This is a genomic window from Mesocryomonas lacus (assembly GCF_055730135.2).
On sequence record NZ_JBUZWE020000013.1, the window covers coordinates 1 to 56033 of the forward strand.

At 65.6% G+C, this 56033-nt stretch carries 54 protein-coding genes (1 of these 54 running past the window's edge); 37 read left to right on the forward strand and 17 right to left on the reverse strand.

Translation table 11 applies throughout. The features are described 5' to 3' along the window. Positions 1 to 100: 100 nt before the first annotated feature. The gene (locus ACZLZY_RS19005; protein WP_472935611.1) at positions 101 to 1096 is read right to left on the reverse strand and encodes a diguanylate cyclase domain-containing protein; all 996 of its coding nucleotides are present in this window, start codon (positions 1094 to 1096) and stop codon (positions 101 to 103) included. Between ACZLZY_RS19005 and ACZLZY_RS19010 the strand changes: the two genes are divergently transcribed. After that, positions 1095 to 1286, forward strand: coding sequence for a hypothetical protein (locus ACZLZY_RS19010; protein ID WP_472935612.1), 192 nt, complete (start codon positions 1095 to 1097; stop codon positions 1284 to 1286). The two genes, ACZLZY_RS19005 and ACZLZY_RS19010, sit on opposite strands and share 2 nt — an antisense overlap. A gap of 255 nt (positions 1287 to 1541) precedes the next feature. Here the strand turns inward: ACZLZY_RS19010 and ACZLZY_RS19015 are convergent, their stop codons facing one another. After that, positions 1542 to 2267, reverse strand: a complete 726-nt coding sequence (locus tag ACZLZY_RS19015) for a DUF1217 domain-containing protein (RefSeq protein ID WP_472935613.1) — start codon at positions 2265 to 2267, stop codon at positions 1542 to 1544. A 547-nt stretch (positions 2268 to 2814) separates the two neighbouring features. On the opposite strand from ACZLZY_RS19015, the gene ACZLZY_RS19020 reads away from it, so the two are divergent. After that, positions 2815 to 3213 (forward strand): hypothetical protein, encoded by a 399-nt coding sequence (locus ACZLZY_RS19020; protein WP_472935614.1) that lies wholly within the window; start codon positions 2815 to 2817, stop codon positions 3211 to 3213. Between the two features lie 806 nt (positions 3214 to 4019). Here ACZLZY_RS19020 and ACZLZY_RS19025 read toward each other — a convergent pair. Beyond that, complete coding sequence (locus ACZLZY_RS19025) at positions 4020 to 4745, reverse strand: DeoR family transcriptional regulator (RefSeq protein WP_472935615.1); 726 nt, start codon at positions 4743 to 4745, stop codon at positions 4020 to 4022. Positions 4746 to 4882: 137 nt separating this feature from the next. On the opposite strand from ACZLZY_RS19025, the gene deoC reads away from it, so the two are divergent. The 7 genes from deoC to rbsK all read left to right on the forward strand — a co-directional run bounded on the left by deoC (position 4883) and on the right by rbsK (position 12347). Further along, positions 4883 to 5575, forward strand: a complete 693-nt coding sequence (deoC, locus tag ACZLZY_RS19030) for a deoxyribose-phosphate aldolase (protein WP_472935616.1) — start codon at positions 4883 to 4885, stop codon at positions 5573 to 5575. A 132-nt stretch (positions 5576 to 5707) separates the two neighbouring features. Continuing rightward, the gene (locus ACZLZY_RS19035; RefSeq protein WP_472935617.1) at positions 5708 to 6754 is read left to right on the forward strand and encodes an autoinducer 2 ABC transporter substrate-binding protein; all 1047 of its coding nucleotides are present in this window, start codon (positions 5708 to 5710) and stop codon (positions 6752 to 6754) included. 134 nt (positions 6755 to 6888) lie between these two features. Further along, positions 6889 to 8382: a sugar ABC transporter ATP-binding protein gene (locus ACZLZY_RS19040; protein ID WP_472935618.1), complete on the forward strand. Its 1494-nt coding sequence runs from the start codon at positions 6889 to 6891 to the stop codon at positions 8380 to 8382. After that, positions 8382 to 9347, forward strand: a complete 966-nt coding sequence (locus ACZLZY_RS19045; RefSeq protein ID WP_472935619.1) for an ABC transporter permease — start codon at positions 8382 to 8384, stop codon at positions 9345 to 9347. The genes ACZLZY_RS19040 and ACZLZY_RS19045 overlap by 1 nt, the downstream gene beginning before the upstream one ends. A gap of 10 nt (positions 9348 to 9357) precedes the next feature. After that, entirely contained in the window at positions 9358 to 10347 is a 990-nt protein-coding gene (locus tag ACZLZY_RS19050; RefSeq protein ID WP_472935620.1) for an ABC transporter permease, read from the forward strand. Continuing rightward, a complete protein-coding gene (locus ACZLZY_RS19055; RefSeq protein ID WP_472935621.1) occupies positions 10344 to 11405 on the forward strand; it encodes a DUF4432 family protein in 1062 nt (353 codons plus the stop codon). Before ACZLZY_RS19050 ends, ACZLZY_RS19055 begins: the two co-directional genes overlap by 4 nt. Positions 11406 to 11423: 18 nt before the next feature. Next, positions 11424 to 12347, forward strand: coding sequence for a ribokinase (rbsK, locus tag ACZLZY_RS19060; protein ID WP_472935622.1), 924 nt, complete (start codon positions 11424 to 11426; stop codon positions 12345 to 12347). A gap of 84 nt (positions 12348 to 12431) precedes the next feature. On the opposite strand, the gene ACZLZY_RS19065 is transcribed toward rbsK, so the two are convergent. Next, the gene (locus ACZLZY_RS19065; protein WP_472935623.1) at positions 12432 to 13340 is read right to left on the reverse strand and encodes a LysR family transcriptional regulator; all 909 of its coding nucleotides are present in this window, start codon (positions 13338 to 13340) and stop codon (positions 12432 to 12434) included. A gap of 108 nt (positions 13341 to 13448) precedes the next feature. On the opposite strand from ACZLZY_RS19065, the gene ACZLZY_RS19070 reads away from it, so the two are divergent. After that, a complete protein-coding gene (locus tag ACZLZY_RS19070; RefSeq protein ID WP_472935624.1) occupies positions 13449 to 14672 on the forward strand; it encodes an MFS transporter in 1224 nt (407 codons plus the stop codon). A gap of 175 nt (positions 14673 to 14847) precedes the next feature. Continuing rightward, entirely contained in the window at positions 14848 to 15753 is a 906-nt protein-coding gene (locus ACZLZY_RS19075) for an EthD domain-containing protein (protein ID WP_472935625.1), read from the forward strand. A gap of 116 nt (positions 15754 to 15869) precedes the next feature. Here the strand turns inward: ACZLZY_RS19075 and ACZLZY_RS19080 are convergent, their stop codons facing one another. Next, positions 15870 to 16805: a LysR family transcriptional regulator gene (locus ACZLZY_RS19080; protein ID WP_472935626.1), complete on the reverse strand. Its 936-nt coding sequence runs from the start codon at positions 16803 to 16805 to the stop codon at positions 15870 to 15872. 97 nt (positions 16806 to 16902) lie between these two features. Here ACZLZY_RS19080 and ACZLZY_RS19085 point away from each other — a divergent pair, with 97 nt between their 5' ends. Continuing rightward, the gene (locus ACZLZY_RS19085) at positions 16903 to 17247 is read left to right on the forward strand and encodes a hypothetical protein (protein WP_472935627.1); all 345 of its coding nucleotides are present in this window, start codon (positions 16903 to 16905) and stop codon (positions 17245 to 17247) included. 73 nt (positions 17248 to 17320) lie between these two features. On the opposite strand, the gene ACZLZY_RS19090 is transcribed toward ACZLZY_RS19085, so the two are convergent. Beyond that, entirely contained in the window at positions 17321 to 17989 is a 669-nt protein-coding gene (locus ACZLZY_RS19090) for a GntR family transcriptional regulator (RefSeq protein ID WP_472935628.1), read from the reverse strand. Positions 17990 to 18400: 411 nt separating this feature from the next. On the opposite strand from ACZLZY_RS19090, the gene ACZLZY_RS19095 reads away from it, so the two are divergent. The 9 genes from ACZLZY_RS19095 to ACZLZY_RS19135 all read left to right on the forward strand — a co-directional run bounded on the left by ACZLZY_RS19095 (position 18401) and on the right by ACZLZY_RS19135 (position 30001). Next, positions 18401 to 19630 (forward strand): NRAMP family divalent metal transporter, encoded by a 1230-nt coding sequence (locus ACZLZY_RS19095; RefSeq protein ID WP_472935766.1) that lies wholly within the window; start codon positions 18401 to 18403, stop codon positions 19628 to 19630. 13 nt (positions 19631 to 19643) lie between these two features. Beyond that, positions 19644 to 20423, forward strand: coding sequence for a LamB/YcsF family protein (locus tag ACZLZY_RS19100; protein ID WP_472935629.1), 780 nt, complete (start codon positions 19644 to 19646; stop codon positions 20421 to 20423). Further along, positions 20420 to 21226, forward strand: coding sequence for a putative hydro-lyase (locus tag ACZLZY_RS19105; RefSeq protein WP_472935630.1), 807 nt, complete (start codon positions 20420 to 20422; stop codon positions 21224 to 21226). Before ACZLZY_RS19100 ends, ACZLZY_RS19105 begins: the two co-directional genes overlap by 4 nt. 8 nt (positions 21227 to 21234) lie before the next feature. After that, a complete protein-coding gene (locus tag ACZLZY_RS19110; protein WP_472935631.1) occupies positions 21235 to 22845 on the forward strand; it encodes a 5-oxoprolinase subunit B/C family protein in 1611 nt (536 codons plus the stop codon). Positions 22846 to 22873: 28 nt separating this feature from the next. Next, positions 22874 to 24607: an acetyl/propionyl/methylcrotonyl-CoA carboxylase subunit alpha gene (locus ACZLZY_RS19115; protein WP_472935632.1), complete on the forward strand. Its 1734-nt coding sequence runs from the start codon at positions 22874 to 22876 to the stop codon at positions 24605 to 24607. Between the two features lie 134 nt (positions 24608 to 24741). Further along, positions 24742 to 26295, forward strand: coding sequence for a cryptochrome/photolyase family protein (locus ACZLZY_RS19120; protein ID WP_472935633.1), 1554 nt, complete (start codon positions 24742 to 24744; stop codon positions 26293 to 26295). Positions 26296 to 26477: 182 nt separating this feature from the next. After that, a complete protein-coding gene (locus ACZLZY_RS19125) occupies positions 26478 to 27284 on the forward strand; it encodes a Crp/Fnr family transcriptional regulator (RefSeq protein ID WP_472935634.1) in 807 nt (268 codons plus the stop codon). A 261-nt stretch (positions 27285 to 27545) separates the two neighbouring features. Beyond that, complete coding sequence (locus tag ACZLZY_RS19130; protein WP_472935635.1) at positions 27546 to 28658, forward strand: acyl-CoA dehydrogenase family protein; 1113 nt, start codon at positions 27546 to 27548, stop codon at positions 28656 to 28658. After that, a complete protein-coding gene (locus tag ACZLZY_RS19135) occupies positions 28655 to 30001 on the forward strand; it encodes a PIG-L family deacetylase (protein ID WP_472935636.1) in 1347 nt (448 codons plus the stop codon). The genes ACZLZY_RS19130 and ACZLZY_RS19135 overlap by 4 nt, the downstream gene beginning before the upstream one ends. Here ACZLZY_RS19135 and ACZLZY_RS19140 read toward each other — a convergent pair. Genes ACZLZY_RS19140 through ACZLZY_RS19150 form a run of 3 tightly spaced genes read right to left on the reverse strand, consistent with a single transcriptional unit; the run spans position 29916 to position 32921 of the window. After that, positions 29916 to 31100 carry a glycosyltransferase family 2 protein gene (locus tag ACZLZY_RS19140; RefSeq protein ID WP_472935637.1) on the reverse strand — a complete coding sequence of 395 codons (1185 nt, stop codon included), beginning with the start codon at positions 31098 to 31100 and terminating at the stop codon, positions 29916 to 29918. The genes ACZLZY_RS19135 and ACZLZY_RS19140 overlap by 86 nt on opposite strands. Beyond that, positions 31093 to 31785, reverse strand: coding sequence for a hypothetical protein (locus tag ACZLZY_RS19145; protein WP_472935638.1), 693 nt, complete (start codon positions 31783 to 31785; stop codon positions 31093 to 31095). Before ACZLZY_RS19145 ends, ACZLZY_RS19140 begins: the two co-directional genes overlap by 8 nt. Beyond that, on the reverse strand, positions 31782 to 32921 hold the full coding sequence (locus tag ACZLZY_RS19150) for a glycosyltransferase (protein WP_472935639.1): 1140 nt from the start codon (positions 32919 to 32921) through the stop codon (positions 31782 to 31784). Before ACZLZY_RS19150 ends, ACZLZY_RS19145 begins: the two co-directional genes overlap by 4 nt. Positions 32922 to 33079: 158 nt before the next feature. Between ACZLZY_RS19150 and ACZLZY_RS19155 the strand changes: the two genes are divergently transcribed. Continuing rightward, complete coding sequence (locus ACZLZY_RS19155) at positions 33080 to 33721, forward strand: glycosyltransferase family 29 protein (RefSeq protein ID WP_472935640.1); 642 nt, start codon at positions 33080 to 33082, stop codon at positions 33719 to 33721. Continuing rightward, on the forward strand, positions 33721 to 34704 hold the full coding sequence (locus ACZLZY_RS19160) for a glycosyltransferase (protein WP_472935641.1): 984 nt from the start codon (positions 33721 to 33723) through the stop codon (positions 34702 to 34704). Before ACZLZY_RS19155 ends, ACZLZY_RS19160 begins: the two co-directional genes overlap by 1 nt. Here ACZLZY_RS19160 and ACZLZY_RS19165 read toward each other — a convergent pair. Beyond that, positions 34692 to 35879 carry a glycosyltransferase family 4 protein gene (locus tag ACZLZY_RS19165; RefSeq protein WP_472935642.1) on the reverse strand — a complete coding sequence of 396 codons (1188 nt, stop codon included), beginning with the start codon at positions 35877 to 35879 and terminating at the stop codon, positions 34692 to 34694. The genes ACZLZY_RS19160 and ACZLZY_RS19165 overlap by 13 nt on opposite strands. Further along, on the reverse strand, positions 35879 to 36937 hold the full coding sequence (locus ACZLZY_RS19170) for a glycosyltransferase family 4 protein (RefSeq protein ID WP_472935643.1): 1059 nt from the start codon (positions 36935 to 36937) through the stop codon (positions 35879 to 35881). Before ACZLZY_RS19170 ends, ACZLZY_RS19165 begins: the two co-directional genes overlap by 1 nt. A gap of 65 nt (positions 36938 to 37002) precedes the next feature. On the opposite strand from ACZLZY_RS19170, the gene ACZLZY_RS19175 reads away from it, so the two are divergent. The 8 genes from ACZLZY_RS19175 to ACZLZY_RS19210 all read left to right on the forward strand — a co-directional run bounded on the left by ACZLZY_RS19175 (position 37003) and on the right by ACZLZY_RS19210 (position 44188). Then, complete coding sequence (locus tag ACZLZY_RS19175) at positions 37003 to 39072, forward strand: HAD-IIB family hydrolase (RefSeq protein ID WP_472935644.1); 2070 nt, start codon at positions 37003 to 37005, stop codon at positions 39070 to 39072. Next, positions 39054 to 39917 carry a glycosyltransferase family 2 protein gene (locus ACZLZY_RS19180; protein ID WP_472935645.1) on the forward strand — a complete coding sequence of 288 codons (864 nt, stop codon included), beginning with the start codon at positions 39054 to 39056 and terminating at the stop codon, positions 39915 to 39917. Before ACZLZY_RS19175 ends, ACZLZY_RS19180 begins: the two co-directional genes overlap by 19 nt. Before the next feature lie 158 nt (positions 39918 to 40075). Then, complete coding sequence (locus ACZLZY_RS19185; RefSeq protein ID WP_472935646.1) at positions 40076 to 40321, forward strand: hypothetical protein; 246 nt, start codon at positions 40076 to 40078, stop codon at positions 40319 to 40321. 233 nt (positions 40322 to 40554) lie between these two features. After that, positions 40555 to 41676, forward strand: coding sequence for a PAS domain-containing protein (locus tag ACZLZY_RS19190; protein ID WP_472935647.1), 1122 nt, complete (start codon positions 40555 to 40557; stop codon positions 41674 to 41676). After that, entirely contained in the window at positions 41673 to 42116 is a 444-nt protein-coding gene (locus ACZLZY_RS19195; RefSeq protein ID WP_472935648.1) for a response regulator, read from the forward strand. Before ACZLZY_RS19190 ends, ACZLZY_RS19195 begins: the two co-directional genes overlap by 4 nt. Before the next feature lie 258 nt (positions 42117 to 42374). Further along, the gene (locus ACZLZY_RS19200) at positions 42375 to 42623 is read left to right on the forward strand and encodes a hypothetical protein (protein ID WP_472935649.1); all 249 of its coding nucleotides are present in this window, start codon (positions 42375 to 42377) and stop codon (positions 42621 to 42623) included. A gap of 144 nt (positions 42624 to 42767) precedes the next feature. Beyond that, positions 42768 to 43196, forward strand: a complete 429-nt coding sequence (locus ACZLZY_RS19205) for an Rrf2 family transcriptional regulator (RefSeq protein ID WP_472935650.1) — start codon at positions 42768 to 42770, stop codon at positions 43194 to 43196. Between the two features lie 227 nt (positions 43197 to 43423). Next, positions 43424 to 44188 (forward strand): EAL domain-containing protein, encoded by a 765-nt coding sequence (locus ACZLZY_RS19210; protein ID WP_472935651.1) that lies wholly within the window; start codon positions 43424 to 43426, stop codon positions 44186 to 44188. Here the strand turns inward: ACZLZY_RS19210 and ACZLZY_RS19215 are convergent. After that, positions 44185 to 44490, reverse strand: a complete 306-nt coding sequence (locus ACZLZY_RS19215; RefSeq protein ID WP_472935652.1) for a hypothetical protein — start codon at positions 44488 to 44490, stop codon at positions 44185 to 44187. The genes ACZLZY_RS19210 and ACZLZY_RS19215 overlap by 4 nt on opposite strands. Before the next feature lie 11 nt (positions 44491 to 44501). On the opposite strand from ACZLZY_RS19215, the gene ACZLZY_RS19220 reads away from it, so the two are divergent. Continuing rightward, on the forward strand, positions 44502 to 44921 hold the full coding sequence (locus ACZLZY_RS19220; RefSeq protein WP_472935653.1) for a hypothetical protein: 420 nt from the start codon (positions 44502 to 44504) through the stop codon (positions 44919 to 44921). Positions 44922 to 45046: 125 nt separating this feature from the next. Here ACZLZY_RS19220 and ACZLZY_RS19225 read toward each other — a convergent pair whose 3' ends face one another. Then, positions 45047 to 45838, reverse strand: a complete 792-nt coding sequence (locus tag ACZLZY_RS19225; protein ID WP_472935654.1) for a pentapeptide repeat-containing protein — start codon at positions 45836 to 45838, stop codon at positions 45047 to 45049. 340 nt (positions 45839 to 46178) lie between these two features. On the opposite strand from ACZLZY_RS19225, the gene ssuD reads away from it, so the two are divergent. Beyond that, positions 46179 to 47342, forward strand: a complete 1164-nt coding sequence (ssuD, locus tag ACZLZY_RS19230; protein ID WP_472935655.1) for an FMNH2-dependent alkanesulfonate monooxygenase — start codon at positions 46179 to 46181, stop codon at positions 47340 to 47342. Next, positions 47339 to 47476, forward strand: a complete 138-nt coding sequence (locus ACZLZY_RS19235) for a hypothetical protein (protein ID WP_472935656.1) — start codon at positions 47339 to 47341, stop codon at positions 47474 to 47476. Before ssuD ends, ACZLZY_RS19235 begins: the two co-directional genes overlap by 4 nt. A gap of 81 nt (positions 47477 to 47557) precedes the next feature. On the opposite strand, the gene ACZLZY_RS19240 is transcribed toward ACZLZY_RS19235, so the two are convergent. The 4 genes from ACZLZY_RS19240 to ACZLZY_RS19255 form a co-directional block, all read right to left on the reverse strand. After that, entirely contained in the window at positions 47558 to 49042 is a 1485-nt protein-coding gene (locus tag ACZLZY_RS19240) for a TadE/TadG family type IV pilus assembly protein (RefSeq protein ID WP_472935658.1), read from the reverse strand. A 42-nt stretch (positions 49043 to 49084) separates the two neighbouring features. After that, positions 49085 to 49639 carry a TadE/TadG family type IV pilus assembly protein gene (locus ACZLZY_RS19245; protein WP_472935659.1) on the reverse strand — a complete coding sequence of 185 codons (555 nt, stop codon included), beginning with the start codon at positions 49637 to 49639 and terminating at the stop codon, positions 49085 to 49087. After that, positions 49639 to 50196, reverse strand: coding sequence for a TadE/TadG family type IV pilus assembly protein (locus ACZLZY_RS19250; RefSeq protein ID WP_472935660.1), 558 nt, complete (start codon positions 50194 to 50196; stop codon positions 49639 to 49641). The genes ACZLZY_RS19245 and ACZLZY_RS19250 overlap by 1 nt, the downstream gene beginning before the upstream one ends. Before the next feature lie 631 nt (positions 50197 to 50827). Next, positions 50828 to 51268, reverse strand: a complete 441-nt coding sequence (locus ACZLZY_RS19255; RefSeq protein WP_472935661.1) for a pyridoxamine 5'-phosphate oxidase family protein — start codon at positions 51266 to 51268, stop codon at positions 50828 to 50830. Positions 51269 to 51496: 228 nt separating this feature from the next. Between ACZLZY_RS19255 and ACZLZY_RS19260 the strand changes: the two genes are divergently transcribed. The 3 genes from ACZLZY_RS19260 to ACZLZY_RS19270 form a co-directional block, all read left to right on the forward strand. Beyond that, positions 51497 to 53008 carry a phospholipase D-like domain-containing protein gene (locus tag ACZLZY_RS19260; RefSeq protein ID WP_472935662.1) on the forward strand — a complete coding sequence of 504 codons (1512 nt, stop codon included), beginning with the start codon at positions 51497 to 51499 and terminating at the stop codon, positions 53006 to 53008. Between the two features lie 105 nt (positions 53009 to 53113). Then, the gene (locus tag ACZLZY_RS19265; protein WP_472935663.1) at positions 53114 to 54682 is read left to right on the forward strand and encodes an adenylate/guanylate cyclase domain-containing protein; all 1569 of its coding nucleotides are present in this window, start codon (positions 53114 to 53116) and stop codon (positions 54680 to 54682) included. Between the two features lie 99 nt (positions 54683 to 54781). Continuing rightward, on the forward strand, positions 54782 to 56033 hold the 5' portion of the coding sequence (locus ACZLZY_RS19270; RefSeq protein WP_472935664.1) for an AI-2E family transporter. 689 nt of this gene lie beyond the right edge of the window; 1252 of the gene's 1941 nt are visible here — the first part of the coding sequence; its start codon is at positions 54782 to 54784; its stop codon lies beyond the right edge, outside the window.

Sequence of the window (56033 nt, forward strand, 5' to 3'; positions counted from 1 at the left end):
TCTCTGGCTTCATTTGACCGTCCTTCTCCGAATGTGGACGCGGAAGGCAGGATTCAAAGGACTCGACAGCACGGATCGCTGTGAGAGTCTCCGGGTGATGTCAGCCTGCGGCCCGAAGCTGGTTACGTCCCGCCCTTTTGGCGCCATAGAGAGCGACGTCAGCTGCGTTGACGAGGGCATTGCCAGATAAGACGCTGCATCCCGCCTTGAAGCTGGCCTCGGCCACCCCGATGCTGACGGTGACGCGGCCGTCGATGCCCTTGGGGTGGGGGATGGCTTTCTGCCGAACAATCGCCAGACATCGCCGAGCCACCGCCGCTGCGTCCTCTTGGCCACTCCCCTCGAGGATGAGCGCAAATTCCTCACCCCCGTAACGCGATACGTGGCCGCCAGCGTCCGCAGCTTCGCTGAGGGCGACTGCTACAACGCGCAAGGCTTCGTCGCCGGCCTGGTGTCCCAGGCTGTCATTGTAGCTCTTGAAGCGATCGACATCGATCATCAAGATGGAGACAAGCCCGCAGGCTGCCTGCTGCCGGGCAATGGCCTCCGACAGCGCTTGGTCGAAACTTCGTCGGTTCGGCAGTCCGGTCAAAGCATCCAGACCGGACAAGGCCTCCAATCTCAGATTGGCTTCAACGAGTTGGATGCGAAGACGTTCGCTTTCGCTAAGGGCCCGATGCAGTTCCTCCTCAGTGCGCTTCTGCCTGGTAATGTCCATGCTGACGGCGAGGAGACGCAGAGGCCGGCCATCCATCGCCCGGTCGACAATTTTACCCCGGCTGAAGATCCACCGCGGCATGCCGTCTTTCGCCGTGACCCGGTAGACGGCCTCGAAGAATTCGGTCTCTTCTGCTTCCACCGCTCGGAGCGCATCGGCGACGACCAACCTGTCGTGCGGATCGACGATGTCCCACGGCACGGTGTTGTCGACGATCTCATGATCGTAGTAGCCAAGCACCGTCTTCCAATGACGCGACCGCCACACCCTGTCGGTGGTGAAGTCCAGCTCCCAAATCCATTGTCCCGAGACATCCAGCGCGAATTCGGCCTGGGCGCCTGGCCGAACGAGAGGCTGCAGGGGGATAAGCGAAAGCATGTTTGCCAATTTCGTCATCCGCCGACCTGCCGCCTTCAACTCCAGCGAGAGTGTTGAACATGTCACGCTGGCCAACAGTGGGAAAGCACGGCGTGGCCGTGCCGCGTTTTATTTCCGGCCGAAGCCCCACGGCAGCACGCCTTCGGCGCGGGGACGTGAAGACTTTCTTCGTGACCTCAATCCGGCTTAAATCAGACACTTTCTCCATTCTGCCGAGAATGCACTATCGCAGCGGACGGCGGCTCCGAGGGCATGGTGCCGTGGTCATGCTGTCTGACGCACCCACTCCGGTAGCAACCCCGCGCTGTGCGCCATCCCCGTGGCAACAGGATCAAAAACAGTCATCATCATGCGGACGGCTTAACTGGACAACAGGAACAGCACCCACGCTCACAAGCATGCCCACAGGAACAACGAGACGGCATCTCGACCTGGATGAGAACGGTCAGGCTTTCATATTGGACAGGATCGTCATCTTAGGATCACGGATAGGGCCGGCCTGATCCAATTCGTACCGGGCTATAAAACGCTTCAGGAATTGTTCACGGAAAGCTTTGCTTTTCAGATCCCCGACATTCATCTTGCGTTCGATCCAGGCTGCTTGGCTTTGCAAGCTGGCGGCTGACTGCGCCGTCGTGCCACCAAGGGCCGTTCGAACCACCTCGAGTAAGGTCTGGTCTGCCAGAATGGACCACGGCCCGTCGATCTGTTTGGCATGCCGCTCGAAATATAGAGCCATCCGTGCGGCTTCGCTGACCTTTCCCACCTGATCCTCCAGAACCTCGCGATAATAGCCGGCAGCGACCTCGGCGACGGTGGCCGAGGCCTCATGGCTCAAGGCTCCCGACTCGTCGAAGGCAAAGGCGGTTGCAAGGCTCAGGTAGCGACTGTCCGTCATCCGAAAGGCCAGATCGGTCGGTGCGTCGGTTCCCCCAGCGAGGACGCGGCGGATCAGTCCTTTTGAGCTTGTGGCACTGTCGAGTCCAAAGGCCTTCGTAGCATAGGCGTAGAGGGCCGAGTTCTGCATGAACTCGTCGAGGGTCGTGGTTTGGGCGACGGCGTTGCCGAAAGTCCTGGTGGCATCCGCGACCTTCGCCTGGCCTGCAACTTTGGCCAGCTCTGCGGGCATGTTCCGGGAAATGCGAGCATAGGCGGTGATGGCACTCGTCATCGTGTTATTACTCCACAGAAGGGTAAAAACCCACGCCCGAAAGCGCGTTTGTCGGCGACGTCAAAGGGTAGATGTAAAACTCCCCCCTGCCGGCGTGGTGACCGAGAAGGCGGCTGCCGCACCGGACGGCGATGAGATGGCCTGCGCCGCATCCGTTCGGCTGGCGGCATAGGCGGCGAGGACGGCTGGCATCCCGCCGGGCGGAAGCTGACGGAGGGACGACGTTGCAGGGGCAGCCATCTTCAGATGCGTGTCGCCGGTTCTCTCTGTCGGCGCCTCTGAGGCCTTCATCGCGTCGCCTACGCGCTCCGCCAGATCTTCAGACTGCATGACCTTCTGAACCGCCTTGGCCATTTCCACGCGCCGATCAAGGTCCAGCGGCGCTCGAATCGGTGACGCAGCCTTGGCGGAAGGACGCTGCGCCGACAGCTTCGCCGACTGACTGAACGCGTTCAGCGCTGCGGATGTCGACGAGGCCGCCTGCGGCGCAGCAGCAACCGTGCTTGCCGCAGGTGTACTCGTAGGCGCTACGCCGTCGGGCAGCTGAATGGATACGGTCGTTGCCGGCGCGATGTCCGTCGGCGCAGCGGAGACGATCGTCGTGCTCGCTTCAGCCGCTGGAATAGTCGTCGTCGTCGGCGGCGGCGAACTGCTGATGGCGATCAGAGAGTCGCCAAGATTTGTCTGGGTTGTGAGGGTGGTATTGATGGGCGTCGAAGTCGTGGTGGCCATCGAGGTCGACGGCGATGTTGTGGTGGTTGTCGGAGTGGTCAGAGAGGTGGTCGGCGACGTTGGGGACGTCGTCGTCGTCGGCGTTATTGTCGGCGAGCTGCTGATGACGATCAACGAGTCGCCAAGATTTGTCTGGGTTGTGAGGGTGGTATTGATGGGCGTCGAAGTCGTGGTGGCCATCGAGGTCGACGGCGATGTTGTGGTGGTTGTCTGAGTGGTCAGAGAGGTGGTAGGGGACGTTGTAGACGTTGTAGACGTCGTCGTGCCGGTGGTTGACGAGGTCGATGTGGTGGACCGTGTTTTGGTACCAAACAGCAGCCCAAGGACAGAACCAATCAGTGACATGTGCATCTCCTAAAATGAAAGAGGCCGGAACAACTCCGACTTGAATGCATATGCCACTATAAGTGATAAATAGACGTATCTCCTCATGTATCCTTTTGAACGTTAGTTTATCTGTCAATCTTCCGAATATTAAGAATTGCGTTTCAATAATTTTAGACAATACCGGGCGGTCCATTTCGCTTGATCGTCTCGTGCGGCTTCGCCAAGCCGCGTCGTTATCAACAGGCACGCAGGTCGAACGGCACGCCATCGAAAACGGCGCCTATATTGCGAACGGCGCGCCTTAAGGCTTCCCCCTTCTCAGCAGAAGCATGCCGATGATCGGCCATTTTCCGTCAGACAGATCGCCTGTTGCCAAAGCTACCTCCAGGAGAAAACGTTCATAACACCCCAAACGATCTGGGTTGCCGAGTGGTGTCGCGAGAACCTAGCTATGCGCGGTATCCAGCATGACCCGGATCAGGTTCGAGGGTTCGACTTTGCCGTATCCAATGGCGCGAGCGCACCCGCAGAGAGTCGATAGCAGAGTTCTTTCGCCAGCCCGTCGCAACAAATGGCCGCTCCAGTCAGTCGGGCTGCCGCTATAAGACCAGCGCGCCCGACTGCTGAAACCCCAAGCCATCTTGGCGCAGATCCTCAATCAGCAACGCTTCGACCCACTCCTGCCGAATTCGATCAAAAAATCGCCGCAGCTGGGGAGATACCGGTTTCGGTGGCGATGCTGTCGAACTGGTCGAGGGTGCCGAAGAAGGCCGGCTTGACCTTGCCGAGCTTGCTGCCGTCGACGACGAGCGTCCGGCGCACCGCGCGGCGCATGACGGCCTGCTTGATCGGCACCTCGTGGAAATTCGAGCAGCTGAGCCCGTGGTCGGCATGAATGCCGCCGGCGGAGATGAAAGCGTGGTTGATGCCGAGGCGGTCGAGCGAGCGCAGCGCTTCCTCGCTGGAAAAGGTGCCGGATGAGGGGTGGAAGAGCCCGCCTAAAAGGATCAGCCGGACGTTCGTGCGGGCAGCCAGAAGGTTGGCGACGTTCATCGCATAGCAGATCACCGTCAGCGTTCCTTGCCGCGGCAGATGCGGCACGATGTGCGGGGTTGTCGTACCGCAGTCGATGAAGATCGTTTCGTCCGGCTCGACCAGCGACGCCGCGCGCTGCCCGGCGGCCGCCTTTGCTTCGGCATGAGCGTCGCTCTCCGCGTCCAGCCGGTAACTCGGATTGCGCTCGGCGCCTGCCGGCAGGATGTAGCCACCGAGATAGGTGAAAGTCTCGGGAGACGTCGCGAGGTCGCGCCGGACGGTCATCTCCGATACCCCGAGGAGGCTCGCAGCCTCTTTCAGATGCAGCACGCCCGATGTCTTGAGGCCGCCTTCGAGGGCGGCAATGCGATGGGGCTTCTTCATGGCGTCCCTTGGGATAACGTCGGGGGAAGCTCGCGACATCCTCTTGACCCGTCAAGCCCCCTGTGAAACATTCCTCCCAACAAATGTGAGAAATCTCACAAGTTGCGGTTCCTGACCGCCAGTTGCATTGGGAGGATATGGCCATCGCCAGCCCGCGCTCGTCGACAGAGCTTGCCAGCCTGATCGACCACACCATCCTGAAAGCCGATGCCAGCCGCACTGAGGTTCGGCGCCATTGCGAGGAAGCACTGGCCCACGGCTTCGCCTCGGTCTGCGTCAACGGCGTTCATGCAGGCTTTGTCGCCGGATTGCTCGCTGGCAGCGCCGTCAAGACCTGCGTGGTCGTCGGCTTCCCGCTGGGCGCTGGCTCGGGCGAGGCGAAGGCCGCCGAGACCGCGATCGTGGTCGCTGCTGGCGCGGACGAGATCGACATGGTCGTCGACATCGGCGCCTTGCGCGAAGGCGATGCCGAGCGCGTCGCTGCCGACATCGCCGCCGTCCGCGCCGCCTGCCAAGGCAAGGTTCTGAAGGTCATCCTCGAGACCTGTCTCCTCGACGATGCGCAGAAAGAGCTCGGCTGCCGCCTGTCGAAGGAGGCGGGTGCCGATTTCGTCAAGACCTCGACCGGCTTCTCGACCGGCGGCGCCACCGTCGCCGACATCGCCCTGATGCGCCAGGTCGTCGGCCCGGACATGGGCGTCAAGGCGTCGGGCGGCATCCGCACTGCGGAGATTGCGCGCGCCATGGTGGAGGCCGGGGCCACGCGGATCGGCGCGAGTGCGAGCGTCGCGATCGTCGGCGGCACGCCGGGGACGGCGTCCGGCTACTAACGGCTAAACCCGGGTGGCGGCATCCGGACGAGACTGCAGGGCGTCTCCGGGAGGGGCGTCCTGGCTCCCCGCGTCAGGCGGGGCGGCGAAGGTTCAACTGACGGCATCAGGCCGTTCTCGGGAGGAGAGAAGATGAAGAAGCTGTTCGCAACCATGGCCATCGGCCTGTCGCTGCTGGCGCTGCCCGCGGCCGCCGCCGGGGTGGTCGACACCAGCAAGGTCCGCACCGACATCACGACGGATGCCGCCGGCAAGAAGTTCACCATCGCCACCGTCGTCAAGGTCGACGGCATCGCCTGGTTCGACCGCATGCGCGCCGGCGTCGAGCAGTTCGCCTCCGACACCGGCCAGGACTCCTTCCAGGTCGGCCCGAGCCAGGCGGATGCCGCGGCCCAGGTGCAGATCGTCGAGAACCTCATCGCCCAGGGCGTCGATGCCATCTGCATCGTTCCGTTCTCGGTCGAAGCCGTCGAGCCGGTGCTCGCCAAGGCCCGCGAGCGCGGCATCGTGGTGATCGCGCACGAGGCGTCGAACATCAAGAACGCCGACTACGTGCTCGAGGCCTTCGATAACAAGGCTTATGGCGCCAAGCTGATGGAAGTGCTCGGCAAGAGCATGGGCGGCGAGGGCCAGTACGTCACCACTGTCGGCAGCCTCACCTCGCAGTCGCAGAACGAGTGGATCGACGGCGCCGTCGCCTATCAGAAGGAGCACTTCCCGAAGATGGCCGAGGCGACCAAGCGCCTCGAGACCTATGACGACGCCAACACCGACTACACCCGCCTGTCGGAAGCGCTGACCACCTATCCCGAGATCAAGGGCATCCTCGGCGGACCGATGCCGACCTCGGCGGGCGCCGGTCGCCTGATCGCCGAAAAGGGTCTGAAGGACAAGGTGTTCTTCGCCGGAACCGGCCTGCCGTCCGTCGCCGGCCAGTACCTGCAGGAAGGCGACATCCAGTACATCCAGTTCTGGGACCCGGCGGTCGCCGGCTACGCCATGAACACGCTGGCGGTCATGGCCCTCACCGGCAAGAAGGACGAGATCAAGGCCGGCCTCAACCTCGGCCTTACCGGCTACGACAAGCTGATCACGCCGGAAGGCGGCGCGGCGAACCTCCTCTACGGCCAGGGCTGGGTCGGCGTCACCAGCGCCAACATGGGCGACTACGACTTCTAGTCGGATCGACAGGGACGGACGGCAGCACCCCTGCCGTCCGTCTTCATCCCACAGCGTTCGCCGAGGCTCCCCGCCATCGGCGCATTTCCTTTCCTTGGGCGCGGTTTTCGCCCGCCCGATATGAACGGCGATTCATGGCCGATCCCCTGATCGAACTCAGCTCCGTCACCAAGCGGTTTCCCGGCATGAAGGCGCTCGATGCGATCGACTTCGCGATCGCGCCGGCCGAGATCTGCTGCCTTGCCGGCGAGAACGGCTCGGGCAAGTCGACCCTCATCAAGATCATCTCCGGCATCTACCAGCCGGACGAGGGCGAGATCCGCATCGACGGCGCCGCCATGCCGGCGCTGACGCCGCGCGAGGCCATCGCCCACGGCGTCCAGGTGATCTACCAGGATTTCTCGCTGTTCCCGAACCTCACGGTCGCCGAGAACCTATCGCTGAACAAGCTGCTGAGCGACGACCGCAAGCTCGCCAACCGCGGCGAGATGCGCAGGCTCGGCCGCCAGGCGCTCGACCGGCTTGGCGTCGACATCGACCTCGAAGCAGAGGTCGGCAGCCTGTCGACCGCCGACCGGCAGATCGTCGCCATCGCCCGGGCGCTGATGTCGGACGTGCGCCTCCTCATCATGGACGAGCCGACGACGGCGCTCACCGGCCGCGAGGTCGACCGGCTGTTCGCCATCGTCCGCGAGATCCAGGCCAAGGGCATCGCCATCCTCTTCGTCAGCCACAAGATGACCGAGATGCTGGAGATTTCCGAGCGCATCGTCGTCTTCCGCAACGGCGCCAAGGTCGCGGAAGGGCCGACCTCCGAGTTCGACGAAGCGAAAATCACCCGCGCGATGACCGGCCAGGACATCGGCCAGGAGCGCTATGTCTGGACCGATGCTGGCAAGGCGCCGCGCCTCGACATCAACGGTCTCGGCGTCGATGGCCTGGTCGAGAACGTCGATCTGTCGCTTGGCGCCGGCGAGATCGTCGGCCTCTGCGGCTTGCTCGGCTCCGGCCGGACGGAACTCGCGCTGACGCTGTTCGGCATGCGGCCGGATCATCGCGGCACCATCCGCATCGACGGAACGCCGCTGACGCTCGGCAGCGTCCAGGACGCCGTCGCCGCCGGCATCGCCTACGTGCCCGAAGACCGGCTGTCCGAGGGCCTGTTCATGAGCCAGTCGATCGCCCGCAACATCGTCGCCAGCGTCATCGGCGGCACCACCCGCGGCGCCTTCGTCGACCGCGAGCGCGTGGCCGGCATGGCGACCGACACGGTTGCGGCCATGCGCATCGCCACGCCCGACGTCGAGAAGCATGTCGGCCAGCTGTCGGGCGGCAACCAGCAGCGCGTCGTCATCGGCCGCTGGCTGCTGACCGGGCCGAAGGTGCTGATCCTCAACGGCCCGACGGTCGGCGTCGACGTCGGCTCCAAGGCGGAGATCCACCGCCGCATCCGCGAGCTCGCCGTCGCCAATGGCCTCGCCGTTCTGATGATCTCGGACGACGTTCCGGAACTCCTGCAGAACTGCAACCGCATCCTCGTCATGCACCGCGGCCGCATGGTCGAGGAGATCGATCCCGCCGAAGTCGTCGAAGCCGACGTTCACGGCAAGCTGAAGAGCCTGCGCTGATGCTCGCCCCCCTGTTCCGCCGTTCCGAAACCGTCATCGCGCTGATCCTCGTCGCGGGAATGATCGTCATCGGCCTGATCAACCCGGCTTTCTGGTCGCTCGACAACCTGTTCAGCCTGGTGCGCGCCAACGTCATCATCGGCATCATGGCGCTCAGCGTCCTAATGGTGATGATCTCCGGCGGCATCGACGTGTCGTTTCCAGCCTTCGCCGCCGCCGCGATGTACCTCACGGTCATCGCGATGAACCATTTCGGCTACCAGGGCGTCGTCCTGCCGCTGGTCGGCGCGACGGTGATCGGCCTCGTCTGCGGCCTCTTGAACGCCTTCTTCATCCACACTTTCAGGATGATCCCACTGATCGTCACGCTCGGCACCGCTTCGGTAGTGCGCGGGCTGCTGCTCGGCCTCGTCGGCACCAGCATCATCAACATCGACCGCATGCCGAAATCGCTGATCGCCTTCGGCCGCTCCACGGTCGAGGTCGGCGGCAGCGCGCTGACGGCCATGGTCTTCGTCTATCTCGGCCTCGCCGTCGCGGTCTGGCTGTTCCTGACGCGCACCATGGCGGGGCGCGGCATCTACGCCTATGGCGGCGATCCCGAGTCCGCCAAGCGCGTCGGCTTCAACACAAGGCGCATCGTCTACCTCGTCTACGGCCTCGCCGGGGCGCTGGCGGGCTTTGCCGGCCTGCTGCACGCCTCGATGATCTGGCTCGCCAACCCGCGCGACTTCGTCGGCTTCGAGCTCGACGTCATCGCTGCCGTGGTGCTGGGCGGCGCCTCGATCTTTGGCGGCCGCGGTTCGGTGCTGGGCACGCTGCTCGGCGTGTTCATGCTGGTGCTGATCAAGAACAGCCTGATCATCATGCGCGTCGACAATACCTGGCAAGGCGTCGTCGTCGGCGGCGTGATCGTGTTCGCGACCGCGCTGACGGCCTGGCGCGACCGAAAGAAGCTGGCGTGAGGAGACGGCGATGAAACAGAGCTTCGACTTCCGCCGCTTCGCCAACCGCGACAACAACATCCTGCAGCTTCTGATCATCACCGCGGTGATCTTCGCCGTGATGTCGTTTCTCGAGCCGACGAAGTTCCTGCGCTACTACAATTTCGAGTCCATCAGTTTCGTTTTTCCCGAGCTGGGGATCCTCGCCATCGCCATGATGCTGGCCATGCTCACCGGCGGCATCGACCTGTCGGTGATCGGCATCGCCAATCTTTCCGGCATCCTCGCCGGCGTGTTCTTCGCCCGCTTCACGGCTGATGCCACCGGCATGCCTGAGCTGCTGCGGGTCGGGCTCGGCGTTCTCCTGGCTTTGTCGGTCGGCGTTCTTGCTGGCCTCCTCAACGGCCTTCTCATCGCCAAGGCAAAGATCACGCCGATCCTCGCGACGCTCGGCACCGGGCAGATCTTCACCGGCTTCTGCGTCGTCCTGACCGGCGGCCCAGCCATCACCGGCTTCCCCGCCTATTGGGGCGCGATCGGCAACGGCAAGATCCTCGGGCTCGCCGCGCCCCTGGTGCTGTTCCTGCTGGTCGCCGTCACCATCACCGTCGTCCTCACCCGCACGCCTTTTGGCCTCAACCTGATGCTGATCGGCACGAACGCGCGCGCTGCGGTGTTCGCCGGGCTGAAGAAGGATCGGATGATCCTCTATTCCTACATGACCACCGGGGCGCTCGCGTCGATCGCCGGCATCATGCTGTCCGGCCGGACCAATGCGGCAAAGTCCGACTACGGCACCTCCTACCTCCTTCAAGCGGTGCTGATCGCCGTCCTCGGCGGCACCAATCCTGCCGGCGGGCGCGGCACCGTCGCCGGCGTCTCGATCGCCGTCGTCGCGCTGATGCTGCTCGCCTCCGGCTTCCAGATGATGCGCTTCTCCAACCACCTGATCGACTTTATCTGGGGCGGCTTCCTGCTCCTCGTCATCGCGATCAACGCCTTCCGGAACCACAGCCGATGAAGGTGCATCTGCGCCCCGCGGCCTTCGACGAGGTCGAACGCTTGGCCGTCGAGTACGCCGGCCTGTCGGCCAGCCTCTTCCGCTACCCGACCGGTGTCGAGGCGGTCCGGCTGTCGAACGGCCGCGGCCACCTCGTGGTGCTGCCCTATCTCGGGCAGATGATCTGGCAGGCGGCGTTCGACGGCGTCGACCTGACGATGAAGAGCATCTTCAAGGCACCCCGCCGCGTGGCGACGATCGCCGAGACCTATGGCTGCTTCGCCTTCCATTCCGGCCTCCTGCGCAACGGCGTGCCGGGCCCGCAGGACACGCACCCCGCGCATGGCGAGATGCCCTGCGCGGCCATGGACTCCGCCGGGATCGAGGCGGGCGATGATGCCGAGGGGCCGTTCCTGCGCCTCTTCGGCGAATATGAATATGCCATGGGGTTCGGCGCGCACTACGCGGCGCGGCCCTCGGTAACACTGCGGTCCGGCGGGACTTTCGACATGGCGATGATGGTGGAGAACCTCTCGGCCGCGCCGATGGACCTCATGTACATGGCGCACGTGAACTTCGCCTATAGCGAGGGCGCCGAGATCCTGCAGCAGGCGCCGTTCACCGCCGCGCACACCCGCGTGCGCACCGCCGTCCCGCGGCATGTGACGCCGGATCCCGCCTATCTCGCCTTCATCGACGCGCTGGCGGCCGATCCCGCGGCAAGCCGGGTGATGAACCAGACCGAGCGATATTTTCCCGAGCAGGTCTTCTATCTCGAAGGCCTCGCCACCGACGCCGAAGGGTTTACCCGCGCGATGCTGCGGCGGCCTGCGGGCGACAGCTTCTGGCTCCGTCACCGCCCGGCGGAGTTCGGCAAAACGGTGCGCTGGATCCTCGCCAGTCCCGACCAGTCGGTCTGCGCCTTCGCGCTGCCCTCGACCTGCGAGCCCGAGGGCTATACGGCGGAGAAGGCCAAGGGCAATGTCCGGCAGCTGCCGGGCGGCGCGACGGCGGCGTTCAGCGTCCGCATGGGCCATCTCGATCCCGCCGAAACCGATGCCGAGATCCGCTCTCTCTAATTTCTTGAAGGAACGACCATGTCCTCGAAGATCGCCGTCGTCGGCTCCAACATGATGGACCTCGTCACCTATGTGACGCGCATGCCGCTGCCGGGCGAGACGCTGGAGGCGCCGAGCTTCGAGATGGGCCATGGCGGCAAGGGCGCCAACCAGGCGATCGCCGTGGCGAGGCTCGGCTCGTCGGTCGCGATGGTCTCGAAAGTCGGCGAGGACGATTTCGCCGAGGCGACGCTGCGCAACTTCGCCGCCAACGGCGTCGACGCCACCCACGTCACCCGCGCCGAAGGCGTTTCGTCGGGCGTCGCGCCGATCTGCGTCGACGCCAGCGGCGAGAACTCGATCCTCATCGTCAAGGGCGCCAACGACCGGCTGCTGCCGGCCGACGTCGATGCCGCCGCCGGAGTTCTGGGTGGCTGCGACCTCATCCTGATGCAGATGGAAGTGCCGGTCGCCACCGTCTACCACACCATCGCCTGGGCCAAGGCGAACGGCATCCGCACGGTCCTGAACCCCGCGCCTGCCGCCGCCGATCTCGACATTGCGGGGATTGCCGACGTCAGCTTCCTCGTGCCGAACGAGACTGAGCTCGCCATCCTCTCCGGCCTGCCGGTGACCTCGGAAGAGGAGGCGGAAACCGCCGCGCGCAGCCTGATCGCCAAGGGCATCGGCACAGTGATCGTCACCATGGGCGGCCGCGGCGCGCTGCTGGTCGAAGCCGGCGGCACAAGGCGGATCGCCCCCGTCAGCGTCACCCCGGTCGACACGACGGGCGCCGGCGACGCCTTTATCGGTGCCTTCGCGCATTTTCATGCCGGCGGCGAGCCGGTCTTCGAGGCGCTCGGGCTCGCCGCGCAGTATGCCGCCCACTCCATCACCCGCCGCGGCACGCAGAAATCCTATGCCACCGCCGCCGAATTCGAGGCCTGGCGCGCACAGCGCTAGCCCTTGTCGGGACCAGGCCGTCGGTAGATCCGCAACAGGCGATCCGCGCTGACGGCCGGCCAAGACCCTCAACACCCGCGGCCGTCAGTCGATGCGCAGCCCGTCCGCCAGCGCGGTGATCAGTGCCGCGACCTTCGGGCTGAGCTGCCGGCTCTGCGGCCAGACGAGGTAGAGCGGCAGGCCGGCCGTCGCGTGCTCGGGCAGGAGTTCGACGAGCTCGCCGCGCTCCAGTTCGCGCTCGATCAGCCAAGTCGCGAGCTGCGCGACGCCGAGGCCCGCCTTGACCGCCTCCACTTGCGCCTCCGCACTGCCGAGCACCATGCGCGCCTCCATGCTGCGCTCCTCGATGGTGTCGGGGCCAAACCCGAAGCGCCAGCTCATCGTGCTGCCATTGCCCTTGCCGTAGACGATGCAGTCGACCGCCGCGAGCGCGTCGGCCGTGGCGGGAGTGCCGTGCCGTTCGAGATAGGCGGGTGCCGCGCAGAAGATCAGCTTCTCCGTGCCGAGGAGGCGGCGTCCGAGGCCGCTCGTCCACTGGTCCGAGGCGGTGATCCGGATGGCGATGTCGACACCCTCTTCGACGAGATCGACGAAACGGTCGGTGAAGTTCACCTCGGGCCGTAGCCCGGGGTTTAGCTCGGCAAAGGCCAGCAGCACGGGCATCACCCGCATGCGGCCGAAGGCGGCCGGCACGTTGATCTTGACGCGGCCGACCGCCTCCGTGCGCTGCGCGGCCAGCACGGCCTCGGCATCCTCGAGTTCAGCCAGGACCCTGACGCAGGTGGAATAGAAGGCCGCGCCGGCGTCGGTGAGCTTCAGACGGCGCGTCGTGCGTTCGAACAGGCGGCTGCCGAGCCGCGCCTCGAGCCGGGCGACGCTCTTGCTGATGGCGGAATTGGTCAGATGGAGGCGCTCGGCGGCGGCGGTGAAACTCCCGCAGTCGGCCGTCACCACGAAGGCCTCGATGCCCTTCAGTCGCTCGGATGGAATCATGCTGTTGTCTTATTAGAGAATTTCTGTCCGCACAAACCGGAATTAATGCCGCTCGACGCGAATTCCTGTCGCGCCTACACCCTGTGCTCCATCAAAAGGAGTGCTGTTATGTCAGCGTTGACGCAGGAATTGCCGGCGGCGTCGCCGGCCGGGACGAAAGAGACGGGGCATGGCCTCGCCGTCACCTTGCTGGCGATCTCCGCCTTCGTGATCGTCACCACCGAATTCATCATCATCGGGCTGCTGCCGGCTTTGGCGCGGGACCTCGGCCTGTCGATCTCGGGCGCCGGGCTTCTGGTGACGCTGTTCGCCTTCACCGTGATGCTCTGCGGCCCGATCCTCACGGCGCTGCTGGCGCATATCGAGCGCAAGCGGCTGTTCGTCGCGATCCTGCTACTGTTCGCCGTGTCCAATGCGCTCGCTGCCGCCGCGCCCGACGTCTGGGTGCTGGGCCTCGGCCGCTTCCTACCGGCGCTGGCGCTGCCGGTGTTCTGGGGAACCGCGAGCGAGACGGCCGGCGACCTTGCCGGGCCGGAGAAGGCCGGCAAGGCGGTCGCAAACGTCTATCTCGGCATTTCCGGGGCGATGGTGCTCGGCATTCCGCTGGGAACGCTCGCCTCCGACGTGCTGGGCTGGCGCGGCACTTTCTGGGGCCTTGCCGGGCTGTCGCTCGTGATGGCGCTGGCGCTGATGTGGGTGATGCCGAGCCTTGCCCGTCCCGCCCGCATGCGCCTTGCCGAGCAGGCTCAGATCCTGAAGGACCCGGCTTTCCTTGCCAATGCGCTGCTCTCGGTCGTGGTCTTTACCGCCATGTTCACCGGCTACACCTATCTCGCCGACACGCTGGAGCAGATCGCCGGGATCCCGTCCGGTCAGGTCGGCTGGTGGCTGATGGGCTTCGGCCTCGTCGGTCTCTTCGGCAACTGGCTCGGCGGCCGCTACGTCCTTCAAGGGCCGTTGCGGGTGACGTTCCTGGCCGTGCTGGTGCTGGCCGCGGGAATGGCGCTGACCGTGCCGCTCGCGGGCCAGCTACCATGGCTGTGCCTGGCGCTGGTCGCCTGGGGCATCGCCAATACCGCGCTCTATCCGATCAGCCAGGTGCGCGTCATGCAGTCGGCAAGCCACGCCCAGGCCCTGGCGGGAACGCTCAACGTCTCGATGGCCAATGCCGGCATCGGCCTCGGTGCGATCTTCGGCGGCCTCGTCATCGAGCATGCCGGCCTCCAGTTCGTCGGCTATGCCGCCGCGGCCATTGCGCTGCTTGCCTTGCTGCTGGTTCCCGTCGTCGGCCGGATTTCCCGTCCGGCCGGGCCCGTGGAAGCCGCTCGCTAAACTCGCGCAGCAGATGATCGGCCCGCCGCTCCCCGGCGGCGGGTCCCGCAGAGAACGAAGCCCCGCGGCGTCCATGCCGGCGGTGTTGCGACCTTACAGCCCTTCAACCGTTGGCGGAGGGATACCGCGGCGCAGAAGCGCCCTCCCGCCGTCAGCCGAGACCAGGAAACCCGACATGTCCACCCCCACCAACTACGCCGACCGCGATACGGCGATTGCGATCAACAGCTACACGACCGTCCTGCGTCGGCCGAGCGTGCCGCACGAGATCTTCGCGACCTACTGGCGGGACGTGCACGGGCCGCTGTGTTCCCGAATTCCGGGGCTCGGCTGGTACGTGCAAAACCACTTCGACCGCGAGCAGGACGCCCATCTCTGGCCGGAGATCGAGGGGATCAAGCCGTTCGACGACTATGTCCTCGACGGCGGCGTCGAGATCGGTTTTGCCTCGGCCGAGGATCAGGCAGAGTTCAACGAGGCCTGTCCGATCCTTTTCGCCGACGAGCAGAACATGTTTGCCGCGACCGTTGCCTATGCCTTGCCGAAGGGCTCGCAGACGCTGCTCGACCGCGTTGCCGACCCGATACCGAATGAAGATGACGGCCTCGACCGCCTGCACGTGCATTTCGGCGCCAGGAACGACGACGCCAAGGCCTTCGGTGCCTACATGGCGCGGCTCGCCGAAACCCTGGCCTCGGACGCGTCGGTGCTGAAGGTCCGGTTGCATCTGCCGGAGCGCTACGACAATGCCGAACCCGCACCCCCGGCGCCCAATGTCGACCATCTCGTGCCGCCGGAGCGTGCCCTCGTCGCCATCCTGGAGCTCGCCTTCGAGACGCCGCTGACGCGTCGCCAGTTCTACGCGTCCGAAGCATTCAAGCGGACGATCGAGGGCCAGAAGGCCGAGATCGCCCGGGCGTCCGCCTTCGCCGTCAGCGGCGTCTACACCTATGTCCGCGACAAGACGCTGACGGTCGCCGGCCTCCGGGGAAGCCGTCCGGCGCAGCTGATCGAACGGCTGGGCGCGACCAACCAGGTGGAGGACGATGTCCGCCGGCTGCTGCTCGACGGGCATCTCTGACGCGAGCTTCGGCCGCAGGGATCCCGCGCGGACCCCCGCGGCCGTCCTCCGGCGGGCCGGAGCCGCAGACGGGGCCGGAGACGCTCCGGCGGGCATGCCGATGGGCCCGCGCCGGCTCAGAGCTCGGCGACCACCTCGGACACCATCTGCCGGAGCCAGGCATGGCCGGCATCCCGGTCATAGGAGGCGTGCCAGAGCGCGGAAACCTCGATGTCCGACAGCGCAATCGGCGGCGGGCTGAGGCTGAGGCCGAGCTCGGCCGAGAAGATCTGGGCGATGCGGGTGTGCATGGTCACCACCACCGCCGACCGCGCGACCATGTAGGGGACGGCGAGGAAGCGCGGCGAGATCAGGACGACGGTCCGCTTGAGGCCGAGGCTGTCCAGCGCGTCGTCGACCACCCCGCGTCCGCCGAGCCCGTGTCGGAGGCTGGTCAGGATGTGCGGCAGCCGCACATAGTCCTCGAGCGAGATCTGGCCGGAAATGCCGGTGAGCTCCGCATTGAACATGCACTGGTAGGTTTCCGAGAAGAGGCGCCGCCGCTTGTGGTGCGTCTGCCCTTCCGAGAAGTCGCCATAGCCGATGGCGAGGTCCATCCGGTCGGTATCGAGATCCTGCAGCAGGCGCGACGTGTCGATGCTGTGCAGCCGGAGGTGCACCCGCGGCGCGACCCGCCGGAGGCGGGCAAGGAGCGCCGGGATGATCAGGATCTCCAGGCTGTCGGGGAGGCCCACCCGGAAGGTCCGCCGCGCGGTACCGGGATCGAAGTCCCGGCCGCGCGCCATCAGCGCCTGAACCTGCGCGAGGGCATCGCGCACCGGCTCCAGCAGCGCCTGGCCGCGCGGCGTCGGCTGCATGCCGTCCGGGCCGCGGGTCAACAACTCGTCGCGGAAGAGATCGCGCAGACGGGCGAGGTTGTGGCTCATGGCGGACTGGCCGAGCCCGACGCGCGCTGCCGCGCGGGTGACGCTCCGCTCGGTCAGCAGCGCCTCGAGGTGGACTAGGAGATTGAGGTCCAGGCGGGATAAATTGATGCCATCGGTGGCCATCATGAATCCAATCAGTTTGATCGATAGTTTGGGATCTAGCATAGTCCTGGTCACGGGGCGACGGCATCGCCCCGTTGTTCCAGACCAAAGGATGTCTCCCATGTCGATCCGCAGCCTTCTCCACGTCGCAAGCCTCACCTTCTCCGGCCTCCCCCTTGCCGGCGTCGCTCATGCCGACGGCATTAAGCCGGTGCAGGCGGTAAACATCGACCTCGGGAGCGTTGCGGGTAATGCCTACTACACCGTCGAGCGCGACGGATTCCGTGTCGTGACCACGCTCTCCCAAGGCGAAGCCGCGACACCGATCCGGATGGTGGCGGTTCTCGCATCAGGCCAGAGCCTCATGCTCTCGGCCGCCGGCGAGGCCGGCCTCGAGCCCGTCGAGGTCGAGATCGCCCGCGAGGCCGACGTCTTGCTCGTTCGCAAGGCGGCGCTCGCCTACTGATCGCGCTCCGCGACGGCATTTCGGGCCCGGCGACCGGTTTCGGTGGCCGGGCCCGAACCTTTTGGTACGGCCGCTACGCCGCCGGCCCCGTGCCGAGCCGCGAGAAGGCGGCAAGGATCGTGCGCTCGGACTGGACGAGATAGGTGTCGAGCAAGGCGGCCGCCTCGCCGGGCTGTCCGGCGTCCAGCCGCTCGAGGATCGCCGCGTTCATGCCGATGTAAGGAGCGTGCAGGAACTCCGGATCGTCGAGCAGGCCGAAGCAGAGCCGCAGTTCGGCGGCCACCTGGGCGTAGAAGACGCTGAGCCGCGCGCTGTCGGCGAGCTCGACGATCCCCGCATGGAACAGCATGTTGGCGCTGCCGACGCCGGCCCAGTCGGCTTTCTCGCGGCACATCAAGGCGGTCTCCACCGCCTGGCGCATGCGGGCGACGGCCGGGTGTTTGGGATAGGCCTTGGCCAGCGCCTGCCCCTCGATCATCCGGCGCACGCGGTAGATGTCGAGGATCGATCCCATGCTGGGCGTCGCGACGAAGACTCCGCGATTCGGCTCGTGGCGAAGAAGACCCTCCATCGTCAGCAGGCGGAAAACCTCACGCAGCGTGTTGCGCGACACCGCGAAGCTGGCGCTGAGCGCGGCTTCCGAAAGGCGCTCGCCCGGTTTCAACTCCCCCGTCGTCAGTCTGTCGCGCAGCGCCTCGGCCAGGCGCTGGGCGAGGGTCAGCGGTGTTTCGCGCGTGGTCATCAGGCCCCTTCGGGAGTAGTTCGCGCCGGTTCGGCGGGGCGATGACGGCCGGTTTCGCGTCGCCTGCAACCCTCTTACAGCGAAGCGAATCGATGCGGCAGGCGCCCGCCGTAAAGGTTTTACCGTTGCCGAAAGGGCTGATCGGGACAAGGCCTGGCGGCGGCAGTGCTCGGGCGATGGTGCATTTCTTGAGCAGATCGTGCTGCGATCAGAACCACTCTGCGACATGCACCAGCATATTCTTCAAAAATCTAATTTGTTTTGTTGAACAATATTGACCGAGAAGGGGAACCAAGCGAGGTTTCGGTAGGGCCGGTTTGGCGGTCTGCAGCCGGAGCGTGAACGATGGAAAAGCCTGCTAGCCCTTCGCCGGTTTTGCGACCTCGTGAGCGGGGGTTGGCCCCGGCCAAGGTGGTCCCGGCGCTCGTTCAATCGGCGTCGGAACGTCGGGGGTCGCTGATCGCGGCCATCTTCCTGATGGCGACCTCGGCCATCGGCCCCGGCTTCATCACCCAGACCGCGACCTTCACCGCAAGCATGGGCGCAGCCTTCGCCTTCGGCATCCTTGCCTCCATCCTGGTCGACTTCGTCGTCCAGCTGAATGTCTGGCGGATCGTCACCCTGACGCGCATGCGCGCCTCCGACGTCGCCAATGCCGCCATTCCCGGCTCCGGCTATCTCCTGGCGATCCTCGTCATCTTCGGCGGCCTCATCTTCAATATCGGCAACATCGCCGGCTCCGGCCTCGGGCTCAACGCGCTGGCCGGACTTGATCCGAAGATCGGCGGCGCCATCAGCGCCCTGGTCGCCATCGCCATCTTTCTGTCAAAGCGCGCCGGCGTTGCGGTAGACCGCATCATCGTCTTCTTCGGCATCATGATGATCGCGCTGACCCTCTTCGTCGCCATCGTCTCCGCGCCGCCGCTCGGCGAGGCGCTCCGGCAGACCGTCTGGCCCGACACCATCAATTTCGCGACGATCACCACCATCGTCGGCGGCACCGTGGGCGGCTACATCACCTATGCCGGCGCCCACCGTCTGCTCGACAAGGGCACCGTTGGCCGCGAGAATCTCGGCGCAGTCACGCGCGCGGCGCTCACCGGCATCGCGGTCACCGGGGTGATGCGCTACGTCCTCTTCCTTGCGGTGCTCGGCGTGGTGGCCAGCGGCGTCACCATCGACATTTCCGGCAAGGCGGCCAATCCTGCCGCCCAGGCCTTCCAGGCGGCCGCCGGCGAGTTCGGTCTGCGGATCTTTGGAGCCATTCTCTGGGCCGCCGCGATCACCAGCGTGATCGGCGCTGCCTATACCTCTGTCTCCTTCTTCTCGACCTTCATGCCGTCCATCGGCGAGCGCGGCCGCAATCTCTCCACCGTGGCCTTCATTGCGGTCTCGCTGGCGCTCTATCTCGCCATCGGCACGGCGCCGGCCGCGCTGCTGGTGTTCGTCGGCGGCTTCAACGGCCTCATCCTTCCCATCGGCCTCAGCATCTTCATGTATGCCGCCTGGAAGCGCGAGGACCTGATGGACGGCTACCGTTATCCCCGCTGGCTGCTGATCCTCGGGGTGATCACCGCCGCGCTCACCTGGTACATGGGCTACAAGTCGATCGGCCCGATCTTCGCCTTCCTGAGCATGTAAGGAGAGAGTTCCGATGGCTGTCATCGATCTCAACAGTGATCTCGGCGAGGGCTACGGCGCCTGGGCCATGGGCGACGACGACGCGATGCTGTCGGTCGTCACCTCCGCCAACGTCGCCTGCGGCTTTCACGCGGGCGATCCCGCCGGCATCCTGCGCACGCTGACGGCGGCGGCCGGGCGCGGCGTCGCCGTCGGCGCCCACGTCTCCTATCCCGACCGCGTCGGCTTCGGCCGGCGCGACATGGACGTCGCCAGCGCCGAACTCGTCGCCGACGTCGTCTACCAGATCGGCGCGCTGCAGGCGCTCGCCCGCGCCGCTGGCACCCGCGTCACCTACGTCAAGCCACACGGCGCGCTCTACAACCGCATCGCCGCCGATCCGCGCCAGGGCGCCGACGTCATCGCCGGCATCAAGGCCGCCGATCCGACGCTGGTGCTGATGGCGCTGGCGGGCTCGCCGCTGGTCGAGCGCGCCCGTGAAGCGGGGCTTTCCGTCGTCACCGAGGCTTTCGCTGACCGCGCCTACACGCCGGAAGGCGCGCTGGTCTCGCGCCGCGAGGCCGGCGCTGTGCTGCACGATCCCGCGCTCATTGCGCAGCGCATGCTGCGGCTCGCGCGCGAGGGCGTCCTCGAGGCGATCGACGGCTCGGTGGTCCGCGTCGAGGCGCAGTCGATCTGCGTGCATGGCGACAGCCCCGGCGCCGTCGAGATCGCCCGCCAGCTGCGCCGGACCTTCGAGGCCGAGGGCGTCACGCTGCAATCCTTCGTCCACGCCGAAGGAGGCGCGGCATGAGGGGCGCGGCAGCGGCCGGCCCCGCGGCGATCGAGGCGGCACGCGCCGCCCGCCGGCGGTACCGCGACGGCCTGGTCGCGCCGACGGCCGGGATCGCGCCCGGCCTGACGCAAGCCAACATGATCGTCCTGCCGCGCGACTGGGCCTTCGATTTCCTGCTCTATGCCCAGCGCAACCCGAAAGCCTGCCCGGTGCTCGACGTCGGCGACCCCGGCGCGCATGCGACGGTGCTGGCCGAAGGCGCGGACCTTCGCCGCGACCTGCCGCTCTACCGCATCTGGCGCGACGGCGTGCTCGCCGAGGAGACCGCCGACGCCAGCGCCGCCTGGGCCGAGCATCCCGATCTCGTCTCCTTCCTGATCGGCTGCTCCTTCACCTTCGAGACGCCGCTCGTCGAAGCCGGCATCGAGATGCGCCACATCGCCGATGGCACCAACGTCCCGATGTACCTGACCGACCGGCCGTGCCGTCCGGCGGGCCGCCTGCACGGCAATCTCGTGGTCTCGATGCGGCCGATCTCTGCCGACCGCATCGCCGACGCCGCGACGATCTCCGGGCGCTTTCCTGCCGTCCACGGGGCGCCCGTGCATGTCGGCGAGCCCAGCCGGCTCGGCATCGCCGATCTCGGCCGTCCCGACTTCGGCGATCCCGTCCGCATCGAGCCCGGCGAAATCCCGGTGTTCTGGGCCTGCGGGGTGACGCCACAGGCCGCGGTGATGGCCTCGCGCGTGCCCTTCGCGATCACCCACGCGCCCGGCCACATGTTCATCACCGACATTCCCGACACCGCCTACCACGCCTGAGGAGCCGCATGCGCTTTCTGCCCGTCAGCCTGACGACCCTCCTCGTGGAACTCGCCGATCTCGACGAGACGCTGGCGCTGTTCGCCGCGCTGGAGGTCAGCCCGCTCGCCGGAATCGACGAGGTGGTGCCGGCGACCCGCACCTTGATGATCCGCTATCGCCCGGGCGACCTCAGCGCCGAGGCCCTGGCGGCCGACCTGCGGGCGCGGCAACTCGGCGGCCGCCCGGCGCCGTCCGATCGCCTGGTCGAGGTGCCCGTCCGCTATGACGGGGAGGACCTGGACGAGGTCGCAGCGCTCACCGGCCTCACCCGCGAGGAGGTCGTCCGGCGCCATACGGCGAGCGAGTTCACCGTGGCCTTCACCGGCTTCGCGCCGGGCTTCGGCTACCTCGTCGGCGGCGATTCCGCCCTCCACGTGCCGCGCCGCCGCAGCCCGCGCACGCGCATTCCGGCTGGCGCGGTGGCGCTCGCGGGACAGTTCAGCGGCGTCTATCCGCAGGCGAGTCCCGGCGGCTGGCAGATCATCGGCGTGACGCCGCTGGCGATGTGGGACCTGTCGCGCGATCCGCCGGCGCTGTTCGAGCCGGGCACGCGCGTGCGCTTCGTCGACATGGCGGCGCAAGGTGCCGCGCCCGCGGTCGAGGCAGCCCCATCGGCGGATGCCCGCGCGGAGACGGAGCGTCCCGCGCCCGATCTCGGCATCCGCGTCCTGGCGGCGCCGATGCCGGCGCTGTTCCAGGATCTCGGCCGGCCCGGCCAGACCGGGCAAGGCGTCTCGGCATCCGGGGCGCTCGACCGCGGGGCGCTGAGGGCGGCGAACCGCGCCGTTGGCAATCCATCGGGAACGCCTTGCCTCGAGATCGCGCTCGGCGGCTTCCGCTTCGAAGCGATCGGCCGCCTGACCGTGGCGCTCGCCGGCGCCGACGTCCGCCTCTCCGTCACCGATGCCGCTGGCCGACGCTTCGAGGCCGAGCCCTATCGGGCGATCGCGCTGGAGCCGGGCGATGTCGCCGAGATCGGCCGGCCCACCGGCGGGGTGCGCTCCTATCTTGCGGTCCGCGGCGGCTTCGACGTCGCGCCGGTTCTGGCGAGCGCGTCCACCGACACGCTGGCCAAGGTCGGGCCCGAACCGGTCGCAGCCGGCGCCGTCCTCGGCGTCCGGCCGATCGCAACTGCCGGCTGGGCGAGCGTCTCGCTGGAGGAAGTGGCGCCCGGCGCGCTGCCCAGCGCTGGCGACACGGTGACGCTCGACGTCGTCATGGGCCCCCGCACCGACTGGTTCACCGCCTCCGGCATCGAGACTCTGACGGCCCAGCTCTGGGACGTCACGCCACAGTCCAGCCGCGTCGGCATCCGCCTTGCGGGTGAGGTTGGCCTGGAGCGCATCGACGCTGCGGAACTACCGAGCGAGGGCACCGCGACCGGCGCGATCCAGGTGCCGCACAGCGGCCAGCCCGTGCTGTTTCTCGCCGACCACCCTTTGACCGGCGGCTATCCCGTCATCGCCACCGTCGCCGAATACCATCTCGACCTCGCCGCCCAGATCCCGGTCGGCGCCCGCATCCGTTTCCGCCCGATCACGGCGTTCGCCGAGATCGCGCCGCTCGGGTCCGCCTGACCCCGTCCCCTCCATCGAGGCCCGTTCCATGCAAAAAGTCCTGATCGCCAACCGGGGTGAGATCGCCGTCCGCATCGTGCGGGCCTGCCGTGACTACGGCCTCGCCTCGGTCGCCGTCTACGCCGATGCCGACGCCGACGCGCTGTTCGTCGGCATGGCCGACGAGGCCTATGGGCTCGGCGGCCAAAGCCCGGCCGAGACCTATCTCGACATTGCCAAGCTGATCGCCGTCGCCCGAAGAGCCGGCGCCGACGCCGTGCATCCCGGCTACGGCTTCCTGTCCGAGAATGCCGGCTTTGCGCGGGCGGTGATCGAGGCCGGGCTGACCTGGATAGGGCCGGACCCGGCTGTCATCGAGGCGCTCGGCGACAAGGTCGAGGCCCGGCGCATCGCCGAGCGCGTCGGCGCGCCGCTGGTGCCGGGCAGCGACGGCCCTGTGGCCGATGCCGAAGCGGTCACCGCCTTCGCCCGCGATCACGGCCTGCCGGTGGCGATCAAGGCGGCCTTCGGCGGCGGTGGCCGCGGCCTCAAGGTGGCGCGCACGATGGAGGAGATCCCCGAGCTCTTCGCCTCCGCGGTGCGCGAGGCGGTGGTCGCCTTCGGCCGGGGCGAATGCTTCGTCGAGCGTTTTCTCGACCGTCCCCGGCATATCGAGGCGCAGGTGCTGGCCGACCGGCACGGCCACGTCCACGTCGTCGGCACCCGCGACTGCTCGCTGCAGCGGCGCAACCAGAAGCTCGTCGAGGAGGCCCCGGCGCCTTTCCTCACCGAAGAGCAGCGTGCCCGCATACACGAGGCCGCCCGCGCGATCTGCGCGGCAGCCGGCTACACCGGCGCCGGAACGGTCGAGTTCCTGCTGGGCGTCGACGGCTCGATCTCGTTCCTCGAGGTCAACACTCGCCTGCAGGTCGAGCACCCGGTGACGGAGGAGACCACCGGGCTCGACCTCGTGATCGAGCAGTTCCGCATCGCCGAGGGCCTCGCACTCACCACCACCGAGACGCCGGTGCCGCGCGGCCATTCCATCGAGTTCCGGATCAATGCCGAGGACCCCGGCCGCGGCTTCCTGCCGACCCCTGGCACCATCACCCGTTTCGACCCGCCGTCCGGCCCCGGCATCCGGCTCGACACCGGCGTCGTCACCGGCTCGACCATTCCCGGCACCTTCGATTCGATGATGGCCAAGCTCATCGTCACCGGGCGCACGCGGGGCGAAGCGCTGGCGCGCGCGCGGCGGGCGCTCGCCGAGTTCCGCATCGAGGGCGTTGCCACCGTCTTGCCCTTCCACCGCGCCGCCATCGAGAGCGCGGACTTCGTTGGGGCGGACGGCTTCAAGGTGCACACCCGCTGGATCGAAACCGATTTCGCCGAAATGCCGGAGGCGGCGATGCGGCCGGAAAGGCCCACTGAGGCCGGGATCGTCGAGGGCTTTGTCGAGATCGACGGCCGGCGGTCGCGGATCGTCATCCCGCAGAGCCTGATTGCCGGTCTCGGCTTCTCCGGCGCGTCGGCGCCGGCCGCCCCGGGCGCGGCTCCGGCGGCTGCGGACGCCGAGGCTTTGGCCGCCCCGGTCTCCGGCACGCTGCAGGCCTGGAAGGTGGAGGAGGGCGCCGCGGTGGCGGAGGGCGACGTCGTTGCCATCATGGAGGCGATGAAGATGGAGACGCAGGTGCTGGCCCACCGCAGCGGGCAGATGCGCCGCGGGGCCGCGGAAGGCGCCTACCAGGATGCCGGTACCGTTATCGCCCGCATCGCCGGCTGAGCTTTGCGCCCTCCGCGCTTGCCCTATCTGCGCTTCGCAGGTGGAGACCGGAGGGATGTGACCCCCCGGGTGTGATGCGGGGTGGAACTGGTGCCAGCGTTTAGATTTCTGCGATCCCGCCGGGTGATGCCGGCGTGACGCTTCTCATCCCCGTTCTCGGCGACCAACTGTCGATGTCACTCGCCAGCTTGCGCGATGTCGACCGCGCGGACGCTGTCGTCCTGATGATGGAGGTGTGGGACGAGGCGACCTATGTGCGCCACCACAAGAAGAAGATCGCGCTGATCTTCTCGGCCATGCGCCATTTTGCCGAGGCGCTGCGGGCAGACGGCTGGACGGTCGACTACATCAAGCTCGACACCGAGGGGAACAGCCAGAGTTTTACGGGCGAGGTCGAGCGCGCGGCGAAGCGGCACGGCACTTCTGCCATCCGCGTCGTCGAGGGGGCGGAGTACCGCGTCCGCGAAGAGCAGGACCGATGGGCCGGGCGCACCGGCCTGCCGGTCGAGATTCTTGAGGACGACCGCTTCATCTGTTCGCTGCCGGCGTTTGCCCTCTGGGCCAAGGACCGCCAGGAGCTCCGCATGGAGTTCTTCTACCGCGACATGCGCCGGCAGACCGGGCTCCTGATGACCCCCGGCGGCAAGCCGGAGGGCGGCCAGTGGAATTTTGACCACGACAACCGAAAGACACCGCCGCGCGGCCTCAACTACCCCGCGCCCGAACGCTTCGAGCCCGACGAGATCACGCGCGAGGTTCTGGCGCTGGTGGCAAAGAGGTTCGGGGACCATTTCGGCGATCTTGAGCCTTTCGGCCTGCCGGTGACACGTGCCCAGGCGCTGACGGCGCTGGAAAAGTTCATCGACACCGCGCTGCCGGACTTCGGCCGCTACCAGGATGCGATGATCGCGGGGCAGGACTATCTCTACCACAGCAGCCTGTCGCTCTGCCTGAACCTTGGCCTGCTCGGCCCGTTCGAGGTTTGCGAGGCGGCGGTTGCCGCCTACAAGCGGGGCGATGCCGAGATCAATTCGGTCGAGGGCTTCGTGCGCCAGATCATCGGCTGGCGCGAATACATGCGCGGCATGTACTGGCGCGACATGCCGGCCTTCGCGGACCGCAACGCGCTGAAGGCGACGCGGCCGCTGCCGGAATTCTATTGGACCGGCGACACCGACATGCGCTGCCTCAAGGAGAGCGTCGGGCAGACCCGGCGCGAGGCCTATGCCCACCACATCCAGCGGCTGATGGTGCTCGGCAACTTCGCGCTCCTCGCCGGCATCGACCCCAAGGCGATCTCCGACTGGTTCCTGGTGGTCTACTTCGATGCCTATGAATGGGTGGAGCTGCCGAACGTCATCGGCATGAGCCAGTATGCCGACGGCGGCGCGATCGCTTCCAAGCCCTATGCCTCTTCGGGCGCCTATATCGACCGCATGTCCGACTATTGCGGCCGGTGCCGCTACGACGTGAAGGCGAAGACCGGGCCCGACGCCTGTCCGTTCAACGCGCTCTATTGGGACTTTCTCGCCCGGCACGAGGAGCGGTTCTCCGGCAATCAACGCATGCGAAACATGTACGCGACCTGGAACCGCTTCGATGATGCACGGCAAGCGGAATACCGCAAAAGCGCCAAAACCTTCCTCGACGGACTGACGCCGGCGGCCCCTGGCTGGGCCAGGGACTGATCCTGCGCCCGCACTGCCCCATATAGATCGGTTCGGGCGCAGCGCTCGCCGCGCAAGAACTGCGGCTGCGGCTGATCGGACATTAGACCGGAAATGCCGCTTGCCGGGGTTGGCCCGTCGGCATGGACGAGAATATCGCAGGCCAGGCCGAAACCAGAGACCTTCTGCAGAATGGGGAATCCATGAGCCGAGACATCCTACAGAGCGCCGTTCGGAACCGCCTCCTCCGCAATCTACCGGAACAGGCCTTCTCGCTGCTGGCGCCGGATCTCGAGCCGGTGGAACTGCCGATCGGAATGGTCCTCGAGTTGCCGGACGCCCCGATCGAGCACATCATCTACCTCGAGAGCGGGATCGCGGCGCGAATGATCGTCGGCCGGGACGGCGATATGGCGGAGAGCGGCCATATCGGCTCCGAGGGCATGACCGGCAAGCCGATCGTCCAGGGCGGGACTTTCGCCACCAACAAGATCCAGATGCAGTTCGGCGGAAAAGGCCTGCGGATCGCCCGCGACCCCTTCATCGAGGCGATGTCGCGCAACGACGACCTTGCCGTTCTCATGCGCAAATATGTGCTGGCCTGCGAGGTCCAGGTCGAACACTCGCTTCTGGCCGCCACGACGCAGATGATCAACGAGCGCCTAGCGCGCTGGCTCCTGATGTATCATGACCGCGCTGAGGGGGACGAGCTGCAGATCACGCACGATCTCCTGGCCAGCATGCTGCACGTGCGCCGGGCCGGCATCACCAGCGCAACGCACGTGCTCGAGGGCCTGCACGCGATCCGCGCCACCCGCGGCAGCATCAAGATCACCGACCGACAAGCCCTCGAAGAAATTGCCGGCCGCAGCTACGGCATTCCCGAGGCGGTGTATGAGCGGTTGATTCCGAACAGCTTTCAGGATCGAGCCCATGCCTATTCGGTGCCGGACGGCCTGGGCGCTGACCGCCAGCACGCGCCGCTTCTCGCCGAGGGCGATTCAGCCTGAGCCTTGCCGGTCGCCCGGGACAGGGGCGATGCTGAAGCTGCGACCTGACTTGCGGCTGCGCCGTTCTGCGCGACGGGGCGCCGGGCCAGCGCGTGACGATGATCGGCCGACCAAGCGGGCGGGATCGAATGCCGACCTTTCCGGTTTGTCAAAAAGCCGGACTTCGCCAGTGCTGCCTGCAGGCCGGAAGATCTCAAGAGAAGAACCGCGCGGGCGGTCATCCCGCGCAACCCAGATTGTACGGGAGACCATCCAATTTCAGTGTTCAAACAATCCCTTTCAGGCCTCGATGACGTCGAGGGTCTCAAGGACATTTTGGCGGCCTGTGCTGCCGAGAGAGAGCCTTCCGATGTCCGTCCGCTGCTGGGCATGCTGCTGGCCCATATCGGGGCCGAACGTCTTCTGCGGCCGAAGCCTGGCGGCGGCCAGATCTACGCGCCGTGCTGGCAGGACGTCTTGGCATGGCTGACGACGGTCGGCGGGATCGATCTGAACGCGGCGCGGCTGTTCGAGGGGCATCTCAATGCCGTCCAGCTGGTGTGTCTCTACGGCACGGCGGCACAGCAGGATATGACCGCCGAGCTCGTGTCGAAGGGCGGCCTCCTCGGCGTCTGGGGCGCGGATGCGACGCCGCCTCTCGCGTTGCAACCGGTAGAATCCGCGGCGACCTGGCAGCTGTCCGGCGCCAAGCGCTACGCTTCCGGGACCGGATTGGTCGCGAAGGCGATCGTCCTGGTCAATCAGCCGGACAACACGATGCAGCTTCTGCTGCTCGATGTCGACGATGCCGCGCGGAGCGACGGATCCTCCTGGAACATGCGGGGCATGCGCGGATCGGCTTCTGGCACGCATGACTTCGCCGGCATGGAGATCGGCGAGGATGCGCTGCTCGGCGGGACCGACGATTACCGGCGCGAGCCGTATTTCGTCGGCGGGATCTGGCGCTGTGCGGCCGCCCAGCTCGGTGCCATCGAGGCCCTCGTCAAGATCATGGCGGTTTCGCTGAAGGAAAGCGGCCGGGATGGCCATCCGCTCCAGATGGCGCGGATCGGCAGCGCGATCCTGAAGGCGCGGACCGTGCGCCTCTGGGTCGAGGATGCGGCCGAAAGGGTGGAAACCTATCGTCCCATCGACGGGGACGGGACCGGACTTGCCGAAGTCGTCGCGCTGTCCGCCTATGGCCGTCTGCTCACCGAGGAGGTCGCCATGGAGGTCATCGCGCTCGCCGAACGCGCCCTCGGGCTCTCCGCCTTCGCGATCGGTCATCCCGCGGAGGCACTGATGCGCGATCTCGCCGTCTACATCCGTCAGGCCAATCCTGATGCCGTCCTCCTGCAGCACGGGCGCGTGCTCGCCGCCGGACTGACGTCGTGAGCATCGCGACGGTCGGAGACTGGAACGCCGCCGTCGAGGCCTCGCCGATAGCCGACGCCAAGCGGCTGATCGGACCCGGCGGGCTCGTCGTCCTTTCGCCGCATCCGGACGACGAGACGCTCGGCGCCTCGGCCTTGCTGATCGCCGCCGGGCGGTTGGGGCGCGCGGTCGGGCTCGTCGCGGTAACGGATGGCGATGCGTCGCATCCCGCCTCCCGGCTCTTCCCGCCGGCGCGCATGGCGGAACTGCGATCCCGCGAGCAGGCGGCGGCAATGAATGTCCTCGGATGCCCGCCGACCGAGACTATGCGCCTCGGCCTGCCTGACGGCGGCTCGGGCCGCGATCCGCGCTTTGCGGCCGCGGCCGAGACGATTGCCGCGCTCTGCCAGCGGCTGGGCGCGACGGCGCTTGCGGCACCGCATCCCGACGATCCGCACCCCGACCACCATGCGTCGGCAGAACTGGCGCTGGCGGTGCGTGCGCTTTTGCCGGACCTGCGCGTCCTCTTCTACGAGGTCTGGTCGCGGCGCCTGCCGCCGGAGGCGCCGTTCAGCGGCGCCGGGCTGACGCCGTTTCGAGTGCGCACGAATGTCGAGCTGAAGCGCCAAGCAATCGACTGCCATGCAAGCCAGCTCGGCCGCGTCGTCACCGACGATCCCGGCGGGTTCGTCATGCCGCCCTGGTTTCTCGACGCCCAGAACGACGAGCGCGAGCGCTATGCCTGGCTGGCGATGCCGGGCGAAGTGCCGGGCGCCGCTCATTTCGACCGGCTCTATGCCGGGGGCGGCGATCCCTGGCATGCGAAGACCTCGCCCTACGAGGCGGAGAAGCGCCGAGCGAGCGTCGGCGCCCTCGCAGGACGGCGCTACCGCCGCGCCCTCGACATCGGCTGCGGGGAGGGGCTTCTGACAAGGCTTCTCCTTGAAGCGGGGGCTGCCGAGACGGTGGTCGGCGTCGACGGCGAGCCGGCGATCGTGGCGCGGGCGACGGCTGCCGCCGTTCCGGGGGCCTCTTTCGTGACCGGCCGGATGCCCGGCGATCTGCCGCTGGGGCCGTTCGATCTCGTGGTGCTGTCGGAGGTTCTCTACTTTCTCGACGAGAGGGACCTTGCCGCGCTCGTCGATGCCTTGTCGCACCGGCTCGAGTCCGGGGCCGGCATCCTTGTCGTCTCCTATCTCGGACCGACCGACACGCCGCTCGGCGGGCGCGCCGCCACCGACGTCTTCGCGGCTTGTCTCGGAGAGGCTGCGGTGCTTGTCAGCCTGGTGGAAACGCCGGACTACTGCATCGAGCATTTCGAGTGGCGAGGAGCGCCTGGCGCAGTGCCGGCAGATGGTCCCTGAGGTCTGACAAGCGCAGGCGGCGGCGCGTGAGGGCAGGGCTCTCGTCTTCGGCCGCCTGCCAGGCCGTCTCGCCGCCGGACAGGGCAAGGTCCCGGATGCGTGGGGCTGGCAAGTCCAGACCAGCGAGGGCCGCTTCCCGCCCGGCCGGGTCTATCGCATCGTGGAACGCGGCTCGGCTGCGCAGGCGCTCCAAAAGAGTTTCCGGCGGCTCCAGCAACTCGTCGACGATCGGGTTCGGCTCGGTGCGGTTGCGGTTGAGCTCGTCGGACAGTCCGCCGATGGCGCGCCCGATGAGGCGGCACGATGTCTCGACCCTTGGCCCGTTGGCGTAGCGGATGCGCAAGCCGCAGGCCTCGAAGCGGCGCCGCAAGGCCCGGTCTTCGCCGGAGGGCGGCATCGGCAAGCCGCCGATCTGGCGGTAGGCGGCGCCCGTCATGGCGAAGTTGGCGCCGCCGATATTGCCGTGGTGCGGCCAGGGATTGTCGGCGTCGGGCTGGATCAGCGCCGCGATCTCACGTGAGGCCTCGCGGTATTCGCGGATGATCGCCTCGCTCTCGGGATCGGCCGGCGGGAGCCGCGCCGCCTCCTCGGGAATGAAGCCGATGCGACCGCAGACGAGATCATAGCCGTGCCGGAACTCGCTCTCATAGGCAGCGCGAAGGCCCGGCAGCACGATGGTATCGCCGTCGATGGACAGGAGAATGGCTTGCGGGGCGAGGCCGGTCGCAATGTCCAGCACCAGGCGGCGGGCGCGCGGGGCGCTGCCTTGGCCGGCCTGCCAGCGGCATTCCACGAGGAGCGACGGACGGCGGAGCTGCGCCATCACGGCGGCCGCCTTGGCGATGGTGGCGTCCGTGCAGCCGTTCGCGAGAAGGAGGATGGCGTCGCCATCGGCCAGATCGGCGTCGAGCGCCGCGAGGCACCTTTCGATCCAATCCTCCTCGTTGCAGGCGGGGACACAAGCGATGAAGGCGGACCCCGCCAGAGCGGAAGGGTCGCCGGCAAAGCGCAGCCGCTCCATCGGCAAATCCGTCGCGACAAGCCCGAGCAGACCGTCGTCGGCCGGCGTCAGGGTGGCAAAGTCCGGGGCGTCACGCATCGGCCAAAACGCTTTCGCCGCGCCAGAGGGACTGGATCACGTCATTGCCGACGTCCGGCTTGGCGTCCCCGATGAACACGACGACCGGACCGAAACGCGTTTTCTCCGCACCATAGAAGTCGAGGAGATTGGGGTAGAGCGACTGGAGAGGGCGGGGTGTCAGCCCTTTCCCGCGCAGGAGATGGTCGATCACCACCTGATCGCCATGGACGGCATTCGGAACGGTGCCGCAGGATCCTGGCGTCATCCACCGCTCCGGATCGGCGGCAAAAGTCTCGTAGAGGAAGGCGAGTTCGTCGCCGTCCCAGCGCATCAGCGCGCTGGAGAGCCGGTCGCGGTGGAAATGGTCGGCCATGGCGGCAAGGCCCGGTTCGGACAGAGCGGACGCATCGCCGGCAAACACGGTGTCGAGGTCGCAAAGCAGCGTGACGCCCTCCGCGATCCCCGGCCGGAAGGCCTCCATCTTCGACCACCAGCCCGGCCAGTCGTGGCGGAGGGGGACGACCTCGATGCCATCGGCCTGGAAGGCCACGTCCGTCAGGCAAACGATCTGCTGGACGCCGGCAAACCGGCGTGCGCCGAGCGCCAGCCGCTCCACCCATGTCCTGTCGTAGCGCCCGCCGCTGCGCAGCACGGTGACGAGGGTCGATCCAGCGGCCGCAGTGCCGTCGCCGCCGGTGCTCATGCGGCGCTCTCTCCGGCTGTCTGAGATCCGCTCGCCGGCGCCCCCGCCCAGAGCTCGTCGGTGAGGGACTCGAGCCAGCTTGCGCCGCGCCGCGCGGCATCGGGGTCGTAGAGCGTGCCGAGCCGTTTGCCGTCGAGCTGACGCGCCCGCGCCAGGAGTTCCTGCCAGCCGGTGAGATCTCCAGGCCAGGCCGGGGCGCTGACGGCGGTGCCGAGCTTCACGAGTTCTTCCGCCTTGCGGACCTGCTCGCCGAAATAGCGCCACTCGGGAAAGACGATCAGCTTCTGCTCGACGCGGGCGATCTCGTGGATGGTGTTGTCGCCGACCGAGGCGATGACGATGTCGGCGGCGACGAGGTAGTCGGTGACATCCGGCACCCAGCCGAGTTCGCGAAGGTTCGAGAAGTCGGTCTCGTGGCCCTCGCGATGGGTAGGGCCGACGGTCAGCCAGAGCGCGTTCGGGGCAGCTCTGGCCGCCACCGTCAGCGGCGCGAGCGGCGTGCCGCTGCCACCCCCGCCGGTGACGACGACGATGACTTCCCTTTCGGGGTCGAGACCCAGCTTCTGCCGGGCCTCGGCCTTGGAGGGGATCTTCCCGACCGTCGTGCACAGTCCGCCGGTATAGACGGTTTTGGCGCGCAAATGGGCGGGATAGTCGTCCTGCTCCAGCCGCTCGTCGAACGGTGCCAGCATGCCGACCGAGGACTCGTAGGAACCGATATGGCCGATGTCCAGCCGGTCGCCGTGCATGCGGATCTGGACCGCCGGGCAGCTGGCGATGCGCGCCAGCATGGCGATTTCCGAGGACACGTCGACGACGAAGAGGCCGACCTCGCGGTCGTCGAGATGGTCGATGATGCCGCGCATCGTCTTGCGCATGGCCGACAGGCCGAGCGGCACGCAGTGCATCACCTGCGGCGTCGGCTCGGCGAAGAGCCGGGGCGTCGGCACCGCCGCGCCGATCATGTCGGGCAGCGTGATGATCTCGATGTCGCGGCTGAAGCCGTCGAAGAGATGTGGGCCCGCCGTCATGACGGAGACCGGGCGCTCCCGGGAGAACTCGGAAATCAGCGCCATCGTCCGGTTGGCGTGTCCCCGGCCCTGGTGATGGACGAAGAAGGAAATCGGCTTCAGCAAAGGGCAGTTCTCCGGTGTAGGGCAGGCCAACGGCCGAGGACGCTGGAGAGAGTATAAGGACGCGGGACGTCATGACGCCCGGACCGATATTGCCGCAACGATCGAGACGCCCATGGGTTACAGGTTTTTTGCTGGAACATGCAGGACGAACAAGAGCGATGGTCGAGTCGAGGGATAGAAACAGCGCTGCACCGGTCGAGAGGCCGCGCACGGTCGCCGTCGTCGGCAATGCGCCGGAGCTCTCCGACCAAGGCGCGGCCATCAATGCGGCCGACTGGGTGGTGCGTTTCAACAATGCGGCCGGATTTGAAGGTGTTGCCGGCAGCCGCGTGACGCATCTGGCGCTGGTGAACCACGGCGGCCAGATGGCGGAATGGCTGGGTGATCCCTTCTTCACCACGCGCCCGGTGGTTCGTCAGGCTGGCTCCTTCCTGTTTCCGTTCGGCGCGAAGCCGCAGGACGAAGCGAACGTCGACGGGGATGGCCGCGATTGGACGGCGGAAGCCCTCGCCATGTTGGCGCCGCTCGGCCGGCCGGTTGCCGTCGTTCCGGAATCCGTCCGACAGGAGGCGGACAGGCTTCTCGTCATCGAGCCAGGGCAAGGCGGTGCGCCGAGCACCGGCTTCCTCATCGCCCTGCATCTTCTGGAGATGCTGCCGACGCCCGTGACCATCGACATTCATGGCTTCGGTTTCTCCGGGTGGCCGGGGCATAAGTGGGAGCGGGAGCGCGCCTGGTTCGAGGATCAGGTGGCGAGGGGCCGGCTGCGTCTTCATCCGGTCGACGCGCCGGCTCGGTGATGATCGCCGCCCGCTGTTTCATATGCGACGCGCGCGCCTACCAGCCGACCGAACGGACGCTCGTCGATGCCGTGGGCCGCGAACACCGCTTCGGCTATGCCTGCGGCTCCTGCGGGGCACTGGTCCGCGACCCCGCCAGTGCTGCCACCTGCCGCGACAACCTCGACCGCCGACTGGCGACGGGACGTTTTGCCGGCAGCGACCTTGCCAGCTATGGCCTCGACGTCTTCACGCTGCGGATCGCGGCAAGTGCGCGGGGGCTTGGCGTTCGGCCGCTCGGGGCAGCGCAGCAGGAGGCTTTGCGGCAGCCACACGCGCGCTTGGCGGCCGAGGCCGAGCTCTTCGCGCTGGTTAATGCGCCCGCGGTGCCGATCAGCCTCGGCCTCTGCTGCCGCGCCGGTGAACTGCCTGCGGTCCTTGCCGGCCTCGGCCCGCATGCCGCCTGGACGGAAGATGTGGTCGTCCTTGTCGACGATGTCGCGCGCAAGGCCTCGCCCGTCGATGTCGAGGGGTTTGCGCGCGGCCGCGTCCGGGTCGCCGCCCGCCCGCTTCGCGGTGATTTCGCCGCCCAGCGGAACGCGCTGTCGGCGCTGGCGGAAACCGACTGGATGCTGCAACTCGATGCAGACGAGACACTCGAGCCGTCGACCGGCCCGCTGCTTGGGGCACTCGCCGCCGATGCTGAGGCGAACGGCGTCACGTCCATCGGTCTTCGCCGGCGAAACCTGGTCGACGGCGTCCTGTCAGACCTTTTCCCCGACACCCAGTACCGGCTGAACCGGGTCGGCGTCGTCTATGCCGGCGTCGTTCATGAGCGGCCGGCCACCGACTGGCGCCAGACCACGATCGCCCTGCACGGGGCGATCTTTCATCATCTTGCGCATGAGCATGTCATGACGCGCTCGGCTCGCTACGAAGGGCTGAGCCCCGGCCACGGACGGCTGCAGGAACAGGACCGCCTGCCTACCGCCTACACCGCCTGAAAACGCGTGATCGCCGCGCGATAGAGCGCCAGCGTTTCCTGGCCGAGCGTCTCGCGGCTGAACCGTCCGGCCGCCAGCAACGCCTGCTCCCGCAGCGCCGAGCGGTAGGCGGGATCGCAGAGGACGGGCCGCAGCGCCGCAGCGAGGGCCGGACCTGTGGTCTCGGCGGCCATCGAGCCGGCGCCAACGGCACCGACGAAGGCCCGCGCGCTGGCATCCTCGTTGGAGGCGATCATCGGCCGGCCGAAAGCGATGCCCTCCTGGTAGACCAGCCCGAAGCTCTCATAGCGCGAGGGCGCGGTGACGGCATGGGCCCCGGCATACTCCGCCGACAGTGCGTCCGGTGTCAGCGAACCTAGCGGGGTGATGCGGCGCCGGGCGGCGGGCGACAAGCCGGCCGGCCGCGACGCTGCATCGATGCCCGCCAGCCGCAGCTCGAAGTCGGGGATCTGTCCGCGTTCGGCCTCCGGCGCCAGCAATTCGAGGGCGTCGATCAACGCGTCAAAACCCTTGCGGTGCTCTGCCCGCCCAACGAACAGCAGCCGAAGCGGCCCGTCCGCCGCCGGATAGGCCGCGGCCTTGCCCCGTGCGATGAGGTCCGGCGGCAGGCTGAGAGCGACCACCCCATGCGGCCGGCCGTCCTCGGGCAGGCCATATTCGGCGGAAATCCGCCTGGCATGGTCGGCGGTGTTCGAGATCAGGCCGTGGCTGCGCCGCGCCTGCGCCCGCTCGAGACGGTCGGCGAGCGATGCGTCGATGCGGTCGCGGAGGTTGGCGGGCGCGTCGCGCGAGAAAGCGGCCGGCGTCGAGTTGCGGGTGACGATGGCCATCGCCGGCCGCCGGGCCAGCAGCACGGCCGGCGCATACCAGTTTGTCGCTTCGACCACGTCGAACGGCTGGCGCCGGTGTTCCGACAGCACCGCCCCGCGAAACGCCAGCGGCGCTGCCAAATGTCCGGCGCCGCCCCAGAGCCGGAGACGCGCCAGCCCGCTGCCGTCGGAGATGGCGCAGCCGATGACGGTGACGCCGCCGATCGTCTCGCGCCCGCTTCGTCCGAGGTCGAACACGGTCACGTCGGCGCCGGCCAGCACCAGCGCTTCCGCGATTTCGCCGGCGGCCGTCGCGAGGCCGCTCGGCCAGGGCGGATAGTTCCAGGTGATGAGGGCGGTGCGCATCATCGCATCAAGAGCTTTCGGTAGAGGTCGATGTAGTCGGCGGCCATCCGGTCGGAGGTGAACCGCTCCTCGAAACGGCGCCGGACGCCGGCGCGGTCGATGGCGCCGATCCGGCCGATGGCGGCGACCGCTTCTTCCTCGCTGCGCACGATGAAGCCGGTGACGCCGTCCTCGACGATTTCCGAAACGCTTCCCCTGTCCCAGGCGATCACCGGCGTTCCGCACGCCATCGCCTCGATCATCACCAGACCGAAAGGCTCCGGCCAGTCGATCGGAAAGAGGAGGGCGGCCGCACTGCCGAGAAGGTTGGCCTTCTCCTTGTCGCGCAAGGGGCCGAGATAGCGGGCGCGATCGGAAAGGAGCGGGCGCACCTCGCGGTCGAAGTAGAGCGGGTTGCCGACATCGACCGTCCCCGCCAGCTGGATCTCGCGGCCCGCCGCATTTGCCACCCGGATCGCGACGTCCGGCCGTTTCTGGTCCGTCATCCGGCCGACGAAGGCGAGGTGCGAGCCCGGCGCCAGCGACACGGCATAGCGGTCCCGCTCGATCCCGTGATGCACGACGCCGGCCCGGTTCGAGGCAGGCAAGGCGGCTTGCTGCGCGCCTGAGATCGCGGCGACCGGAAGGTCGGGAAACGTCTCGAAGAACAGCGCCCTGTCGAGCTCGTCGACCCGCCAGTGGATGGTCGTCAGGCTGTGGCGCCGCTTCTCCCCAAGAAGCGCGGCGTGGAAGAACTCGCCATGGCAGTGGACCACGTCGAAGTCGTCCAGTCGCTGGCGCAGGTCTTCCATGCGCGCGGCCTCGAGGACTGCCGGGATCGAAGGGGGAACGGAACCGTAGGCTTGTTCCAGGCTTTGAAGACTCGGAAACACTCCGACACGGCTGACGTCAACGAGGCTATCGGAAGGTGCGAACAGCGTCACCTCCACGCCCGCGCGTTGTAGCGCAAGGCACAGATCGTTGATAATTCGCTCGGTGCCGCCGTGATCTTGGGGAGGGACTGGAAATATCGTGGGCGCAATTTGCGCTATGCGGAGAATACTGCGAAGCGTGGTCATTGATATCTCAACTGATTTCGCGGGCAGAAATTGTTGGTTCGATTTTGCACGAGTAGGAGATCCTGTTGTTTATTCTGCATGTAGCGCTTCAGGGATGTCTCCGCTCGGAAAACGTTGAATATGGCCTGACAGCCGATACTGGTGGGCATATTCGTTACCTGCTCGATCTCGTGGCGGCGTCGGCGGAGGATTCCGCCATCGAGCGCATCGTCATCGCCACGCGACTTTTCGAAAGCCCCCTCGGATCCGACTATGCGACGCCCCACGAACTCGGTGGCGACAGGCTCGAGATCATGCGGCTTCGCAGCGAGACGCCGGGCTACGTCGAAAAAGAGGCGATGCACCGTGAAGTCAAGAGCTTCGCCGAGGCACTGATTGGCTTTATCGAGGCACAGGAACGCCGGCCGGACGTTATCCATGCGCACTACGCGGATGCCGCGAGCGTCGCCGCCATCGTGGAAGTGCGTCTCGGTATTCCCTTCGTGTTCACCGCCCATTCCCTCGGGCGGGTAAAGCAGCGGGCGCTGTGGGGTACCAGCGAAATTCCTTATATTGCCGAGCGCATTGCGGGCGAGGAGACTGCCATGGCCAAAGCTGCGGTCGTCATTGCGTCCTCGCGTGACGAGGCCGAGCTGCAATGGGCATCCTACCGATCGTATGAGGCGGGCCGGATTCGTATCCTGCCGCCAGGGATCGACCTATCGCGCTTCGACCAGGCGGACCGCTGCGATGGGGTCGACGCGTCAATCGACAGATTCTTGCGTGAGCCGGAAAAACCCGTTCTCCTGGCGCTGGCGCGTCCGGTCTACAAGAAGAACCTCGCCGCCCTCGTCACCGCCTATGGCGAGAACCCGGACCTGCAGCAGAAGGCAAACCTCGTCGTCTTCGCCGGTACCCGCGACAACTACCAGGATCTCGACGGCAACATGGCCGAGACGGTCGGCGAGCTTTTGGATCTCATCGACCGCTATGATCTCTACGGCAAGATCGCCTACCCCAAGACACACCGGGCCGAGGATGTCCCGGCAATCTACGCCTATGCGCGGGACCGTCGCGGTATTTTCGTCAACCCGGCGCTGAACGAACCTTTCGGGCTGACTCTCTTGGAGGCCTCCGCCGTCGGCCTGCCGCTGGTGGCAACCGACTCGGGCGGGCCGAACGACATCATCGAGATGGCCGGAAACGGCATCCTCGTCGATCCGCGTTCGCCCCAGGCGATCGCCGCCGCAGCCTTGCGCATTTTGGACGATGCGGCGCTGTGGGACACCTATTCCGCGGCGGGCGGACTGGTGGCGCAGACCTATGACTGGGCGGGACACGTGGTGAGCTACCACGCTCTCCTGAAGGGGATCTGTCGGACGGCGGGCAAGCTCTTGCCGCACGACAGGATCCTCATCTCCGACATCGATAACACGCTGGTCGGCTGTGCCGAGGGCGTGCGGCTGTTCCGGCAGTGGCGGACGCAGCAGCATGGGCTCGCCTTCGGGGTCGCGACCGGGCGCTCCTTCCACAGCGCGATGTCGATCCTCGAGCAGCAGGAAGCGCCCCGTCCGCAGGTGATGATCACCTCTGTCGGCTCAGAAATCTACCACCTCGATCCGAACGGCCTCACCTATACGCAGGACCGAGAATGGCGCACGCGGATCTCGAAGAACTGGGACCGCGACCGTGTGCAGACGGTGATGTCGGGAATGCCGGGGGTGGTGCAGCAAGCCCCGCTCGAGCAGCGCTCGCACAAGCTCAGCTATTTCAGCGATGGCCATCCCGATACCGTCAACCGCATCCGCGCGCGGCTGGCGAAGGCGGGGCTCTCCTGTTCGATCATCCATAGCCACGGCCGCTACCTCGACGTTCTGCCGATGGGCGCCTCGAAGGGGACAGCGGTCGAATATGTCCGGCGCCGGGACAACCTGCCGGTCGGCAATGTTTTCGTCGCCGGCGATTCAGGCAACGACATCGAGATGCTGCAGACCGTCGCGCAAGCGATCATCGTCGCGAACTTCTCGGACGGGCTCGCCAGTCTGCCACAACTCGCCCACTCCTTCGTCGCGACGAAATCCCACGCGCACGGGATCATCGAAGGCATGAGTCATTTCCTCGCGCATGGCAGCGAAGCATGCAAACCAGCGTCCTGACGCTCGTCCGCGGGCGGCGCGATCATCTGACTCAGTTGATGAACGGGCTATCGCGGCAGGAATCGAAGCCGTCGGAGTTGGTTATCGCTTGGATGCAGCCTGAGCCGCTGGAGGATCTGCCGGATCCCGGCTGTCCGGTCCGGCACGTCATGGTCGCCGGTGACGCGCTCCCTCTTGCAAAAGCCCGCAACCGTGCGGCCGAGGCGGCAGAGGGAGAGCTTCTAATTTTCCTCGACGTCGACTGCATCCCGTCGCCGGGATTGGTCTCGGCCTATAAGACGGCGGCCGCTTCCCGGAACGGGCTATTTCTCGGCGAGGTCTTATACCTGCCCGCCGGTGCGTCGCGGCAGCCACTGGACTTTGCCGAACTCGACCGGGTGGGGGTGACCCACCCGTCAAAGCCGGCGGTGCCGCCCACCGGGGTGCGTGCGGAGCCGGATGTGGGCCAGCTCTGGGGCCTCTCCTTCGCGCTCCGCCGACAGGATTACGCGTCGGTGAATGGCATGAGCGAGGATTTCGAGGGCTATGGCGGCGAGGAGACAGACTTCGCCACCCGTCTTGGCAAGGCTGGGCTGCCGTTCTTCTGGACAGCAGGCGCCCGCAGCTATCACCAGCATCACCCGGTCTCGGTACCGCCGCTGCAGCATTTCGATGCGATCCTGCGCAATGCTACGCTGTTCCACAGAAGGCACGGGCGCTGGTGCATGGATTACTGGCTCGGGCAGTTTGCGGCAGCAGGCCTGATCGCCTGGTCGAGCGACGCCGCGGGTATCACTGTCGTCCGGCGGCCGACGCAAGCGGAAATCACCGCCGCCGCGGCGGACACCCAGCGCATCTTCAGCTGAGAAATGCCGCCCTGCAGATAGCCGGGAAACGCTTGGGACATAATTGTCCGGCCTGAAAAAATCCCTCGACCAGACGGAAACTTAACCCAGGCTAAGCCGCTGCAGGGGGAAAGGTTCTAGGTTTCCGGTCCGGCGCCCTGTCGGCGGGGGAACGATCCATGACATCCGAAACGAGCAATTCCGACACCCCCATCGATGCAGCCACCTATTTCCAGACGCCGGGCGAGCGTCACGAAAAGGGCTCCGGCATGACGGTGATTGCCGCCGAACGCGAAGCAACCATTTCGAAGACGCTTCGCTTGAAGGCCGCACGCGAAGAACAGCAGGCGCTTCAAGCCAAGATCGACGCGGAGGCGGCTCGGCTGGCAGCACCAAAATCCAAGCCGAAGCCCAAGCGAAAATAATCAGCCTTGCGCCAATGCTCGGGCGCTACCCTCGATCAAGCGCAGCGCTAGGACGAAACCAAACGCTCCCAGCGCCATTGATGGGCGAAACCCTTGCGACCGCGACAAGGGTGCGATGGTCGGCGCCATCCTCCGGGACCAAACCTGGTGTGCCGGGCTTCTTCCATAAAATCTGGTCGAAGTAACTCATCCCCGTCGCGAGACGATCTGTCATCTAAAGGCCGGAGTAGTCGTTGGAATCCCAGGAAGCAGTCCTCCTCACCGACCGCCTGCACGCGGAGCAGGGAAAGGGAGACCCGTTCGCAGCGGCTGTCCGGGCTACCCGCATGCCGATGATCATCAGCGATCCGCGCCAGGACGACAATCCGATCGTCTTTACCAATGATGCGTTCCTCAAGCTGACCGGCTACACCCGCGAAGAAGTGATGGGGCGAAATTGCAGGTTTCTACAGGGTCCGGGGACGGCACAGGCTGACATTGCAGTTCTCCGTGACGCCGTTGATAGACGCACCGACGTCAACGTCGAGCTCCTGAACTACCGCAAGGACGGCTCGACCTTTTGGAACGCACTGTATCTCAGCCCCGTCTTCGGCCACAGCGGCGAGTTGCAGTTCTTTTTCGCGTCGCAGCTCGACGTGACGGAAAGGAAGACTCGCGAGCTCGAGGCGTTGGAGTCCAGCGAGTTCTTCGAGAATGCCGTCAAGGAGCGGACCGTTGCGCTGGAGGCAGCGCTCGAGCAGCAGAAACTTCTGCTGCATGAGGTCGACCACCGCGTGAAGAACAATCTTCAAATGGTCGCCGCGATGATTCGGAGCCAGGCGCGCTATTCCGATGTGCCGGAGGTGAAGGCTGCGCTGAGGACGACGATGACACGGGTGGAAACGCTCGGATCGGTGCACCAGAAGCTGTACCAGTCGCAGGACGTGCAGGTCTTCGACGTTTCCGGGTTCGCCGCCGAGTTGTGCAGCGACATCGTCGACGCCATCGGCCGACCGGAAATCGACGTGGATCTGGATCTCCAGCCACTGACGGTGCCGGCGTCGACGGCCTCTTCGCTATCGCTGCTCCTCAACGAACTCGTAACGAACGCGCTGAAGCATGCTTTTCCGATTGAGGGGCAGGCCGGCAGAATTCGCGTTGCGACCTCACAGGTTGGAGAGACGGCGCATCTCGTTGTGGAGGACAATGGGGTCGGCATGGCGGGCTCGCAGCCGAAATCGACGAGAACCTTTGGTCACCGTCTCATTGAATCTTTGGTCAGGCAGATTCGCGGCACGATCGAGGTCACCGACGCGCAACCCGGCACCCGCGCCAGCGTTGCCTTCGTGAACCCGACCGGAGTTGCAAGCCAGTGAATACTCTTCAGCCTCTGCGCGTCCTGATCGTCGAAGACGAAGGCCTGCTGGCCATGGACATTGAGGGGACGGTTGAGGACGAAGGTCATATCGTGGCAGGCTGGGCGACGTCCGCCGATGAGGCACTGGCATTATATGATGCCTCGCAGCCCGACATCGTTTTCCTCGATATCCAGTTGATGCATGGCACGTCAGGACTTGATGTCGCCCGCGGTCTGCAGAACAAGACAGGCGCGAAGTATGTCTTCATGACCGCGAACGGTCGTCTCGTCGACGAGGACATGCAGGGCAGCATCGGCGTTCTCGAGAAGCCGTTTTCCAGCTCCAAGCTCGTGGCGGTCCTTGCCTATCTGCAGCAAGGTCTGATCGATCCGCCGCCGACACTGCCAAAGCCCGGCGGCTTTCGTCTGGGGCCTGTCTACACGGAAGCCTGGGCCTGAGCTCTGCTGTTTAAAGCGCCTTTGACAACGTTGTTGTGGGGCCGGCAAGCATTACCGCTTCCCGAAACTGAGTATCCCTACGCGACCTATGGGAACTGCGGCGCTGCTGCAGGGATAGCTGGACAAGCATTGTGCGCATTTCGCGCCTGCTAACCTGTGCTACACCCGCTTATCAGCAACGCCGCCTCCTCACAAAGTTGTCAGTGAACCTCACGATGCCGCCCTCGCTTAATGTCCGCTAAGGGGAGCGAATGAGACGTGCAGAGCCGTGCCTTCAAATTACTGCGACACTTGGGGCTTGTTGGAGAACCGAGAGACTTTTCCGATTTCGATCGCCGGGGTATTCTGGCGATGATCGAGACCGGGATGAGCGACCGGACGATCCATCACATCTTCGGCTATAGCGACGGCGAAATCGCCAGTGCGCGCGCCTCCAACGTTCTGACCGGAAAGCCAAATCCGACCTCGGCAGCTGCGGCATGGCATGTGCCCAGTCTTCTGACGTAAATCCTCGCGGCGTAATTTCTTCCCTCCCATCGCCATATCGGTTCGCACGCTCGATTTCGGCAGCGACCAAGGTTCTGGCTGCGCTCTTTCTGGAACGATTCCACTTCCGTCTTGTTGGAATCGTTCCAGTGAGGATGCGATCCGATGCGCCTGACCCGCCAGACGAACCTTGCCATTCGTATGCTGATGTACTGCGCCGCCAACAGCGTTCGGCTCAGCCAGGTTGGCGAGATTGCCGCCGCCTATTCCGTTTCTGCCATGCATCTCGCACAGATATCCAAGCCGCTCGTTGCAGCCGGTCTGCTAAGGACGGTGCGAGGACGAAATGGCGGAGTCAGCCTCGGCCGTCCCCCCGGCGAGATCACCTTGGCGGACGTGATCCAGGCGGTGGAAACGGACATCGGTGACGCTCTGGCCCGATGTGATCGGAGTGCCGAGAGCGCGGAGGAGGTGGAAATGGAGAAAGCCCTGCAACTCGCCTTTGAGCAGTTCCTCGTTTCGCTCCGGCGCCATACCATCGCCGATTTGGTGGAAGGGATGCCAAATATCCGGCAGCTCCTGAAGGTCGCGTAACGGCGCTCCATATGCCGTCGCACCATGGCTTGAGACCGGTCGCGTCCTAGCGGCAGCAGTGCTGCGGATTTACCGCCTTACGTTTGCCATCGGGGGTTGCCTCCAGAACCCGCTGTGTCGCGGGATCAACTGGCAGAACAACGCTAATTCAGGGTCTTGACTTACAAATTAAGCGAATTGCAACCGGAGCACGCTAGTCTATCAGGGGTAATGAGACAGGACATGCGATGAACTGCGCCGGCTGCACCACTTCCGCAAAGCTCGACTTCGATTTCACCATGGCCTTTCAGCCGATCTACGATGTCGCCGCAAGCCGCGTCTGGGGGTATGAGGCACTGGTGCGGGGCCTGGGGGGAGAGGGCGCCTATTCGATCCTTTCGAAGGTTTCCGCCGAGCAGAAGTATCGCTTCGATCAGGCCTGCCGTGTGAAGGCAATTGAACTTGCCGCCCGGCTGTTTCCCGCCGGCGAAGATCTCAAGCTGTCGATCAACTTCATGCCCAACGCCGTCTACGAGCCGGCGGCATGCCTCCGCGCGACGTTGCTGGCCGCAAACCGCTTTGCCTTTCCGCTGTCCTCGATCATGTTCGAGTTCACCGAGGACGAAGAGGTGTCGGACACCGCCCACCTCCTGAACATCATCACCGAGTACCGTAAGCACGGTTTCACAACCGCCATCGACGATTTTGGCGCGGGGCACGCAGGGCTTGGCCTCCTGGTGGATTTCCAGCCTGATCTTATCAAGATCGACATGCGGATCCTTCGCGGCATCGATAGCAGTCGATCCCGGCAGATCATCGTGGCCGGTATTATCGGCATCGCCCGCGCGATGAACATCACCCTCTTGGCGGAAGGCATCGAGACGGAAGCCGAGTTCCTTGTGTTGAAAGCCGCCGGCGTAAACCTTTTTCAAGGCTACTGGTTCGCCAAGCCAGCCTTCGAGGCGCTGCCGGCGGTCGACTTCCAGCAGGTGGACGCGCGGGTCAGCGCCTAATCTGCGTTGACCTCGCTCGCGTCGAATTCGGCGAAGGCCGAGCGGACCGTTGCTTCCATCTCGCCATCGACTTCGACCGAGACGGTGATTGCCCCATTGAGCGGCGCATCGCTGCGTTCGTCCGCCGACGGCTCGCCGGCCCCGACGTCCGCACCGGCTTCCTCGACGCCTGCGCTGTTGCGCGGGCCGGCTGCGGCGATGGCAATGTTCTGGCGATCGATGCCATATTCCTGGACGAGCCGCTCGACGGTCATCTCGGCTTCGCGGCGGGTGTCGAAGTTTGCGGTGAGGGTAGTCGGCATGATGTTCTCCCGTGATCGTCTCCAGCGGCAACGGGCGCGGCCAGTATTGGTTCAGCCCGATCCACGGCCCGATGAGCGGCGCAACCCGACCGTCACGCCTTGAATGGCTTGAACGGAAAACCAACTGGGGTTCTACTCCTCCTCCATTCGGCCGCTTCGACGAGCCGATGCTGAGGGAGGATATCGATATGCCCCGAACCCGATATGTCATCGAGACCGGAACCGACACGGGTGGTGCCTGGCAGCCCGGCGGTTTTCACGAAGCCTTCAATGCCGCCGACGCGGCGACGGCCAAGGGCAGTGTCCGTGCGTCACTGACCCAGCTCGGTTATGCCGAGACCGGCGACACGCATGTCCGGCTTCTCGATCCCGATAAGGCTGAGATCATCCGCCTGCCGATGGATGAAGCCTTCTGGGCCAGCGAGGCTTAATTCACCGCGCGATCGTTGCAGCATTGGTCCCGCATCTCATGATGACCGGTCGGAGGGCAGAAGTTTGCTGCCCTCCGACGTCGTGCCACCGCCGGTGGCCGGGATGATGTTTGGGTAGGCTAGGCTCAGTCCGCGCCGCAGGGCCAGTTGGCCGGTGCCGTCAATCCCGCCGGCAGCTTGGTCTGGCCGTCGCCGCAGCTGAGATCGATCTGCGCCTGCACGAGCCCGGTCGCCGCGGAGAGATCGACGCCCTCGATCCGCGTCAGGAACGTGTAGGCGCCGCTGAAGTCCATCGGTCCTCCGACCTTGATGCCCGAAAGGTTCGCGCGGGCAAGGTTTGCGAAGGCGAAGCGGTTGTCGGAAAGCGTCGCCCCCTTGAAACGGGCCCGGCCTAGTTCGGCCTTCTCAAAATTCGCGCCGGACAGCACGGCGTCGGTAAAGTCGGCGCGCTGCAACTCGGCACCCTGGAAAACCGCGCCTTCGGCCGACAGCCCCTTGAGGTCCGTCCGATAGCCTTCGACGCGGCTGAAGTTAGCCTTGTCCGCTTTGGCGTTCGCCAGCGAAGCGCGCACCATTTTCGCCTTTTCGAGATTGGCTGAGGTCAGCGTCGCATCCCGCAGATCCGTGGCGCTGAGATCGGTGCCTGCGGCATTGGCGCCCTCGAGATTGGCACCAGCGATCGAGAGATTGCGCCGGTTGCACCCACTCCAGTCGATCCCGGCCTCTGCAACGCTCTGGCAATCGGCAGCGGCTGACGCCAGTGTCGAGGCGAGCAGAACGACCGCCGCAAAGCCGGTGGTCCGCCCCGGCGCTGTAAGCCGTCCCTGTTGCGGGGTAGGCCGGCTCGGCTGCCCTGTCCGTGCCTGCGCTGCATCCCGCCGAGACTGCCGACAATTCCTGCGATGTTCCAGCATCATGGTGTCCTCCCTTATTCGGCCGTCTTGCGCTTCCCATCGAGCGCTCTGTCGTCAGCCGATGTGACCCTACGAGGGCGTCTGCCCGGCACACGCGCGGTATCGCACAGCGCCAGCGCGTCGTCGCCTGCATCGGCTTGCTGGTTAAAGCCGATCTTGGCTGGCTTGGTTGCTTCCGTGGGGTGGCTATCTCGGCGGGCGCGCGACCAGCCAGAGCGCGTCACCTTGATCCACCAGCCATGAAGAAGGATCTACTCAATCTACTGGCATAATAGATATTTCATTCCTGTGGCGCAGGTCTGGCGCTGGGTAGTCTCAGCTCAATGGCATTGCGAGGTGATGAATGACCCCCGACAAGATCAAGGTTCTGTGGTTTCTGCCGACGCATGGAGACGGTCGTCATCTCGGTTCGGTGGAAGGCGCCCGCGCCGTCGACATCGACTATCTCGAGCAGGTGGCACGGGCGGCCGACCAGCTCGGCTATTATGGTGTGCTGCTGCCGACCGGACGGTCCTGCGAGGATTCCTGGGTGGTCGCCTCGGCGCTTGCGCGCACGACGCAGAAGCTGCGCTTCCTCGTCGCCGTCCGCCCGGGGCTGCTCTCGCCGACGCTGGCGGCGCGGATGACGGCAACGCTCGACCGTATTTCCGGCGGGCGGCTGCTCATCAACGTCGTCACCGGCGGTGACCCCGTCGAGAATGCCGGTGACGGCATCTTCCTCGACCATGACGAGCGCTACGCCGTGACCAAGGAGTTTCTCGACATCTACAAGGCCGAGCTTGCCGGCGAGGTGGTGAATTACGAGGGCCAGCATTTGACGGTGAAGGAGGGGCAGCTCTATTTTCCCCCGCACCAGCCGCGTCTGCCGCTCTATTTCGGCGGTTCGTCGGATGCCGGCATCGAGGTGGCCGCCCATACCATCGACAAGTACCTGACCTGGGGCGAGCCGCCGCTCGCGGTTGCCGAGAAGGTTGCCAAGGTGCGCGCGCGCGCCGAGGCGGCGGGGCGAACGGTGACCTTCGGCATCCGCCTGCACGTCATCGTTCGCGACACCAATGAGGAGGCCTGGGCGGCCGCCGAAAGCCTCATCTCCAAGCTGGACGACGAGACCATCGCCAAGGCGCAGAAGGCGCTGGCGCGGCAGGATTCGGTCGGGCAGATCCGGATGCGGGCGCTGCACGGCGGCGACCGGACGAAGCTCGAGATCAGCCCCAACCTCTGGGCGGGCGTCGGCCTGATCCGCGGCGGCGCGGGCACGGCGCTCGTCGGCGATGCCGAGACGGTGGCCGAGCGGATCGACGAGTACCGCCGCGTCGGGATCGACACCTTCATCTTCTCCGGCTACCCGCATCTCGAAGAAGCCTACTCCTTCGGCGAGCGGGTCCTGCCACGCCTGCCGCTGGATCACGACGATCCGCGGTTGGCCGTGCCTGCCGGCCCCCGTATCGTCGGCGAGGCCATCGCCAATTCGCGCTCGCCCGAAGCGCGCCCGGCGAGCGCGTCGTGACGCCCGTCCGCCGGTTCGCCGCCGTCCGCTTGCCCGCGGCCCTCGAGGTGCTGATGACGGCCGCGGCCTTCCTGACGGTGCTGGCGACCGTCCTCGGCATCGGACCGTTCGCGGGCGGCGGCTGGCCGAGCTGAAGCGGGCTGGGCCGTTTCCTGCTTGGCTTGACCTGACCGGTAGCGCCGACAGAAAGCGTCGGCGTCCGGTCCGACCGCGCCTTACTGAGAGAGCCGCACCTGGCTGATCGCCCGGGCGATGCCGGAGAAGGCCGAGGCGAGTTTTGCGGCATCGGTCGCGTCGTAATAGTAGGCATCGCTTGTCGCGCATTGGCGGAGCAAGGTCTTGGCCTCCACTTTCGTCACGGCAAAGGCAACGGTGTAGATCTCGATCCCTTTCGCCTTGGCATTCGTGCAGATGGCCAGCGTATCCTTATTGACGTTGATGAAGTCCGCAGCGTCCTTCTCGGCGCTCTTCTCGTCAAATACGATATGCTTTCCCCGGCTTGTGTCCGGTTTCAGTGTATTATCACCGTCGGTCATCAGAATGAGGATTTTGCGCGGCGACTTGTTATCCGGGTCGTAATCCGCAGCCTCGCTGAAAGGTGCCATCGGCGAGAGAACGTTGAGACCCCAGACCATCCCAGAGGGGATATGCGTGTTGGCGACGTAGTTCGATGGCTTATGCGTCATTGCCGCTACGCCGGCCAGCAACGCCTTCCGGTCCTGCATAAGCGGAATGATCGGCCGGGCGCATTTTTGCGACGTTTCGACGTAAGCGGGATATTTCGAGGTCGGGCTGGTATCGCTGAGCCGCAGCGATCCGGAAATGCGGGTTCCGACGCAGCCCTGAAACTTGTAGATGTTAGTGTAAGGGTCCTTGCCGGTGCATTTCTGATCTTTATACTTCGTGCGCGTGGCTTGTTCGATGCACTGGTCGTTGCAGGTCTCGGTTTTGGTGATGCCGTCCACAATTTTGGTGCAAGTCTTCTTTGAGTAGGTTTTGCAGTAGGTTTCGGTGCCATCCTCGACCTTCGGTTCGCACACCCGGTCGCCACCGCCCGTCTCCGTTCGCTCGACGCCATCCAGGGCCAGCCAGTTTTGGTTTTTGTTCTCGATGCCGACATTGACATGGTCGGCATAGGGCACGAGGGCGATGGAGAGGGGACCGGGCTCGTCTGTGGGCAACAGCGTCTCGACCAGGCTCTTGGAGGCTTTGCGCAATGTTTCGATGCGCGTTTCGCCGGTTTTCGCATCGGGCGCGCTCATCGAGTCGGTGTTGTCGAGCACCAGTGCGACCTCGACGATCTGCTTGGGCGCGCGTTTGGCGATCGTTGCGACCGAAACCGACATCGTCTTCACATTGGCAAGCTGCATGAAGGTCGTGGTGATCGAGCCATGCACGCCGGCATCAATTTCCTCGGGGCTTGACGTGAACCAGTCGAAGTTGACGTTGTCGATCGTGCGCTCGTCGAGATTGGACCGGATGAACTCTTCCGCCAGCGCGCGCAGCACCTTTGTATCCTGTTCCTCGGACGCGGCGACGGCGAGCGAGGCCGTATCCACCGCGTCCTGCAGATGGGAGCGCGCCTTGTAATAGCGCGCACCATCGATCGCAAAACCGATCGCCAGGATCATCGGCAGCATGGCAATCGCGGTGATCAACGCGAAGTTGCCACGGCGGTCGGAGAGAAATTTCCTGAACACGGGGGGTACTCTGATTTTGAGACGGAGATCGCTCGGCAAGGGCTACTTGGTGCAATCGCTGCAGGTCGGAGGCTTCTGACCGCGGAACCGGCCCCGTGCTTCGGCGCTCATCGGGATGCGCGCCATCAGCACGTAACTGGAAATCGGGGAGAAGGCGTAGGACGCGTTCGTGACGACGAGGGTGTAGTTTCGAAGGCCCTTCAGCAGTTCGGGAAGGACGTAGGCCTTCCCTGCCGAAGCCTTGTCCATCCCGCGGGCGACAGACCAGACAACCTTGGCATTGCCGGCGGCATCGACGTTGATCGCGGTCGTCCGGATCGGTATCGGGTCGAGGTGAAAGGGCGCGAGCATCGCGTCCGCCGCGTCGAACGTTTCCAGCACGCTGGCCTTGCTGAGGTCGGTCGACTGGGTGACGAGATCGTTGACGGCGGTGGTCGCCCTTTGCATCTTATGGCTGAAGGTGATGGCGCGGGTCACCTCGACGCCGCCAAGGTAGAGGGTGAGAAGAACCGGCGCGATCAAGGCAAACTCGATGGCGCCGGCGCCGGCGCGATCCCGAACGAAGCGTTTCAGACGCGGGGGAAGGCGTTGCCGCATTAGAAGGGCTCGGTCTGGAAGACGGAGACCGACATCAGGAGGTGCTTGCGGCCGCTGAGGTCGGACAGGTAGCTCTCCATGAAATTGGTGAAGAGCGGCCATTCGTAGAAGGCTCGCAGCGCCATGATCTGCCCAGCATTGCCACGCTCGAACCGGAAGTCACCTTCCGAAAGCGCGCCGGCGACGATCGGCGCGCTGGTTGGGATGGAAGCGAAATCGGAGTACGATCGTAGGTCCAGCTTGATGTTGTCGCACGACATGAGGACGGTGATTTCGCCGCAGAGCATCTTTCGGAAGTCGGCCTCGCTGACATTCTCCCGCGCGACATTTCCGGTTCGGACAATGCGGCTGGCTTTGGTCACGGCTTGCTCGAGCGTGACATTGCCGATGAAGATGAAGGCGGTCTCCAGGATCGCAAACACGATCAGGAAGAACGGCAAGGCCAGCAAGGCAAACTCGACGGCGGCTGTGCCTTCCCGCGCACGCACAAAGAGCCGCGGTAAGGCGGAGCGGCGTCCCCATCCTGCGACAGGAACCTTTTTATTCAGCCCGAACATGAGGGTCTATCTACCGTTGCGGCACCGACCAATCGTCGGCGACATCTCACTAGACCCGTAGATTTGAAAGCTTGAGCATTACTTAATTAGGCGAGCATGTATCGCTAAACTCGCGGTTGTCCCTAATATAAATTGCCACTTCTGCGCAAAATTATTTCTGAAAACAGGTGTTTCTGACATATAACTTACACAATCAAAGTTTATTTATTCAACTATTATTTTTCCGCCTGTTTTCAGTTCTAATTTAATTTTGCAAAGATCGATGTAAAAACCAAACTGGTAGGCTAATACCAGCCTGATAAGTAAAATTATGCCGTTATCAGTTACAAAAAAAATTTTGCACGGTGGTGAGTTTTAGAGATTCGCTAGATCGTTGTAACTGCAGTGTTATTCGGCCGAGTACATTTCAGTATAGTCAAAAAAAGCCCGCCGCGGAAAACCGGGCGGGCTAGCTTGTGCATTGGGATCTGGGAGGAAACGAATGCAAGCTTACAAAACCATATTGCGCGGACTGAAGAAATCCCGCTGGGCGCATGGCTGCTATGTCATCGTGGAGGGGCGGCCTTGATAGGTTTGCGCCGCTCCTCCGCCCCGCCAAGGCGCCAGGGATGTCCGTGCATCCGGTTGTCGTTCAGGCCGTCATCGATATCTCGCCCTCGTCCTCGCCCAGCCAGTAGTGAATCCGCTGGGCCCGGACCTTGATCAGCACGATGTTCGGTGTGTCGATGCCGTCCTTGAACCAGCGATCGAGGCTGGAGGTCCAGTGAACCTCGAACTCTGATTTCTCGCGGATCAGCTCGGCATGGCCTTCGACGGAGATGAAGATCGGCGGCTTGCCGAGCAGCCCCTTATTGCCTTGGAAGGACAGCGCAACCTTTGGGTCGGCTTCGATGTCGGCGATGGAGCGGGCTTCCTCGTAGCAAAAGAAGAAGGAGTCGCCGTTGTATTCGACGTCGCCGTTGTTGCTCATCGGGCGGCCGCCGATCTCGCCGCCTGTCGTCTTGGTGAACAGCATGGCAAAGTCGATATCGGCCATCTTGTCCGAAAGATCATCGAGGGTAAGGTCGGTCATGAGCAGGCTCCCATTAACAATACTGGGATGAATGCCGCCGACCGGGCTTTGCTCCCTTGACGCAGGATTTTAGGAACGACGTTCCGCCTTGCCGCCGCTGCCGATCGGGGGCGGGAGGCAAGGGTGTACTTCGCTGACGAGAAAGTGGAGAGCTTCCCGTCGACGAAGCGAGCAATCGACCATATCTGCGTCGGCCACGCCGGTTCAATCTTTCGAATGGTGCAAGAAATGAATGAGCTGACACCGCCGAGCCCGCTGCGCCCGCGCGATAACTGCTACCGGCTCGCCCGCGCCTCGCGGGCGGCCGTCGTCGTCGATGCCGACGATTATTTCCGCTATGCGCGCGCGGCGATGCTGAAGGCGAAGAAGCGCATCGTGCTCGTCGGCTGGGATTTCGACGGACGCATCATTCTTGGCCGGGGCGGCAAGGATGACGTCGCGCCGGAAAGGGTCGGCGAGTTCATCTACTGGTTGGTGCGCCACCGCCCGGACCTCGAAGTCTATCTGCTGCGCTGGGACCTCGGCGCGATCAAGACGCTGTTCCGCGGCTCGACCATCTTCACGATCCTCAAATGGATGGCGCATCCCCGCATCCACACCAAGCTCGACGGGGCGCATCCCGTCGGTGGCTCGCACCACCAGAAGATCGTGGTCATCGACGACAGTTTTGCCTTTTGCGGCGGCATCGACATGACCGAGGACCGCTGGGATACGCGCGAGCACCGGCACGAGGACGACCGGCGCCGGCGGCCGAACGGCACCCGCTACAAACCCTGGCACGACGCGACGACGGCGATCGAAGGCCCGATGGCCGAGGTGCTCGGCAAGATTGCGCGCGACCGCTGGCATCACGCGGGTGGCAAGCCTATGGAGGCTGTCGAGGGAATGGCCTCCTGCTGGCCGGACGGGCTCACCGCGCATTTCGAGGATGTCGAGATGGCGGTGTCGCGTTCCGTGCCGACGATGGACGGCCAAGCCGCCATCCTGGAGGTCGAGCGCCTCTACCTCGACCAGATCGCCCGGGCGAAACGCCACATCTATGCCGAGAGCCAGTATTTCGCCTCCCGCCGCATTGCCGAGGCAATCGCCCGGCGGCTCAGCGAGGCGGACGGGCCGGAGATCGTCGTGATCAATCCCGTCACCGCACAAGGGTGGCTGGAGCCGCTGGCCATGGACACCGCACGCGCACGCTTGCACGAAGCGTTGCGGCGCCGCGATCCACATGGGCGGTTCCGCGTCTACCATCCCTATACCGATGGCGGCGAGGCCATCTATGTGCACGCCAAAATCCTGATCATCGACGACGAGGTGCTGCGCATCGGCTCGTCCAACATGAACAACCGGTCGCTGCGGCTGGACACCGAGTGCGACGTCACCATCGACACCAGCCTCCCCGGCAATGACGGTCTCCATGCCACGATCACCGCTATCCGCCACGATCTTCTGGCCGAACAGCTCGGCGTCGATCCCGCCACTGTCGCGGCTTCGATCGAGGCGACCGGCTCGCTGATTCAAACGATCGAGGCTTTGCGTGGCGAAGGCCGGACGCTGCGCCCCTACACGGCGCCCGATCTCAGCGACGTGGAAACCTGGCTCGCCGACAACCAGATCCTCGATCCCGAGGGGCCCGAGCAGATGTTTGAATCGCTGAGCAAGCGGGGTCTCCTGCGGCGATTGCGGGGCCGGTTGCACCTGCCGCGGCTGCGCCGCCGCAGCAAGGAGAGCCAGCGGCTTCGATAGAACCGGGCCCTTCGGCATAAGCCTCTGCAACGATTGGCATCCCGGCGAGTTGGATGCCAAGCGCCCGCGGAGCGATGTCGTCCGCCTGCGCCAGAGGGTCGTCGCTTGCTCGAACGCAATCCGCAGAGGAATGAGGCTTCGCACGCCAAGCTTCTGGACGTGCTCGCCGATATCTTCCTGCCGGCGGTGCGGCGTCTCGAGGAAAGCTTCGAGGACGTGATGGCTGCCGTCGCGGCGGCCGGCGGCGATCTCTACGCCGGCGATTTGGAGAAGCTCGGCGGCTCGGTTGCCCGGATGAGCGAGAAGGCGCGCTGGATCGATGGGCTAATCCAGTCCCCCGCGGCAGGCGAGGACTTCGGGGCGGCGACGGTCCGGCACGATCTGCGCACGCCGATGTCGGGCGCTCTCGGCTATGCCGAGTTGCTGCTCGAGGAAATGGCCGAGGAGGACGATCACCGTTTCGTTGAGCCCATGGGCCGGCTGATCGGCGAGGCGAACACCGTTCTCAAGGAAATTGGCAATCTTCTGGCCGTCCTCGACGAAGCCTCCGACCGGGCACCAATGCCGCAGAGCGAGCCGCTGCCCGATCAAGCCCCCGCGGTGCCTGTGGATTTCGAGGGGGAGGGGAAACCAGCCACGGGCGTGACGGGCCATGTGCTGGTGGTCGACGACAATGCTTCGATCCGCGATCTTGTGTCCCGGCGCCTGCGAAAGCTTGGCCATACCGTGACCGCCTGCGACAGTGGAGAGGCAGCCCTCGCGCTAACGGAGGCCGAGAACTTCGATCTTGTCATGCTCGACCTGATGATGCCCGGGCTCAGCGGCGTCGAAGTGCTCAACCGCCTGAAGCGGCAACCCCGGGCGGCGGCCCTTCCTGTGATCGTCATGTCGGCGCTGGACGAGGTCGATGCCGCTGTGCGCTGCATCGAGGCGGGCGCCGACGACTATCTGTCGAAGCCGCTCAACGCGACGCTGCTGACCGCCAGGATCGATACGCTGCTGGAGCGCAAGTTCCTGCGCGACCGCGAGCAGGCAACGCTCGCCCGTCTGAAGGAAGAGCAGCTGCGCGCCGACATGCTGCTGCACAACATCTTCCCGGCGAGCGTCGTGAAGCGGCTCGGGGAGGGGGAGGGCATCATCGCCGACCATTTCACCGACGTCGCCGTGCTGTTCTGCGATCTCGTCGGCTTCACGCAGCTCGCCTCGACCTTGTCGCCGATCGAGACGCTGCAGATGTTGAACCGTATCTTCTCTGGCTTCGACGCGCTGGCCGAGCGAAACGGGGTGGAGAAGATCAAGACCGTCGGCGATGCCTATCTGCTCGTCGCCGGCATTCCGGACCCGGTGTCGGACCCGGCCTTCCGGGTCGTGACCATGGCGCGGGAGATGGAGAGTGTGCTGCAGACCATCGACCATGCCGCTTCGCTGCGCTTGCGCATCGGCATCAGCAAGGGGCCGGCGGCGGCCGGCGTCGTCGGCAGCCGCAAACTTTTCTACGACGTCTGGGGCCATACGGTGAACCTTGCGAGCCGCCTCGAAGGCCTTTGTACCCCCGGCCGGATTCTCGTCTCGGCCGCAGTTCGCTCGGCGCTCGAAGGGCGAGTCGATTTCGAGCCGAACGACCCGGTCGAGGTCCGCGGCATCGGGGCGATCGACACCTACTATCTCAGCTGACCGTTCGCACTGCCGTTTCACCCGTCATCGCGCGGATCGCCAATTCCCTTTCCCCCGCCAGCGCCTAACTGCTGCAGCAATCGCCTTCCGGAGAACGTCGTGGACATCGTCACATCGCAAATGCTGAAGCGGGCACTACCGCTGTTCACCACCTTCGCCGTCGGTGTGCTGATCCTCGTGGTCTCGGCCATCCTCTATCTCGGCCGCGAGATCTTCGTGCCCTTTGCGCTGGCCATCCTCCTCAGCTTCGCGCTCGCGCCGATCGTCAACGGACTGCAGCGGATGCGGCTGCCTCAGGGACTGGCGATCATCGGCGCGGTGATCGTCGCCCTCGTCGGGATCATCGCCGCCGGGGTGGTGATCGCCAACCAGCTGGCGGCACTGGCGGCCGAGCTTCCGACCTACCAGAAGACCATGCAGGAGAAGATCCAGGGTCTCGCGAGCTCGACCGAGGGCACCGGCCCCATGGCACGGGGCTTTCGTACCATCCAAGAGCTGATGGCGGACTTCGAGACCCTCGGGTCGAACGATACGGTGAAGGATGCCGCCGCGCAGACCAAGCCGATGATGGTGCAGCTCGACACCGGCGGCAACAGCCTGTCGACAATCTCGACCATCGTATCGCCGCTGCTGCATCCGCTGGCGATGATCGGTATCGTCCTCGTCTTCGCCTGCTTCATTCTCGCCCAGCGTGAGGATCTGAGAAACCGTTTCATCCGCCTTGCCGGCACCGACGACCTTCAGCAAACCACCGGGGCGATCGACGACGCCGCTCGCCGCCTCAGCCGGCTGCTGCTGACCCAGCTGATCGTCAACGTGACCTTCGGCATCGTCATCGGGACAGGCCTCTACTTCATCGGCGTGCCCAGCCCGTTCCTCTGGGGCATTCTCGCCGGCATCATGCGCTTCGTGCCGTATATCGGCGCGTTCATCGGCGCCGCGTTGCCACTTGCGCTGGCCTTTGCGGTCGACCCCGGCTGGAGCATGACGATCTGGGTGATCGTGCTGTTCCTCGCGGTCGAGCCAATCCTTGGCCATGTCATCGAGCCATTGCTCTACGGCCACACCAGCGGCCTGTCGCCGATTGCGGTGATCCTGGCCGCTGCGTTGTGGGCCTTGCTCTGGGGTCCGGTGGGTCTCGTCCTCGCCACCCCGCTGACGATCTGCCTCGTGGTAATGGGGCGCCACATTCCGCGTCTCTCGACGATCGACGTGATCTTCGGCGACCGGCCGGCACTGTCACCCCCGCAGATCTTCTACCAGCGCATGCTGACCGGCTCGACCCGTGAAGCAGGAGACCAGGCGCGTGCCTTCCTGCGCGAGCGGGCGCTGGCGACCTATTATGACGAGA

Coding starts and splice junctions, on each gene's coding strand:
- ACZLZY_RS19010 (WP_472935612.1), top strand. CDS start 1,095: ATGTTTGCCAATTTCGTCATCCGCCGACCTGCCGCCTTCAACTCCAGC.
- ACZLZY_RS19005 (WP_472935611.1), bottom strand. CDS start 1,096: ATGCTTTCGCTTATCCCCCTGCAGCCTCTCGTTCGGCCAGGCGCCCAG.
- ACZLZY_RS19015 (WP_472935613.1), bottom strand. CDS start 2,267: ATGACGAGTGCCATCACCGCCTATGCTCGCATTTCCCGGAACATGCCC.
- ACZLZY_RS19020 (WP_472935614.1), top strand. CDS start 2,815: ATGGATACGGTCGTTGCCGGCGCGATGTCCGTCGGCGCAGCGGAGACG.
- ACZLZY_RS19025 (WP_472935615.1), bottom strand. CDS start 4,745: ATGAAGAAGCCCCATCGCATTGCCGCCCTCGAAGGCGGCCTCAAGACA.
- deoC (WP_472935616.1), top strand. CDS start 4,883: ATGGCCATCGCCAGCCCGCGCTCGTCGACAGAGCTTGCCAGCCTGATC.
- ACZLZY_RS19035 (WP_472935617.1), top strand. CDS start 5,708: ATGAAGAAGCTGTTCGCAACCATGGCCATCGGCCTGTCGCTGCTGGCG.
- ACZLZY_RS19040 (WP_472935618.1), top strand. CDS start 6,889: ATGGCCGATCCCCTGATCGAACTCAGCTCCGTCACCAAGCGGTTTCCC.
- ACZLZY_RS19045 (WP_472935619.1), top strand. CDS start 8,382: ATGCTCGCCCCCCTGTTCCGCCGTTCCGAAACCGTCATCGCGCTGATC.
- ACZLZY_RS19050 (WP_472935620.1), top strand. CDS start 9,358: ATGAAACAGAGCTTCGACTTCCGCCGCTTCGCCAACCGCGACAACAAC.
- ACZLZY_RS19055 (WP_472935621.1), top strand. CDS start 10,344: ATGAAGGTGCATCTGCGCCCCGCGGCCTTCGACGAGGTCGAACGCTTG.
- rbsK (WP_472935622.1), top strand. CDS start 11,424: ATGTCCTCGAAGATCGCCGTCGTCGGCTCCAACATGATGGACCTCGTC.
- ACZLZY_RS19065 (WP_472935623.1), bottom strand. CDS start 13,340: ATGATTCCATCCGAGCGACTGAAGGGCATCGAGGCCTTCGTGGTGACG.
- ACZLZY_RS19070 (WP_472935624.1), top strand. CDS start 13,449: ATGTCAGCGTTGACGCAGGAATTGCCGGCGGCGTCGCCGGCCGGGACG.
- ACZLZY_RS19075 (WP_472935625.1), top strand. CDS start 14,848: ATGTCCACCCCCACCAACTACGCCGACCGCGATACGGCGATTGCGATC.
- ACZLZY_RS19080 (WP_472935626.1), bottom strand. CDS start 16,805: ATGATGGCCACCGATGGCATCAATTTATCCCGCCTGGACCTCAATCTC.
- ACZLZY_RS19085 (WP_472935627.1), top strand. CDS start 16,903: ATGTCGATCCGCAGCCTTCTCCACGTCGCAAGCCTCACCTTCTCCGGC.
- ACZLZY_RS19090 (WP_472935628.1), bottom strand. CDS start 17,989: ATGACCACGCGCGAAACACCGCTGACCCTCGCCCAGCGCCTGGCCGAG.
- ACZLZY_RS19100 (WP_472935629.1), top strand. CDS start 19,644: ATGGCTGTCATCGATCTCAACAGTGATCTCGGCGAGGGCTACGGCGCC.
- ACZLZY_RS19105 (WP_472935630.1), top strand. CDS start 20,420: ATGAGGGGCGCGGCAGCGGCCGGCCCCGCGGCGATCGAGGCGGCACGC.
- ACZLZY_RS19110 (WP_472935631.1), top strand. CDS start 21,235: ATGCGCTTTCTGCCCGTCAGCCTGACGACCCTCCTCGTGGAACTCGCC.
- ACZLZY_RS19115 (WP_472935632.1), top strand. CDS start 22,874: ATGCAAAAAGTCCTGATCGCCAACCGGGGTGAGATCGCCGTCCGCATC.
- ACZLZY_RS19125 (WP_472935634.1), top strand. CDS start 26,478: ATGAGCCGAGACATCCTACAGAGCGCCGTTCGGAACCGCCTCCTCCGC.
- ACZLZY_RS19140 (WP_472935637.1), bottom strand. CDS start 31,100: ATGCGTGACGCCCCGGACTTTGCCACCCTGACGCCGGCCGACGACGGT.
- ACZLZY_RS19145 (WP_472935638.1), bottom strand. CDS start 31,785: ATGAGCACCGGCGGCGACGGCACTGCGGCCGCTGGATCGACCCTCGTC.
- ACZLZY_RS19155 (WP_472935640.1), top strand. CDS start 33,080: ATGGTCGAGTCGAGGGATAGAAACAGCGCTGCACCGGTCGAGAGGCCG.
- ACZLZY_RS19160 (WP_472935641.1), top strand. CDS start 33,721: ATGATCGCCGCCCGCTGTTTCATATGCGACGCGCGCGCCTACCAGCCG.
- ACZLZY_RS19165 (WP_472935642.1), bottom strand. CDS start 35,879: ATGCGCACCGCCCTCATCACCTGGAACTATCCGCCCTGGCCGAGCGGC.
- ACZLZY_RS19170 (WP_472935643.1), bottom strand. CDS start 36,937: ATGACCACGCTTCGCAGTATTCTCCGCATAGCGCAAATTGCGCCCACG.
- ACZLZY_RS19180 (WP_472935645.1), top strand. CDS start 39,054: ATGCAAACCAGCGTCCTGACGCTCGTCCGCGGGCGGCGCGATCATCTG.
- ACZLZY_RS19185 (WP_472935646.1), top strand. CDS start 40,076: ATGACATCCGAAACGAGCAATTCCGACACCCCCATCGATGCAGCCACC.
- ACZLZY_RS19205 (WP_472935650.1), top strand. CDS start 42,768: ATGCGCCTGACCCGCCAGACGAACCTTGCCATTCGTATGCTGATGTAC.
- ACZLZY_RS19210 (WP_472935651.1), top strand. CDS start 43,424: ATGAACTGCGCCGGCTGCACCACTTCCGCAAAGCTCGACTTCGATTTC.
- ACZLZY_RS19215 (WP_472935652.1), bottom strand. CDS start 44,490: ATGCCGACTACCCTCACCGCAAACTTCGACACCCGCCGCGAAGCCGAG.
- ACZLZY_RS19225 (WP_472935654.1), bottom strand. CDS start 45,838: ATGATGCTGGAACATCGCAGGAATTGTCGGCAGTCTCGGCGGGATGCA.
- ssuD (WP_472935655.1), top strand. CDS start 46,179: ATGACCCCCGACAAGATCAAGGTTCTGTGGTTTCTGCCGACGCATGGA.
- ACZLZY_RS19245 (WP_472935659.1), bottom strand. CDS start 49,639: ATGCGGCAACGCCTTCCCCCGCGTCTGAAACGCTTCGTTCGGGATCGC.
- ACZLZY_RS19250 (WP_472935660.1), bottom strand. CDS start 50,196: ATGTTCGGGCTGAATAAAAAGGTTCCTGTCGCAGGATGGGGACGCCGC.
- ACZLZY_RS19255 (WP_472935661.1), bottom strand. CDS start 51,268: ATGACCGACCTTACCCTCGATGATCTTTCGGACAAGATGGCCGATATC.
- ACZLZY_RS19260 (WP_472935662.1), top strand. CDS start 51,497: ATGAATGAGCTGACACCGCCGAGCCCGCTGCGCCCGCGCGATAACTGC.